This window comes from Acinetobacter sp. WC-743, from assembly GCF_000335555.1.
GTDB lineage: Bacteria > Pseudomonadota > Gammaproteobacteria > Pseudomonadales > Moraxellaceae > Acinetobacter > Acinetobacter bereziniae.
In genome coordinates this window covers 1-57,220 of sequence record NZ_AMFQ01000071.1, presented here as the reverse complement: position 1 = coordinate 57,220, position 57,220 = coordinate 1, and the positions used below count along the sequence as shown (strand labels likewise).

The 57,220-nt window shown below is 38.2% G+C and carries 58 protein-coding genes and 1 pseudogene (1 of these 59 cut by a window edge); 45 read left to right on the top strand and 14 right to left on the bottom strand.

The genetic code is table 11. From position 1 onward, the window contains the following. Positions 1 to 85, top strand: partial view of an NF038215 family lipoprotein gene (locus tag ACINWC743_RS09320; protein ID WP_005033683.1) — the 3' end only. The gene continues 95 nt to the left of window position 1, outside the view; 85 of the gene's 180 nt are visible here — the last part of the coding sequence; its start codon lies off the left edge, out of view; its stop codon occupies positions 83 to 85. Positions 86 to 149: 64 nt separating this feature from the next. Here ACINWC743_RS09320 and ACINWC743_RS09315 read toward each other — a convergent pair whose 3' ends face one another. Then, the gene (locus tag ACINWC743_RS09315) at positions 150 to 1,769 is read right to left on the bottom strand and encodes an oleate hydratase (RefSeq protein ID WP_009585201.1); all 1,620 of its coding nucleotides are present in this window, start codon (positions 1,767 to 1,769) and stop codon (positions 150 to 152) included. A gap of 399 nt (positions 1,770 to 2,168) precedes the next feature. Here ACINWC743_RS09315 and ACINWC743_RS09310 point away from each other — a divergent pair, with 399 nt between their 5' ends. The 4 genes from ACINWC743_RS09310 (at position 2,169) to ACINWC743_RS09295 (ending at position 4,668) form a co-directional block, all read left to right on the top strand. Next, a complete protein-coding gene (locus ACINWC743_RS09310; protein WP_035300835.1) occupies positions 2,169 to 2,792 on the top strand; it encodes a LysE family translocator in 624 nt (207 codons plus the stop codon). A gap of 141 nt (positions 2,793 to 2,933) precedes the next feature. Then, on the top strand, positions 2,934 to 3,605 hold the full coding sequence (locus tag ACINWC743_RS09305; protein WP_004830104.1) for a CsgG/HfaB family protein: 672 nt from the start codon (positions 2,934 to 2,936) through the stop codon (positions 3,603 to 3,605). Positions 3,606 to 3,619: 14 nt separating this feature from the next. Further along, positions 3,620 to 3,997 carry a DUF4810 domain-containing protein gene (locus tag ACINWC743_RS09300; RefSeq protein WP_009585203.1) on the top strand — a complete coding sequence of 126 codons (378 nt, stop codon included), beginning with the start codon at positions 3,620 to 3,622 and terminating at the stop codon, positions 3,995 to 3,997. Beyond that, positions 3,994 to 4,668 carry a DUF799 domain-containing protein gene (locus ACINWC743_RS09295; protein ID WP_009585247.1) on the top strand — a complete coding sequence of 225 codons (675 nt, stop codon included), beginning with the start codon at positions 3,994 to 3,996 and terminating at the stop codon, positions 4,666 to 4,668. The genes ACINWC743_RS09300 and ACINWC743_RS09295 overlap by 4 nt, the downstream gene beginning before the upstream one ends. Before the next feature lie 337 nt (positions 4,669 to 5,005). Here ACINWC743_RS09295 and ACINWC743_RS09290 read toward each other — a convergent pair whose 3' ends face one another. The 4 genes from ACINWC743_RS09290 to ACINWC743_RS09275 form a co-directional block, all read right to left on the bottom strand. Then, positions 5,006 to 5,749 carry an amino acid ABC transporter ATP-binding protein gene (locus ACINWC743_RS09290; protein ID WP_004830099.1) on the bottom strand — a complete coding sequence of 248 codons (744 nt, stop codon included), beginning with the start codon at positions 5,747 to 5,749 and terminating at the stop codon, positions 5,006 to 5,008. Between the two features lie 13 nt (positions 5,750 to 5,762). Then, positions 5,763 to 6,440 (bottom strand): amino acid ABC transporter permease, encoded by a 678-nt coding sequence (locus tag ACINWC743_RS09285; RefSeq protein ID WP_004830097.1) that lies wholly within the window; start codon positions 6,438 to 6,440, stop codon positions 5,763 to 5,765. A gap of 2 nt (positions 6,441 to 6,442) precedes the next feature. Continuing rightward, positions 6,443 to 7,285: an amino acid ABC transporter permease gene (locus tag ACINWC743_RS09280; protein ID WP_004830094.1), complete on the bottom strand. Its 843-nt coding sequence runs from the start codon at positions 7,283 to 7,285 to the stop codon at positions 6,443 to 6,445. Positions 7,286 to 7,376: 91 nt separating this feature from the next. Continuing rightward, positions 7,377 to 8,288: an amino acid ABC transporter substrate-binding protein gene (locus tag ACINWC743_RS09275; RefSeq protein ID WP_004830092.1), complete on the bottom strand. Its 912-nt coding sequence runs from the start codon at positions 8,286 to 8,288 to the stop codon at positions 7,377 to 7,379. A 525-nt stretch (positions 8,289 to 8,813) separates the two neighbouring features. On the opposite strand from ACINWC743_RS09275, the gene ACINWC743_RS09270 reads away from it, so the two are divergent. The 8 genes from ACINWC743_RS09270 (at position 8,814) to hisC (ending at position 16,681) form a co-directional block, all read left to right on the top strand. Beyond that, entirely contained in the window at positions 8,814 to 10,262 is a 1,449-nt protein-coding gene (locus ACINWC743_RS09270; RefSeq protein WP_009585239.1) for an RNA polymerase factor sigma-54, read from the top strand. 180 nt (positions 10,263 to 10,442) lie between these two features. After that, on the top strand, positions 10,443 to 10,784 hold the full coding sequence (gene hpf, locus ACINWC743_RS09265; RefSeq protein WP_004830088.1) for a ribosome hibernation-promoting factor, HPF/YfiA family: 342 nt from the start codon (positions 10,443 to 10,445) through the stop codon (positions 10,782 to 10,784). Positions 10,785 to 10,932: 148 nt separating this feature from the next. Then, positions 10,933 to 11,184 (top strand): BolA family iron metabolism protein IbaG, encoded by a 252-nt coding sequence (gene ibaG, locus ACINWC743_RS09260; RefSeq protein ID WP_004830087.1) that lies wholly within the window; start codon positions 10,933 to 10,935, stop codon positions 11,182 to 11,184. A gap of 6 nt (positions 11,185 to 11,190) precedes the next feature. After that, positions 11,191 to 12,456, top strand: coding sequence for a UDP-N-acetylglucosamine 1-carboxyvinyltransferase (gene murA, locus ACINWC743_RS09255; protein WP_004830086.1), 1,266 nt, complete (start codon positions 11,191 to 11,193; stop codon positions 12,454 to 12,456). After that, entirely contained in the window at positions 12,456 to 13,151 is a 696-nt protein-coding gene (gene hisG / locus ACINWC743_RS09250) for an ATP phosphoribosyltransferase (RefSeq protein WP_035300830.1), read from the top strand. The genes murA and hisG overlap by 1 nt, the downstream gene beginning before the upstream one ends. A 147-nt stretch (positions 13,152 to 13,298) precedes the next feature. Further along, positions 13,299 to 13,961 (top strand): DUF4272 domain-containing protein, encoded by a 663-nt coding sequence (locus tag ACINWC743_RS09245; protein ID WP_009585199.1) that lies wholly within the window; start codon positions 13,299 to 13,301, stop codon positions 13,959 to 13,961. 128 nt (positions 13,962 to 14,089) lie between these two features. Next, complete coding sequence (gene hisD / locus ACINWC743_RS09240; protein ID WP_080971984.1) at positions 14,090 to 15,391, top strand: histidinol dehydrogenase; 1,302 nt, start codon at positions 14,090 to 14,092, stop codon at positions 15,389 to 15,391. A 192-nt stretch (positions 15,392 to 15,583) separates the two neighbouring features. Continuing rightward, on the top strand, positions 15,584 to 16,681 hold the full coding sequence (gene hisC, locus ACINWC743_RS09235; protein ID WP_009585228.1) for a histidinol-phosphate transaminase: 1,098 nt from the start codon (positions 15,584 to 15,586) through the stop codon (positions 16,679 to 16,681). A gap of 112 nt (positions 16,682 to 16,793) precedes the next feature. Here the strand turns inward: hisC and ACINWC743_RS09230 are convergent, their stop codons facing one another. Further along, positions 16,794 to 18,149, bottom strand: coding sequence for an anthranilate synthase component I family protein (locus ACINWC743_RS09230; RefSeq protein ID WP_009585240.1), 1,356 nt, complete (start codon positions 18,147 to 18,149; stop codon positions 16,794 to 16,796). Positions 18,150 to 18,490: 341 nt separating this feature from the next. Between ACINWC743_RS09230 and ACINWC743_RS09225 the strand changes: the two genes are divergently transcribed. Then, entirely contained in the window at positions 18,491 to 19,399 is a 909-nt protein-coding gene (locus ACINWC743_RS09225) for a DUF6160 family protein (protein WP_009585205.1), read from the top strand. On the opposite strand, the pseudogene ACINWC743_RS25290 reads toward ACINWC743_RS09225, so the two are convergent. Then, a pseudogene (locus ACINWC743_RS25290) lies at positions 19,355 to 19,483 on the bottom strand (hypothetical protein); the annotation flags it as partial. The gene ACINWC743_RS09225 and the pseudogene ACINWC743_RS25290 sit on opposite strands and share 45 nt — an antisense overlap. Positions 19,484 to 19,606: 123 nt before the next feature. Between ACINWC743_RS25290 and ACINWC743_RS09220 the strand changes: the two are divergent. The 5 genes from ACINWC743_RS09220 to ACINWC743_RS09200 are packed head-to-tail and all read left to right on the top strand — an operon-like array spanning position 19,607 to position 26,595. Beyond that, complete coding sequence (locus ACINWC743_RS09220; RefSeq protein ID WP_005033675.1) at positions 19,607 to 20,440, top strand: C39 family peptidase; 834 nt, start codon at positions 19,607 to 19,609, stop codon at positions 20,438 to 20,440. A 53-nt stretch (positions 20,441 to 20,493) separates the two neighbouring features. After that, a complete protein-coding gene (locus tag ACINWC743_RS09215) occupies positions 20,494 to 21,684 on the top strand; it encodes a hypothetical protein (RefSeq protein ID WP_009585215.1) in 1,191 nt (396 codons plus the stop codon). A gap of 12 nt (positions 21,685 to 21,696) precedes the next feature. Next, positions 21,697 to 23,361, top strand: a complete 1,665-nt coding sequence (locus ACINWC743_RS09210; RefSeq protein WP_005033670.1) for an OmpP1/FadL family transporter — start codon at positions 21,697 to 21,699, stop codon at positions 23,359 to 23,361. Further along, positions 23,361 to 24,641 carry a putative pilus assembly protein FilE gene (filE, locus tag ACINWC743_RS09205; protein WP_009585233.1) on the top strand — a complete coding sequence of 427 codons (1,281 nt, stop codon included), beginning with the start codon at positions 23,361 to 23,363 and terminating at the stop codon, positions 24,639 to 24,641. The genes ACINWC743_RS09210 and filE overlap by 1 nt, the downstream gene beginning before the upstream one ends. A gap of 10 nt (positions 24,642 to 24,651) precedes the next feature. Then, complete coding sequence (locus tag ACINWC743_RS09200; RefSeq protein ID WP_009585223.1) at positions 24,652 to 26,595, top strand: hypothetical protein; 1,944 nt, start codon at positions 24,652 to 24,654, stop codon at positions 26,593 to 26,595. An 87-nt stretch (positions 26,596 to 26,682) separates the two neighbouring features. Here ACINWC743_RS09200 and ACINWC743_RS09195 read toward each other — a convergent pair whose 3' ends face one another. Next, the gene (locus ACINWC743_RS09195; protein ID WP_009585212.1) at positions 26,683 to 27,231 is read right to left on the bottom strand and encodes an NUDIX hydrolase; all 549 of its coding nucleotides are present in this window, start codon (positions 27,229 to 27,231) and stop codon (positions 26,683 to 26,685) included. Positions 27,232 to 27,355: 124 nt separating this feature from the next. On the opposite strand from ACINWC743_RS09195, the gene ACINWC743_RS09190 reads away from it, so the two are divergent. The 13 genes from ACINWC743_RS09190 (at position 27,356) to ACINWC743_RS09130 (ending at position 40,955) form a co-directional block, all read left to right on the top strand. Then, on the top strand, positions 27,356 to 27,970 hold the full coding sequence (locus ACINWC743_RS09190; RefSeq protein WP_004830068.1) for a CoA pyrophosphatase: 615 nt from the start codon (positions 27,356 to 27,358) through the stop codon (positions 27,968 to 27,970). A 53-nt stretch (positions 27,971 to 28,023) separates the two neighbouring features. Further along, positions 28,024 to 28,557: a gamma carbonic anhydrase family protein gene (locus ACINWC743_RS09185; RefSeq protein ID WP_009585244.1), complete on the top strand. Its 534-nt coding sequence runs from the start codon at positions 28,024 to 28,026 to the stop codon at positions 28,555 to 28,557. A 401-nt stretch (positions 28,558 to 28,958) separates the two neighbouring features. Continuing rightward, the gene (gene tsaB, locus ACINWC743_RS09180) at positions 28,959 to 29,624 is read left to right on the top strand and encodes a tRNA (adenosine(37)-N6)-threonylcarbamoyltransferase complex dimerization subunit type 1 TsaB (RefSeq protein ID WP_009585242.1); all 666 of its coding nucleotides are present in this window, start codon (positions 28,959 to 28,961) and stop codon (positions 29,622 to 29,624) included. Between the two features lie 46 nt (positions 29,625 to 29,670). Next, on the top strand, positions 29,671 to 30,495 hold the full coding sequence (locus ACINWC743_RS09175) for an undecaprenyl-diphosphate phosphatase (protein WP_009585249.1): 825 nt from the start codon (positions 29,671 to 29,673) through the stop codon (positions 30,493 to 30,495). Further along, entirely contained in the window at positions 30,489 to 31,307 is an 819-nt protein-coding gene (locus tag ACINWC743_RS09170) for a class I SAM-dependent methyltransferase (protein ID WP_009585251.1), read from the top strand. Before ACINWC743_RS09175 ends, ACINWC743_RS09170 begins: the two co-directional genes overlap by 7 nt. A gap of 121 nt (positions 31,308 to 31,428) precedes the next feature. Next, positions 31,429 to 32,844 carry a C13 family peptidase gene (locus ACINWC743_RS09165; RefSeq protein ID WP_009585245.1) on the top strand — a complete coding sequence of 472 codons (1,416 nt, stop codon included), beginning with the start codon at positions 31,429 to 31,431 and terminating at the stop codon, positions 32,842 to 32,844. A gap of 79 nt (positions 32,845 to 32,923) precedes the next feature. Further along, the gene (gene fghA / locus ACINWC743_RS09160; protein ID WP_035300848.1) at positions 32,924 to 33,760 is read left to right on the top strand and encodes an S-formylglutathione hydrolase; all 837 of its coding nucleotides are present in this window, start codon (positions 32,924 to 32,926) and stop codon (positions 33,758 to 33,760) included. 171 nt (positions 33,761 to 33,931) lie between these two features. After that, on the top strand, positions 33,932 to 35,038 hold the full coding sequence (locus ACINWC743_RS09155; RefSeq protein ID WP_009585252.1) for a YjgN family protein: 1,107 nt from the start codon (positions 33,932 to 33,934) through the stop codon (positions 35,036 to 35,038). A gap of 20 nt (positions 35,039 to 35,058) precedes the next feature. Beyond that, positions 35,059 to 36,192, top strand: a complete 1,134-nt coding sequence (locus tag ACINWC743_RS09150) for a M48 family metallopeptidase (RefSeq protein ID WP_009585209.1) — start codon at positions 35,059 to 35,061, stop codon at positions 36,190 to 36,192. A 268-nt stretch (positions 36,193 to 36,460) separates the two neighbouring features. Beyond that, positions 36,461 to 37,147 carry a ribulose-phosphate 3-epimerase gene (rpe, locus tag ACINWC743_RS09145; protein WP_005033643.1) on the top strand — a complete coding sequence of 229 codons (687 nt, stop codon included), beginning with the start codon at positions 36,461 to 36,463 and terminating at the stop codon, positions 37,145 to 37,147. 409 nt (positions 37,148 to 37,556) lie between these two features. Beyond that, entirely contained in the window at positions 37,557 to 37,982 is a 426-nt protein-coding gene (locus tag ACINWC743_RS09140; protein ID WP_227510903.1) for a hypothetical protein, read from the top strand. Between the two features lie 134 nt (positions 37,983 to 38,116). Beyond that, positions 38,117 to 40,036: a multicopper oxidase domain-containing protein gene (locus ACINWC743_RS09135; RefSeq protein ID WP_373867878.1), complete on the top strand. Its 1,920-nt coding sequence runs from the start codon at positions 38,117 to 38,119 to the stop codon at positions 40,034 to 40,036. Beyond that, entirely contained in the window at positions 40,023 to 40,955 is a 933-nt protein-coding gene (locus tag ACINWC743_RS09130; RefSeq protein ID WP_009585231.1) for a copper resistance protein B, read from the top strand. Before ACINWC743_RS09135 ends, ACINWC743_RS09130 begins: the two co-directional genes overlap by 14 nt. Positions 40,956 to 41,005: 50 nt before the next feature. Here ACINWC743_RS09130 and ACINWC743_RS09125 read toward each other — a convergent pair whose 3' ends face one another. Beyond that, the gene (locus ACINWC743_RS09125) at positions 41,006 to 41,497 is read right to left on the bottom strand and encodes a DUF6985 domain-containing protein (protein ID WP_009585235.1); all 492 of its coding nucleotides are present in this window, start codon (positions 41,495 to 41,497) and stop codon (positions 41,006 to 41,008) included. A gap of 217 nt (positions 41,498 to 41,714) precedes the next feature. Here ACINWC743_RS09125 and sugE (ACINWC743_RS09120) point away from each other — a divergent pair, with 217 nt between their 5' ends. From sugE (ACINWC743_RS09120) to ACINWC743_RS09110, 3 genes are all read left to right on the top strand, one after another. Further along, positions 41,715 to 42,032, top strand: coding sequence for a quaternary ammonium compound efflux SMR transporter SugE (gene sugE, locus ACINWC743_RS09120; protein ID WP_004830041.1), 318 nt, complete (start codon positions 41,715 to 41,717; stop codon positions 42,030 to 42,032). 90 nt (positions 42,033 to 42,122) lie between these two features. Next, complete coding sequence (gene sugE, locus ACINWC743_RS09115; RefSeq protein WP_009585232.1) at positions 42,123 to 42,440, top strand: quaternary ammonium compound efflux SMR transporter SugE; 318 nt, start codon at positions 42,123 to 42,125, stop codon at positions 42,438 to 42,440. 42 nt (positions 42,441 to 42,482) lie between these two features. Further along, positions 42,483 to 42,962 carry a methylated-DNA--[protein]-cysteine S-methyltransferase gene (locus ACINWC743_RS09110; RefSeq protein WP_009585224.1) on the top strand — a complete coding sequence of 160 codons (480 nt, stop codon included), beginning with the start codon at positions 42,483 to 42,485 and terminating at the stop codon, positions 42,960 to 42,962. Between the two features lie 139 nt (positions 42,963 to 43,101). On the opposite strand, the gene ACINWC743_RS09105 is transcribed toward ACINWC743_RS09110, so the two are convergent. From ACINWC743_RS09105 to ACINWC743_RS09090, 4 genes are all read right to left on the bottom strand, one after another. Beyond that, complete coding sequence (locus tag ACINWC743_RS09105; RefSeq protein ID WP_035300845.1) at positions 43,102 to 43,716, bottom strand: LysE family translocator; 615 nt, start codon at positions 43,714 to 43,716, stop codon at positions 43,102 to 43,104. Between the two features lie 86 nt (positions 43,717 to 43,802). Continuing rightward, positions 43,803 to 44,609: a helix-turn-helix transcriptional regulator gene (locus ACINWC743_RS09100; RefSeq protein WP_009585250.1), complete on the bottom strand. Its 807-nt coding sequence runs from the start codon at positions 44,607 to 44,609 to the stop codon at positions 43,803 to 43,805. Between the two features lie 162 nt (positions 44,610 to 44,771). Further along, positions 44,772 to 45,317, bottom strand: coding sequence for an FG-GAP repeat protein (locus tag ACINWC743_RS09095; protein WP_005033622.1), 546 nt, complete (start codon positions 45,315 to 45,317; stop codon positions 44,772 to 44,774). Positions 45,318 to 45,412: 95 nt separating this feature from the next. Next, a complete protein-coding gene (locus tag ACINWC743_RS09090) occupies positions 45,413 to 46,180 on the bottom strand; it encodes a hydroxymethylpyrimidine/phosphomethylpyrimidine kinase (protein ID WP_005033620.1) in 768 nt (255 codons plus the stop codon). A gap of 105 nt (positions 46,181 to 46,285) precedes the next feature. Here ACINWC743_RS09090 and ACINWC743_RS09085 point away from each other — a divergent pair, with 105 nt between their 5' ends. Continuing rightward, positions 46,286 to 46,930 (top strand): HAD-IA family hydrolase, encoded by a 645-nt coding sequence (locus ACINWC743_RS09085; protein ID WP_004830031.1) that lies wholly within the window; start codon positions 46,286 to 46,288, stop codon positions 46,928 to 46,930. Positions 46,931 to 46,990: 60 nt separating this feature from the next. Here ACINWC743_RS09085 and ACINWC743_RS09080 read toward each other — a convergent pair whose 3' ends face one another. After that, positions 46,991 to 47,455: an Lrp/AsnC ligand binding domain-containing protein gene (locus tag ACINWC743_RS09080; protein ID WP_004830027.1), complete on the bottom strand. Its 465-nt coding sequence runs from the start codon at positions 47,453 to 47,455 to the stop codon at positions 46,991 to 46,993. Between the two features lie 138 nt (positions 47,456 to 47,593). Here ACINWC743_RS09080 and ACINWC743_RS09075 point away from each other — a divergent pair, with 138 nt between their 5' ends. The 9 genes from ACINWC743_RS09075 to ACINWC743_RS09035 all read left to right on the top strand — a co-directional run. Beyond that, positions 47,594 to 48,853, top strand: coding sequence for a D-amino acid dehydrogenase (locus ACINWC743_RS09075; protein ID WP_009585200.1), 1,260 nt, complete (start codon positions 47,594 to 47,596; stop codon positions 48,851 to 48,853). An 89-nt stretch (positions 48,854 to 48,942) separates the two neighbouring features. Continuing rightward, positions 48,943 to 50,058 carry an alanine racemase gene (gene alr, locus ACINWC743_RS09070; RefSeq protein WP_009585198.1) on the top strand — a complete coding sequence of 372 codons (1,116 nt, stop codon included), beginning with the start codon at positions 48,943 to 48,945 and terminating at the stop codon, positions 50,056 to 50,058. A gap of 10 nt (positions 50,059 to 50,068) precedes the next feature. Then, positions 50,069 to 50,440 (top strand): RidA family protein, encoded by a 372-nt coding sequence (locus tag ACINWC743_RS09065; RefSeq protein WP_004830021.1) that lies wholly within the window; start codon positions 50,069 to 50,071, stop codon positions 50,438 to 50,440. Positions 50,441 to 50,621: 181 nt separating this feature from the next. After that, entirely contained in the window at positions 50,622 to 52,055 is a 1,434-nt protein-coding gene (locus ACINWC743_RS09060; protein ID WP_005033615.1) for an amino acid permease, read from the top strand. Between the two features lie 241 nt (positions 52,056 to 52,296). After that, positions 52,297 to 53,406: an acyltransferase family protein gene (locus ACINWC743_RS09055; RefSeq protein WP_009585202.1), complete on the top strand. Its 1,110-nt coding sequence runs from the start codon at positions 52,297 to 52,299 to the stop codon at positions 53,404 to 53,406. Between the two features lie 379 nt (positions 53,407 to 53,785). Beyond that, on the top strand, positions 53,786 to 54,319 hold the full coding sequence (locus ACINWC743_RS09050) for a PAAR domain-containing protein (protein ID WP_009585207.1): 534 nt from the start codon (positions 53,786 to 53,788) through the stop codon (positions 54,317 to 54,319). Next, the gene (locus tag ACINWC743_RS09045) at positions 54,312 to 55,046 is read left to right on the top strand and encodes a VRR-NUC domain-containing protein (RefSeq protein ID WP_009585216.1); all 735 of its coding nucleotides are present in this window, start codon (positions 54,312 to 54,314) and stop codon (positions 55,044 to 55,046) included. The genes ACINWC743_RS09050 and ACINWC743_RS09045 overlap by 8 nt, the downstream gene beginning before the upstream one ends. 10 nt (positions 55,047 to 55,056) lie before the next feature. After that, positions 55,057 to 56,154, top strand: coding sequence for a type VI immunity family protein (locus ACINWC743_RS09040; RefSeq protein WP_009585219.1), 1,098 nt, complete (start codon positions 55,057 to 55,059; stop codon positions 56,152 to 56,154). A 17-nt stretch (positions 56,155 to 56,171) separates the two neighbouring features. After that, on the top strand, positions 56,172 to 57,220 hold a 1,049-nt coding region (locus ACINWC743_RS09035), incomplete at its 3' end, for a type VI immunity family protein (RefSeq protein ID WP_009585225.1).

Genomic DNA, 57,220 nt, shown 5'->3' with positions numbered 1-57,220 from the left:
CTCCATTCATATTGCAGGAATGCCAGTATATGAAAAAGATTACCGCTTAACTGCTCGCGATACACCAACTGAAATACAACCATAGAAGCGTATTTTGAAAATATTCAACCCATAGATCAAAGTTGATCTATGGGTTGAATTAAATTGACTTAATGAAAGACTGTTTCTAATGCTTTTAATCCGACTTTAGGATCAAGTAAACCATTATAAATATCGGGAATTTCACGTTCTACGCCAAAAAATGCATAAATTGCGAGCATTGCACCACGAACTGAATATTCAACAGTAAAAACAACATCATCTTCAATTTCAACGAATTGTCCCAAGAAGGCAAAGTTTTTAGAACCTTGAGGAATTACTTGAGGGCGATCACCAGACTTGCGACAAGCAAATAATGCTGATGCATAAGGCATCATTGCTGTTGTCACTGTGGTATTCGCTAACACATGTTCGAGAATATCATCAAAACCAAGTTGTTGAATCAGCTCAGTAAGGATCTCATTGCCTGTGGCTTGGGACATCGGCTTTTTGATGTAATCCCCATTTTGATCAATTTGGAAACCATAGCCCCAAAGTGTAAATGTGCCTTGAGGTAAATCAGCAAAATGTGGTTGGGCTGGGACAACAATCGATAAATGCCAACCAGACTCAAACCAAGTCATCAATGCGCCTGTGCCAGGTTGATTACCGGTATATTCAATAATGCGATTTAACAGCACATCATCATGCATGGTGAGGGTGAAAGATTCCCATTTATGTTCATCGATGTTGCCATAAAAAGTCATTGGACGACCAAAGTCAGGCGCTTTTTTTGCCAAGGTTTCCCACAATGTCCAGCCATGATCAAGACGATCACGAATAAGTGCTGGCACATCATCATTGCCACCATAACGGGAATCAGCTGTAATCGAACCTAAAGTAAATATAGCCAGATCATTTTCTTTTAAATCGATTTGCTCAGCACCTTCAGGGAGGTTGATATATAAGCGTGTCGCTCGTCGTTCTGAGGTTTTTTCATCGGTTTGGAAATCAGCATCAGTTACATAATGTCCAAAACGAACATCGACGCCTTGCTCTACCAGCCAGCGTTGTAATGGTAAAATCATTGAGTCATATTGGTTATATTTGGTTCTTTTTACGCCTGCGAGCGTATGAATACGGGGCAGTTCTTGAATAAAGCGTAGAAAATAGCGACGCAGTTCTGCTGCACTGTGCCATTTCTGGAAAGCGAATGTTGTACGCCACATACGCCAGAAATTTGTTTCAAAGAAGGTTTCATCAAAGAACTCATCTATACGACGACTACCAATTTTTTCTTCTTTTGATGCCAATAAACGTAACATTTGTGCACGATGTAAGGTATTTAAACCCAGTTTAGATGCATCAGAAATAACATGTTGTGCATTGATCAAGCGAGCTTGGGCATGAGTTTTAATCTGCTCATTGAATTCACGACACTCTTCACGAACAGAAATATCAGGATTTTCTAAAGACGGAATACTGGAAAACAAATCCCATAGACATAAATAAGTTTCATCAGTAAGCATACGTCCACCGCGAGTGACCCATGCTTGAGATGTATTGGGTGTGTGTGCACCATCCATAGATCCACCAGATACATCCAGTTCTTCTAGGATATGAATATTTTGAGCAGGAACCTTGGCATCACGGATCGCAAATGCAGCTGCTGCCATACCTGCGATACCACCGCCAACAATCCAAAGATGTGCTTGTTTAGCATCTAAATGATTAGGTTTATAGTTGTTCATTTTTACCCCTGAATATGAAATTTTGATGATGTATAAATTAAAACCATAGTTTTATTATGGATTTTTATAGCTTAAAAAAGAGTGAAAAGGAAAGTTATTTTTTGTGATCAAAATCTTCAGTTTTATGGATTTTCAGAATATTTCAACGCGATCTATTAATTTTTTGATATGATGCAAGTTATTGAAAAATAATTTTTTATTGAGCTTTTGCTCTAAAATGAATCAAAGCTATTGTATTTGAGAATAATTCACAACTGTATAGAACAAAGTGGCTGAATTCGATATGGTTTTAAACTATAGAAAAACTTCATAGTGAAATAATCAATTTTTTTGTATCTTCAAAAAACGCTTGTGGCTTAAAATAAGCTTCTTTAAATACTCTTTGTGACGAGGTAACTCTTGGAATCGTTATTGATTTTAGGCTCTATTGCGCTAGCGTTAATGTTGGGTGCAATCAGTCCTGGTCCTACATTTGTGTATGTCGCTAAAAATTCAATTGCGATTTCTCGTAAACACGGATTATTTACAGCATTGGGTACAGGAACTGGTGCAGCATTATTTGGCTTTCTTGCAGTGATGGGTTTACAAGCCATATTACTGGCAGTGCCATCTGCCTATTTAGTTTTAAAACTCTGTGGTGGGCTGTATTTACTTTGGCTGGCTTATAAAATTATAAAACATGCCAAAGATCCAATAGAACAAGCATCTGGCTCTTCGTTTAGTATGAGTTATCAACAAGCTTATCGCTTGGGTTTGATCACACAGTTGAGTAATCCTAAAATTGCCATTATTTTGGCGAGTATTTTTACCGCACTTTTACCTAAAGAAATTCCAACCTATTATTATTTTGTTTTACCCATTTTGTGTTTCTTTATCGATGTTGGGTGGTACTCCTTGGTTGCTGTTGCATTGTCAGCAGAAAGACCACGCCGTGTATATTTAAAATTTAAGAAAGTATTTGACCGAGCTGCTGGCGGTGTGATGACTGTACTGGGGCTAAAGTTGATTTTTGGATTGAAATAATCAAGTGATTATTCTATAAAAAACAGCGCCTGTTATTGAAGTTCTTTTATTTTATCAATTAAATTAAATAGTTAATTTAGTATTTGCTTGTTATAATTGGCTTGAAAATTATAATGGCTTTGACCATAGAGAGATGTAACCTTGAAAAAAATATTATTTATTGCTGCCCTAAATGGGTTGGTTCTGAGTGCTTGTTCAACCACTGAAACTTCAAAAACGATTCAAGCACCGCAAGTGACTGCTGCGACGACAACGATGAAATATACAGGCGTTAAAACACCAATCTCGATTGGTAAGTTTGATAATCGCTCAAGCTATATGCGCGGCATTTTTTCTGACAATGTTGATCGCTTAGGTGGTCAAGCAAAAACAATTTTAGAAACGCATTTACAGCAAACAGGATACTTCTCTGTACTGAATCGAGATAATCTTTCTGAATTACAACAAGAAGCTGGATTTGGTAAGGCTGCTCAGTCGATTAAAGGTGCTCGTTTTGTTTTGACTGGAGATGTTTCTGAGTTTGGTCGTAAAGAAGTGGGTGATCATCAATTATTTGGTTTACTTGGTCGTGGCAAGACACAAATTGCGTATGCAAAAGTCAATATCAATGTGGTGGATGTAAAAACTGCAGAAGTTGTACATTCTGTGCAGGGTGCAGGTGAATATGCGCTGAGTGAACGAGAAGTTTTAGGTTTTGGTTCAACCGCATCATATGATTCAACACTCAATGGTAAGGTTTTAGATTTGGCCGTTCGTGAAGCTGTCAATAATCTTGTGAATGATATCCAAACCAACAAGTGGTCAACACAATAGGTTTGAATCAACACATGAAAATTGTTTTATTCTTGATCAGTTGCTTGGCGACCTTAAGTTTAGTCGGCTGCGCTTCTGGACCAAAGTCTCTATATCGTTGGGGAGGATTTCCTCAACAAACTTACCTGATGTTGAGCGTTCCTGAAAAAACTTCACCTCAGCAGCAAATTTTGCTGCTTGAGAAAGATATTGAAAAAGCAAAAGCCAAAAACGAAGCAGTACCGCCTGGTTTATATGCACATTTGGGTTTATTAAACTTAAATATCAATAATGCTCCACGTGCAATTGAGTATTTTGAATTGGAGCGTCAAGTTTACCCTGAGTCCAAAGTATTGATGGATCGTTTACTTGAGAAAATGACCACTCGATCTGTTGAGGTTAAGACGCCATGAAGAAAATGAAACAATTGCTGATTTTGAGCTGTTTCGCGATGCTTTTTACTGGCTGCGCAGTGGCACCCAAAAACAACCGAGATTTGGCTGCATATCATGCGCATCAACCTAAGTCGATTTTGGTACTACCACCCATTAATAACTCGCCTGATACGCGTGCAACTTATGGATATTGGTCAACGGTGGCACTTCCAGTTGCTGAGGCGGGTTATTATGTGTTCCCCATTTCTGTTGTTGATACCATGTTTAAAGAGAATGGGGTCACCAATGGATTTGATGCGCAAGCAATTGCTCCTCAAAAGTTAAAAGAGATTTTTGGGGCTGATGCTGCATTTTATATCAAAGTCAACGAATATGGTTCTAAGTATCAGGTGATTCAATCTGTTTCGACAGTTGCTGTAGAAGCAAAGTTGGTGGACCTCGCATCTGGAACTTTACTTTGGCAAGGTGAGGAGCGACTTCAACAATCCAATGATAATAGCAATGCAGGTTTACTAGGGGCTTTAGTGGGCGCTGTGGTGGATCAGATTTCTAATCACTTGTCTGATAAAGCTTATGCCTTATCTGGTGTTGTGAGTTCGCAGTTGTATTCCCCTAATTTAAGCCAACAAAAAGGCTTGTTATACGGACCAAGATCGCCCAACTTTACTCAAAATACAGTAAAACCTTAGGGGCTGTGGACATTTCATAAATGGCTTGCGTTGTAGGTTAAAATTGAGCAGGCAAGGCATGAAATGAAGAGAATAGCGAGACTATTTTTAAGTTTCATAACGTAGCCTGAGATAATTTTAGCCACAACCCTTCGGGACTAGCGTGTTTTTTGTCGCTTCGTCGTTACGAACTACTCATTTAGAATGACTAAATTTCGTATTTCGTGCCTAGAATCGCCTAAAAAACACACCTAGTCGCAAACATAGACGAATTGTCCACAGACCCTAATAATTTATTGTTCTTGTTAAAAAAACAAAACCCCAATTTTAATTGGGGTTTTGTTTTAAAGCCGAAATATCAATGTACCATTGAAATCTTGTCTAAGAAGAACTTGGTTCTTTCATGACGCTCATCTGGTTTATTAAAGAAGTCATCGGTTGCACAGTCTTCTAAAATTTTACCTTGATCCATGAAAATCACTCGGCTTGACACTTTACGCGCAAAGCCCATCTCATGAGTTACGCACATCATGGTCATCCCTTCTTTTGCCAGCTGACTCATAACTTCAAGAACTTCGCCAACCATTTCTGGATCAAGTGCAGAAGTCGGTTCGTCAAATAACATACATACTGGATCCATACACAAACCTCGGGCAATCGCAACACGTTGTTGCTGACCACCTGACAGTTGTCCAGGAAACTTGTTCTTATGTGCTGCTAAACCGACACGATCTAAATATTGTAAGGCTTTTTTCTCAGCTTCAGATTTAGAACGTTTCAATACTTTGATTTGCCCAATGACTAAATTGTCTAAAACGGTCATATGCGGAAACAATTCAAAGTGTTGGAATACCATACCAACACGAGAGCGAAACTGTGCCAGATCAGTTTTTGAATCTTTGAGCGCTGTTCCATCAACAATAATATTGCCTTCTTGGAAAGGTTCTAATGCATTGACTGTCTTAATCAGTGTGGATTTTCCAGAACCAGATGGTCCACAAACGACCACAACTTCACCTTTTTCAATGGATGTGGTGCAATCTGTGAGAACCTGAAAATCTCCATACCATTTTGAGATATGTTGTATTTCTATCATTGGCATATTGATTCTCCAATTATCGAATTATTGCTATTTTTTGATGTAAACGCTTCACAAGTCTTGAAAGCGCAAAGGAGATACAGAAGTAAACAACTGCTACAATCAGGTAGAAGGTTGCTTTGGTTTCAGCACCATACGTATTTGCTAAAGTATTTGCATTGCCTAGGAAGTCTGGCGCACTGATCACATACACCAAAGAGACGTCTTGGAAAAGTACGATAGATTGAGTCAATATAACAGGTAACATATTTCTAAATGCTTGAGGCAGTACGACATTGGACATGGTTTGTCCATAAGTGAATCCTAAGGCATAACCTGCATTGACTTGACCTTTTGAGACAGACTGAATACCTGAACGAACAATTTCTGAAAAGAATGCAGCTTCAAAAATTGCAAAGGTGACGACACTGGAAAAGAGTGGTCCATAATAGGTATCTGATTGAAACTCAAAGAATTTAGGCAATAAAAAATAGAAAATGAAAATGACCTGAATCAGTGGAACACCACGGAAAAAGTCAACATATGCTTTAGCAAAATTACTGGCGACTTTATTGTCGGATAAACGCATCATGGCTAAAGGCGTGCCAATCAGAATCCCGCCAATAATAGATAAAATCGTCACAGTAACGGTAAACTTAAACCCTGCAATCAGTGTTTGAATCACATCGTGATTTTGTAAAATACTAAAATCCATGACTATTTACCTCCTGAACCAAGACCAGGAACAGCCATTCTTTTTTCAATCCACGCCATAATAAGCTTAATGGTGTAGGTAATGACCAAATAGACTGGTGTTGAAAGAATAAGAATCACAATATCTTGTGATGTTTCTTCTCGCATCGTTTTGGTATAAGCAAAGAAGTTTAAAACACTGAGTGCATACAGCACGGCAGAGTTTTTGAAGATGTTCATTGCTTCGGAAGTGAGTGTTGGCCATACAATTCGATATGCAACAGGAAGAATGACATAGCGATAGCTTTGGCTTTGGGTGAGACCAATTGCAAAAGCTGCATTTTTTTGACCTCTGGAAACGGTATTGATCCCTGAGCGGACTTGTTCTGCGATACGTGCTGCTGTGTACAATCCTAATGCAAAAACCCCAACTGCGGCTGGATTGTCATTGAGAATATTTTGCCACCATCCACCGTGTACCATTTCACCACTGCCTGTGCTGAGGCTGAGTGGGAGTAGTTCAGGAAAAACGAATGCCCAGAAAAAGAGTTGGACAATCAGAGGAATATTTCGAAACAGTTCGACATAACATGTGCCAATAAAGGCAAGTGGCTTGTTGGGAATCGTACGCAAGATTCCGATTAACGAACCCAGCAGGAAAGCGATAAAAAATGCAAGTACCGCAGTCCAAACCATGGTCCAGACACCTGAACCTAAGAGTTGTAACCATGTTGGTGCATCAGCAACAGGAGAGTAACTTTCACCACCTATAGCTTTACAGACGGATTCAGCCCATGCAGCCTTATCCAAACTATATTCATTTGAGGGGAGACAATATGCTGTCCAGTTAAGTGAGCCTACTGACATGTGTGCTCCTTTGTATTTTTAATTTTGTAAAAAACTTATAGACCAGACCTTGATTTAAGCCTGATCTATAAACTGTGATTTGAGCACGGAATTAATTAATGCCAGCGTCTGTAGGATTGGCTTTAAGTTTTAAGTAGGATGAACTCATTGGCATATTTAAGTTCACATTCTTTGGTGCAATTGGAGATTGGAACCACTTTTTATATAAAGCGGCCATTTGACCATTTTTCCACATTGTCGTGACCGTCTTATCCGCAATGGCTTTATATGCTGCATCACCTTTAGGAAGCATAATGCCGTAAGGCTCAGAAGAAAGCACTGGACCTACGATTTTAAAGTCTTTCGGATTTGAAGATTTCGCAATGAGACCGGCAAGAATATTGTCATCCATAACAAATGCTGCTGCACGTCCTGATGCCACCATTGCGAATGAATCAGAATGATCTTTACCGTAAACGTTGTTTACGTTGACCTTTTCACCTTTTTCACCCATTTTGATGTATTTATCAGATGTAGTTCCTTGTGTTGTCACTACAGCTTTACCATTTAAATCTGCTATTGATTTAATTGGTGCATTTGCTTTGACTGCCATGCGTACTTCTGTCGCATAGTAGTTGGTAGAGAAGCTTACTTGTTGTTGGCGTTGAATAGAGTTGGTGGTTGTTCCACACTCCATATCAATATTGCCTGCCAGCATTTCTGGAATACGTGTAGATGAAGTAACAGCCTTATATTCCACTTTAAGGTTAGGCATTTTAAGGGTTTTTTTAAGTTCGTTGGCAAAGTTGTTACAGATATCAACCGCATAACCCATTGGTTTACCACCAACAACATAGGAAATTGGATCTGAAGACTCACGATAACCAATGATGACTTTTCCTGATTGCTTGATTTTTGCCAAAGTATCAGCAGCTTGAACTTGTGAAAAAGCGCCACCAGCCATAAGTACGCCAAGCGCAGTGGTGAATACTTTTTTTGATAGTGCTTTTGTAGATTGTGTCATTTTGAGTTCTCCATTACATGATTATTTTAGCATTACAATAGTGCTTGTCCTTAAATTAAGCAGTTATCGTGCCAATGCTTTTCCTTGAAAGAATGATCCATCATATTTCTTTATATCATTATTTTTATACTCACTATTCCAATAAGTAAAGGATAAAAATAATAAATTTAGCAAAACTAGAAATGTGATTGGTATCACAAAGCGAAACCTATTTTATTTAAATATTTTGAAATAAATAGCCCTAAGCTCATTTATTTTTGCTTATAGTTTTTTAAACTATATTTAGATATTTGATGGCTATTTCACCAGTACCAATATGTGACTATTCGATAAGTTATTCATAAAAATAATACATTTTTAAAATTTAACTTTAACTTATAAATAATAAATATTTTTATGTGATTTATTCATTTTTTTTGCTAGTCGTCCCATGGTTACTGTGGTATAAAAAATCAATAGGCATGAATTTTGCTTTATTTACTAAAGCAAAACAAAGTGAAATAAAGCACTGTGGGAAGTATAGGTATGAAGTTATCGGTTGGATTAAAAGTTGCAAACTCGTTGTCGCTTACGCCACAACTGCAACAAGCCATTCGATTACTACAATTATCGAGCTTAGAACTTGAACAGGAAATTCAAATTCAACTGGACAGTAATCCTTTGCTTGAAAAAGTTGAAGAAGAAACACATGAAAGTTTGGAAAGTGCACAACAAGAACAACAAGAGTATGAACTTTCAGATGCTTTAAATGCCAATCATTTGCCTGACGAGTTACCTGTTGATACTGATTGGGATGATGTATATACCCATCAATCTACTGCAATTGAGCGTCCAGAGTTTGAAGACCGTGAAGACAATCGCCATTCAAATGCATCATTAAAAGAGCATATGCTGGGACAAGTGAATTTGTTGCATTTTTCCCCAGTCGATAGGTTAATTGCGTATTGCATTGTGGATGCCTTGGATGAAAAAGGTTTTTTGGAGGCGGATATCGATGAAATTGTCAGTTCTGTTCAACATTTGCTACAACAAATGGACTATGACATTGAAGTAGAAGAAGACGAGGTTTTGGTTGTCTTAAAGCATATTCAACGGCTTGAACCGATAGGTATTGGAGCACGAAATCTTGCAGAATGTCTTTTTGTGCAAATCGAGGCTCTCCCTATAACGACTTTGTTTAGGAAAGAAGCCCTGATGTTATTAAAACATTATGAGCTTTTGGTCAGTAATGATCTCAATAAATTGATTAAGCAAACGGGATTAAATGCTGAATCATTGAAATCAGCAATTGAATTGCTCAAAACTATGAAGCCATATCCTGGGGCAGAGTTTGAGCAAAAAGAATCAGATTACCAAATTCCTGATGTGGTAGTTTCCAAAAAGAATAATCACTGGCATGTTCAGCTGAATCCAGATGTTTTGCCTAAGTTGAGAATCAACTCTTTTTATTCAGGCATGATCAAACGTGCAGATCAAAGTGATGAGAATCAGTATTTACGTAATCAAATGCTGGAAGCTAAAAACTTTATCAAAAGTGTCGATGAACGCCATAAAACATTATTAAAAGTCGCCAGTTGTATCGTACAGCATCAACGTGAATTTTTAGAAATTGGTGCAGAAGGTATGAAGCCTTTGGTGTTGAGAGATGTGGCTGAAGAAGTTGAATTACACGAATCAACAGTGTCGCGAGTCACCACGAATAAGTTTTTACTCACACCATTGGGTTTGTTTGAGTTGAAATATTTCTTTTCAAGCCATGTGGGAACGACTTCGGGCGGTGAAGCATCATCAACAGCAATTCGTGCCAAAATTAAAAAATTGGTGGCGGATGAAAATCCTCGTAAACCATTGTCTGATAATACGATTGCTAATTTGTTAAAAGAGGATGGAATCGATGTTGCACGACGTACGGTCGCAAAATATCGCGAATCGTTACATATTCCATCGTCATCAGACAGAAAAGTCTTGATCTAGTTTTTAAAGTGTGGCTATTCTAATGATTCATTATGACGAAATAATGAATCGCTTGTTTGTCTTTTGGAGTAACTTAAATGATTGCATGATATTAAGCACAGTTTTTTCCTTGGTGAATTCTGTCATGAAATCGTTTTGGTTATGACTTTCATATTCCTATAAAAGGAGAGGGATAAAGCTATGCAAATTACAATTCGTGGACATCATTTAACCATTACACCTGCAATAGAAGAAAATATTCGAGATAGATTCGCGCAGATGACAAAGCATATCGATCAAGTGAACAGTATGCAGGTGAAATTAAGTAAAGATCATCAATTAGATAAAAGATCAAAAAAAGGCAGTGCAAATCATATCGCAGAAGCGATTGTTCGTTTGCCCGGGATCGAGCTTTTTGCGCAAGCAACTGCGGATGATATGTATAATGCCATTACTAAGCTGACCGATAAATTAAAAAGACAATTAGATAAGCATCGTAAAATGCAGCTGGATTATCAGCCGATGAATATTTTAGCGACTTAAACTTCAATATTTTTAAACATTTTAGAAAGAGGTTGAAAATACCTCTTTTTTTTATCTATATTTTTTGTACCAGCTAATGAATTATTTTAGTGAGTTATAGTAAAATAGCCAGTTTTTACACTGTTAGTCCTAATAAGAGGTCGATGCAATGAATAGTGAACAGCTCACTGAAATCTTAAAAGCAGCTTTTCCTGATGCTGAAGTTGCTGTCAGTGGACAAGCAGGTAAATTTGATCTCCGTATTGTCGATGATCAGTTTGAAGGGAAACGTCCTGTTCCTCGTCAACAAGCTGTTTATGCACCACTTAACAGTTATATTGCTAGTGGTGAAGTACATGCGGTCACTATTCGTGCGATGACTAAAGAAGAATGGCGCAAAGCCAGTATGTTTGGAGCTTAAGCGTCAATGGATAAATTTGTCATTCAAGGCGGTGTAAAACTCGAAGGCGAAGTACGCATATCGGGTGCAAAAAATGCGGCATTACCTTTGTTGGCTGCAATGATTCTTGCAGACACACCAATTACTTTAAGAAATGTCCCAAATTTAAAAGATGTCCGTACCTTGGTTAAATTGATTGGTGGTCTTGGCGTCACCATGAGTTACGAGGGAGAAACCGTGATTGCGGACACCTCTACTCTGGATAATCAATTTGCACCTTATGAATTGGTAAAAACCATGCGTGCATCAATTTTGGTGCTTGGACCATTATTAGCGCGCTATGGGAGTGCAAAAGTCTCACTTCCGGGTGGTTGTGCGATTGGCTCACGCCCTGTAGACCAGCATTTAAAAGCGTTGGAAGCTTTAGGTGCGCAAATTGAGGTCGAAGCGGGTTATGTACATGCCAAAGTCGATGGGCGTTTAAAAGGTGGTGAAGTCATCTTTGATATGGTGACGGTCGGTGGAACTGAAAATATTTTAACCGCAGCTGTTTTGGCTGATGGGGTCACGACGATTCGTAATGCTGCACGCGAACCTGAAATTACAGATTTAGCGCAAATGCTGATTAAAATGGGCGCAAAAATCGAAGGTTTGGATACAGACACCTTGGTGGTTACAGGTGTTGAAAGCCTACACGGTTGTGAGTATTCAGTGGTTGCTGATCGTATTGAAACTGGTTCATATTTGGCTGCTGCGGCAATCACTGGCGGTAAAGTAAAAACCACCCATACTGATCCAAATTTGCTTGAATCTGTTTTAGATAAATTTGAAGAAATGGGTGCAGAAGTCACCCGTGGTGAAGACTGGATTGAGCTTGATATGATGGGCAAACGCCCAAAAGCAGTCAGTTTCCGTACTTTACCTCATCCAGAGTTTCCAACAGACATGCAAGCACAGATCATGGCTGTAAATGCAATTGGTCGTGGCTTTGCAACAATTTCTGAAACGATTTTTGAAAACCGTTTTATGCATGTCCCTGAATTAGCGCGGATGGGTGCAAATATTCAGGTTGAAGGTAATGATGCTATTGTGACAGGTGTAGAAAAACTATCTGCTGCACCTGTAATGGCAACTGACCTGCGTGCTTCATTTTCTTTAGTTTTGGCTGCTTTGGCAGCTGAAGGCGAAACCATTGTTGATCGTATTTATCATATTGACCGTGGTTATGAGAATATCGAAGCAAAATTACAAGGTCTAGGTGCCCAAATTAAGCGAGTGAGCGAGACAAGTTAATGAGCGATATGAGAAACGATGATCCAAATTTTGACGTTATGGGCAATTTTGATCATGGTTTGACTTTGGCATTGAGTAAAGGACGTATTCTCAAAGAGACGCTTCCTTTACTTGAAACTGCGGGAATTAACTTACTGGAAGACCCTGATAAATCGCGTAAGTTAATCTTCCCAACCACACATAAACAAGTTCGTATTTTAATTTTACGCGCTTCTGATGTGCCAACTTATGTTGAAAATGGCGCAGCAGATATTGGTGTCGCAGGTAAAGATGTGCTAATGGAACATGGCGCTCAAAATGTCTATGAACCATTAGATTTAAAAATTGCCAATTGTAAGTTAATGACTGCAGGTAAAGTGGGCATGGTACGTCCTAAAGGACGTTTAAAGATTGCTACAAAATATGTCAATTTAACTCGTCAATACTATGCAAGCCTAGGTGAGCAAGTCGATGTGATTAAACTTTATGGTTCAATGGAGTTGGCGCCTTTGGTAGGTTTAGGGGATTACATTGTAGACGTGGTTGATACAGGAAATACTTTGCGTGCCAATGGTTTAGAACCTTTGGAAGAAATTTGCAAAGTGTCTTCACGTTTGATTGTGAATAAAGCAAGCTTTAAGCGTAAGCAAACTTTATTAAATCCTATACTTGCACAGCTTGAAAAAGCAGTGGAAGAGCGTGAAAAGCAAAAGTAATATCCTCAAGTCAATGTATAATCAAAATCACCACTCAAACTAGAGTGGTGTTTTTTTATAATCAAAATCAAATTTTTAACAAATTATGGCATAACCTAAATACGGTTTATGATAAAACATCATAGTCATTCATATATAAAAGCTCAGATGAAAACGCCTCAACAACGTAAAAATCAATCTATACAGATCCTTAAGCAAAATTCAATTCCCTATATTGATCACTTACCTGTGATCGAATCTGTGGAAGAAGCGCAAATGCGTACAGCTGAAGAGATTGCTAAACGAGCGATTGCTTGTTTATGGGTCATTCAGGTGGCTTGTGATCTAAACAATGATCAATACGATGATGAAACGCAGGAATTTGTATTTGATATTTTAAAAAAAATGCAAGTTTTAGCGGAATTGACCAAAAAAGAGCAGGCGATTTTAAAGCGTGATGTATCTGAACAAGACGTTGTTAATATGGTTTGGAAATACGAAGCTTATTGGGTCTTGTTATGGGCTTTAGGTCTCGTGGATGAGCTCACTTATCCTGATCATATTATTGATTGTGATTTTGCGATTCAAGCGGTGACCTCCTGTGAAACATTTGATGCTTTTATGAGCAAAGTGAAATTACGTGAGATTGAGGAAATTTTAGATCAGGCAGATTTAATTTATCGTTATGATTGGGCTTGTGTGGATGCGCGTTTAAAACAACAGCAAGCACCTGCAAATCTAAACTCATCGGTTGTTGTTGAAAGACACGGTGCATTGAATTGGTTAATTCAGGCAGATAGTGACTGGGATTATCCAGATGTGAGTACTTAAATCAGATTTTGTATGATCAACAGTATTCCTCATCAGACTTTCCTATCAAACTAAGTTAAATTGACTATGTGATCTTTGCCCACAAGATGTTCAAAACAAGGTAAACTAAATCTTTCTTAAACAACCTTGTGGGTAAATTGATGCGACGTTTATCGACTCAAGAGCAGAACTTTAAACAAGTCTTTGCTGACTTGTTAGCTTTTGAAACAGTGAGTGATCCTGAGCTTTTAAAAACAGTAGACCAAATTATTGCAGATGTGCGTCAGCATGGCGATGCACATGTATTAAAACTCACTCAACAGTTCGATCGACATCCAGCGCATCAATTTTCAGATCTAGAACTGTCACAAACCCAATTGAAAGCTGCATTTGAGGGCTTAACGGTTGAAATTCGTGACGCCTTAGAAATGGCAGCACAACGTATTCGTTCATTTCATCAAGCACAAAAACAAGAAGGTTGGACTTATATTGATGATTTGGGCAATACCTTGGGGCAAAAAGTAACACCTTTAGATCGTGTTGGGATTTATGTTCCAGGTGGTTTGGCATCTTATCCATCTTCTGTGCTGATGAATGCCATACCTGCACATGTTGCTGGCGTACAAGAAATTATCATGGTTGTACCTGCGCCGAATGGTGAATTAAACCCTTTGGTCTTGGCTGCTGCATATCTGGCTGGAGTACATCGTGTATTTACCATTGGAGGTGCTCAAGCAGTTGCAGCATTGGCTTATGGTACAGAAACAATTCCACAGGTGGATAAAATCACTGGACCTGGCAATCGTTTTGTTGCCGCTGCAAAACGTGCGGTTTTTGGTCAAGTGGGAATTGATATGATCGCTGGACCTTCTGAAATTTTAGTGTATGCAGAAGGTGAAAATAATCCAGAGTGGTTGGCGATGGATGTATTGTCACAAGCAGAGCATGATGCTGTTGCACAGGCAATTTTTATCACACCGGATGAGCAGCTTTTAAATGATGTGGAGCTGGCAATTGAAGCACATTTGGCTGCTTTGCCAAAAGCAGAGATTGCGCGAACATCGATTGCGAATCGTGGAGCTTTAGTTTTGGTTAAAAACCGCCAAGAAGCGATTGATTTAATTAATCAAGTTGCGCCAGAACATTTAGAGTTGTGTTTGGATGAGGCGCAAATGATGTCAGAAAGTATTCGCCATGCAGGTGCGATCTTTATGGGGCGTTATACACCAGAAGCGATTGGTGATTATTGTGCAGGTCCTAACCATGTACTGCCAACATCAGGCACAGCACGCTTTTCATCACCTTTGGGTGTTTATGACTTCCAGAAACGTTCAAGTTTAATCATGTGTTCTGAGCAGGGGGTTAAACCACTGGCTAAAACAGCAGATCTTCTTGCTCAGCAAGAGGATTTGGATGCACATGCACGATCTGCACGATACCGTTACCAGTAATTAAATTGAATACCTCATTGATTATGTAATGCAAATTCCTCTCAAAGCAAAAGAGAGGAAGCTATTTAAAGTAGAATGCAGAGTCTGTGGCATTTATTTTGATAGCTTTGAATTACCTTCTCTCAATGCGCTTTTAGTGAGTTGCACTTAAAGTGGTGTAAGAGGCAGATGAGGCAAATAAGAGATAAGAAAATGTCAAAGATTCGTCCTGAACAAATGCGTTTTTGGAGTCCTGAGGTACGTGAGTTAGATCCGTATGTCCCGGGAGAACAGCCTAAAATTCAAAATTTATTAAAACTGAATACCAATGAAAACCCTTATCCGCCATCGCCGAAAGTGGTTGAAGCGGTTGAAGCTGTTTTGGAAAATTCCGCGGATGCATTACGACTTTATCCAGATCCCGATGCAACTGCATTGAAACAAGCAATTGCTCAACAACAGCATGTCAATATTGCCAATGTTTTTGTCGGCAACGGTTCAGATGAAGTTCTAGCCCATATTTTTAAGGCTTTTTTCGTACAAGATCAGCCTATTTTATATCCAGATATTACCTATAGTTTTTATCCTGTTTATAGTCAGTTTTTTGGGCTTTCTGCTCAAACAAAAATCATTCCTCTAAATGAGCAGTTTGAAATCGTGGTGGATGATTATAAACAGCCTAATGGTGGAATTATTATTACCAATCCAAATGCGCCCACCAGTATTGCATTGGGTTTAGATGCTATTGAAGAAGTTTTACAATCCAATCCAGATGTTGTGGTGGTGATTGATGAGGCTTATGTTGACTTTGGAGCGGAATCTGCGGTACAGCTGGTTGAAAAATATGAGAATTTAGTGGTCTGTCAAACGACTTCAAAATCTCGTTCTTTAGCGGGACTACGCGTTGGATTTGCGATTGCACAGCCACATCTCATTGCAGCATTAGAAGCTGTTAAAAATAGTTTTAACTCCTATCCGATTGATCGTTTTGCCATTGCTGCTGCCGTTGCGTCTTTTGAAGATCAAGAATACTTTGAAGCGCAATGTCAAAAAGTGATTCTCAGTCGCGACAAACTGGTTGCAGACTTAGAAGCGATAGGCTTTAAAGTGCTGCCATCTAAAGCGAATTTTATATTTGCATCTTTACCGTCTAAAGATGCTGGTGAACTTGCACAGGCGTTGCGTGAAAGGGGGATTATTGTCCGTTATTTTAATAAGCCTCGTATTAACCAGTTCTTAAGGATTACGATAGGTACAGATGAGCAAAATCAACGGCTTGTTGATACTTTAAAGCAGGATATCTTGTCTTAACTGTAATTATTGCATGTGGTCGACATGGATGTCGCCTTGCGATCGTGATGAAGATAAAATGGCTGATAGGGAAACAAAAGCCATTTTATTTATATTGAGTGAATCATGCTCGTTAATTTCGTTCCGTGTATTGGTCTTCTGGCTGATACCAAGTATTGAGCAGATCAAGCATTGCGGAAACTTTATCAAAACATTCCTGATATTCAGCATCGCAGTCAGACGCAATGGTGATTCCCCCACCTGCCCATAATGAAATGTCATTTTTATATTTTTGAATCGAACGAATTAAAATATTCCAAGATCCTGTACCATCAAAATTAAAATATCCCAAAGAACCACAATAAGCACCACGCGGAGCACACTCTAACTCTTCAATAATTTGCATTGCTCGAATTTTTGGTGCGCCTGTGATTGAGCCACCTGGTAAAGCCGTTAAGAGTACATCAAATGGATTGACTTCAGGTTTTAATGTTGCTGTGACTTCACTCACCATGTGGTGGACTTGGTTAAAAGACTCAATATTGAAAAGTTTAGGTGTTTTTACTGAACCTGTTTCGGCATATACACTTAAATCATTACGTAACAAATCAACGATCATGACATTTTCTGCCTGATCTTTTTGAGAATGAATTAACCGATCTTTGGATTGTTGATCTAAAACAGGGTCATCATAACGCGGCATCGTGCCTTTGATGGGCTTAGTGATAATTTTACGATCCGCTTTAAAATCAATAAATAATTCAGGTGAACAACTCAGTAACTCAAAATCATCAAGTTTTAAATAACCTGAATAAGGTGCATCAGTCAGTTTCCAAAAACGTTCAGCTGTATCTAAAAGTAAGCCTTGCGCCTTTGCGCTGAACTCTTGTGTCAAATTGATTTGATAGCAATCGCCTGCCTTAATGTATTCTTGAACTTGGGTAAAAGCTCGGGCATAGTCTTGTTTTGTCCACTTCGCTTGACAGAGCGTGTTGAGTTTAAATGTGCTTGGTGCTTGATTTGTATGTAATAGATTCTGTACGAATGTGAAAAATTCTTCTGCACAAGATTCTAAGCTGCAGAAAACTAATTGTTGATTTTCGATGTGAATAAAAGTTTGATATTCACCCATATAAAAATTAGGTTGGGTTCTTATTGCTGAATCAATATGTTGGGCACTGGCATAATTGTAGTCGATAAATCCAATATAACCTCCTTGAAAATTTTCAACGCTATCCGAAGAGGAGAGTGGATTAAAAGAAAAAAAATGATCGAACTTATTTGTATTTTGATCTTTTTGATAATTGCTAAAGTCGGTTCGTGTATAAGTCTCGTATTGTTGTGAGGTTGAAATACAATACTTTTCAGGTAAGAAGGCGATGACATCTTGCCCTGAATTTTTTAAATAGACACAACCAAAAAGCGAGTGAAGTCGATGTAATACTGTAGCAATGCTGTTTGATGGAAAATGTAATAACTTCCGAAACATAGGGAGATTGAACTCAAAAAGAAAAATTGATTGATTCGGCTATATTCTACCTGAAAACCAAGGTGAAAAAACTGTTTACCGTTTATCGGTTTTATCAACTTTGTGATAAACAGCGGTTGAACAAAAAAATAACATAATGTAGTGAAACTGCTTACCGTTTATCGGTTTCATCTCCTTTTTGATAAACAGCAGTTGAACAAAAAGTAACATACAGTTAATTTAAAAGGGCAAAACGGACTACTCAAGGATTGGTGTTCTAAGTTGTAAAACAACTAAAAACAACAGGGAACTACGGAGAGTGGTTAAAAATGAAAAAAAATGCTCTTGGGAGAGTACGGATTATGAAATTATTTACTAAACTCGCTTTAGTTTCTGCTGTTGCTGTTAGCTCAAATGCAATGGCTCTGCAAGCAATGGATGATGCTGCACTGAGTGCAACCACAGGTCAAGATGGTATCAATGTTGGTATTGATGCTTCTAAAATCGAAATTGCTAAACTACATGTTTTTGATGGTGATGGTTTGGCTGTAAACGCAACAACTGGTGGTTCAGGTAAAGCGGGTGCGATCACTTTAAATAATGTGGTTGTGACCAAGACAGGTACTGGTAATCTAGCTGATTTAGTAATTGATACTGATGGTAGTGCGACTGCTGGAGCAACAGGTAAGCCATTTTTAAACGTAGCAGCAGCAATTAATGCGCTTAAAATTGATTTAGGTAAAATTGAAGTTAATAACGTAACTGGTACTGCAGGTGCTTATAAACCAGATGCTGGTTCTGCTGAAATTTTAAGTGGTTTAACTGTGAATGTGGGCGCAAGTACAGCTAATATTCAATTGGGTAATACACCTCAGGGTGCAATGATTAAGCTTGCTGGTAAAATGATCGGTGGTTTATCAATTAGTAACTTGGCACTTAAAGATGCATCTGCTGGCGGTGGTGGTTATATCGTATTGGGCGGTATCAAACTTAATGATACGGGTAGTGCTGATTTAGCTATGGATGCTGATATTGCGGTAACTCAACAAGGTTTAGCGGTAACTGCGTTGAAAAGTACAACAGGTACTGATATTTACTTAAGTCGAGTTGTGTTAGGTGGTGGTACAGGTTATGTACCGGGAACTCCAGGCACTCCAGGTACAGGTACGGGTTCTGCTTCGATTGGTGATGTTGCAATCAGTGGAATGAAATTCTATAACGGTGGTTCAGCTACGCCAAATGGTGTAAAACTGACTATTTCTGGTCACTAAGTTAGAATTAATTGGTTGTAAAAAGACGCATGCAGAGCATGCGTTTTTTTTTACAAAAAACTGCCCTAAAAACGACAAAAGTTCAAAAAAAGACTGTTTTTTTTTTCAAAAAACGGTATCTTCTAGTTTCAGGGATGTAGAGTGTTCACTCTAAAAATAAAATCAGCACTTTAGGCAAAATACTGCCGATACTTGATAGTTAAAATTATGTTAGAAATTACTTTAGGTTCGGCATTAATGTACTATTTTGCCAACCACGCACTAGATGTAAAACCCAAGCCAAAGGATGCTGTTTATTATACTGAGCTTGCGGATTCTCGGGACCCATCATTCTCACGAAATCATCGTGAGATGGTACAGATTAAACCTGCTTTAGAAAATCAATTCCGTGGTATCGTCCGTCAGGCATATGACTATAGTTGTGGCTCTGCGGCGCTCACGACATTGCTTAATGGATATGTCGGAACAAATTTAACTGAACAACAAACCATGGAAGGTTTATTACGTTTTGGAGAATACAACCGTATTATCGAACGTCGAAGTTTTTCTCTGTTGGATATGAAACGTTTTGTGGCTGCGATTGGTTATGAGAGTGGCGGCTTTAAAGGGGAATTCACAGACTTAATTAATCAAAATCAACCTGTGATTGTGCCTATTTCTTATGCAGGCTTTAAACATTTTGTGGTATTTAAAGCGTATAAAGATGGTCGGGTCTATGTGGCTGACCCTGCATTAGGAAATATTAGTTTTGACCAAGAGCGCTTTAAGCAAGTTTGGGAAAATAATACTTTATTTATGATTAATGCGCCTAAAGACCAACAACGTAATATGTTGGCTTTACAAGAGGCAGATATGCGTCATGTTGATGATGCAACAATTAATCGTTATGCATTGGTAGAGGCTCAATATTCAACAGATTACGTCAATAGATTGGCAGATAAAGCATCAACCATGCGTAAAGTAATTGACCTAGATACCAAGTCAGCAACCTATAATCAGCCAATTACAACTTACCTACGACTCTATTATAAACGTAAGTAAAAGATGGACTAAAAATTACATAACTGAATTGGATTTTTTGGGATAGGAATAATATGAATAATCAATGGATGAAAAGAACTTTACTTGCAGTGAGTATTCAGTTTGCAATTGGAAGTTTATATGCGGCTGAAACAAATACTGAGGTTGATGCAAGTGCTGAAGCAGCAGTAGATCAAGCTGTTCCAGCTAAAGAAGATGTACAGATTAATAAAGATGAAACAAAATCTTTAGCACCAAAGTCAGGCTCTCAAGCGGCTGAAGCATTACAAAAGAAAGAAGGGGATGCTTCTCAGGAAACCAACTTACAAGAAGTTTTTACATCCAATGAGCGGCAATATTCCTTAATTAAAAAAGGTGAAATATCAACTTTCTATGATTTGGATTATTCATACTATCGTGATTCACAACTGAATTTGGGGATTAATGAAGGTACTGCTTATCAACTTCGTGTAGATGAAGATGCAAGTCATACCATTACCAATACCTTTACGGCGCAATATGGCGTTCGAGATAATTTAACGTTTACGGCATCTGTACCTTTTATCGCAAAATCAGATAGTTTAAAAGATGCAACTGCCGCAGGTTTAGGGGATATTAACTTCGGAGCACGTTGGGAACCTTTTCCACTTAAAGCTGGTCGTTTACCGCTGATTTTATTTGGTAGTGTATCAACAAAAACAGGGGATAGCCCATACGAAATTAACCCGAATACAGATCTCTCCACAGGTAAGGGGTATTATTCTGTCGGTTTCGGTGCAAGTACCCGAAAATATATTGACCCTGTTGTATTATTTGCCTCTGTTTCGGCTAACTATGGATTTAAAGAAACTGGTTTAAACCAAGTGCGTGGGGGTGGAAATGCCAATGGTCAGGGTGGTCAGCAGCTCGGTCAACGGGTTTTAGAAGAATTTGATCCAGGAGTGACAGGCGGATTCTCTTTTGGTTTTGCGTATTCATTTAACTATGATGTATCTATGACCATGTCATATCAACAATCATTTAATATGAATACCTCCTTTACCTATCAGGCAAATCTAGCAACCCCTGAAAAGGGGCGTGAAAAATATGATGCTGCGAATCAATCAAGTGGTATGTTCTCGATTGCTTTAGGTGTGCGAGTCAATCCTGAAACCATTGTGAATGGTACATTGGGAATTGGTTTAACTGAGGATTCACCGGATATTTCACTTGGATTGTCCTTCCCATTAGATATTATTGGCTTTGGTAAGAAAAAAGCTCGCTAAGGAGTGTAAGGTATGAAAAACATACGTTTGCGCCCATTAGTAACAGCAATTTTATTAACAGGGTGTTCAACTCAAGTATTTGCACATTTAGGGCTTAACCTATCTGTAGATATACGTTCATTGACGATGGGGAATGCTGTTACTGCAGACCCTCCAGGAATTAGTGCAATTCATTTTAACCCAGCTGGATTGACGAAACTTAAAGGTCTACAGACAGACGTACAAGGTATCATTGCAAACTTTGATGTTCAACGAGAGTTTTCTGCACCGCCAGGTTATAACGTATTTGGTTATTCTGATGATCCTTTAATCTGTAATGATGCACCAGATAATCCTTCCAGCTTATGTACAGACTATAAAGACTCTGTACGTGGTGACGTTGAATATGCAAGTTTATACATTCCTATTTTAAAGAAAGTTGTAGATTTGGGACCCGGATGGCCAGTATTGGCGCCTACTGGTGGAGTTTCATATAATCCGCCAGGTTCAAAATTAACCTATGCAACCGCAGCTTACGCACCGATGGTGGCAGGATTTGGTTCAGAAGATAAAAATCCCGGCAACTTTATGGGACAACAGGTTGCCATTGAACGTATTACATATTTATCACCTTCTGTTGCATATCAAGTCAATGATCAACTCTCTTTGGGAGCTTCGATTGGGATGTCATATAATGCCATGGCACTAAAGACAGACTTACGCTTCCCCAATGAAATGATTGGCGTATTACGAATGGTGGATGAGTCTGTTTGTGGACCATTCCGAAATAACTCCAATATGATCACGGATCTTTTGCTGTTTGGTATTTGTAATGCCAATGAGGGTATGAATCCTTTTGGTCAGTTCGGGAAAATGCAGGTTTCTTTAGAACAAAGTCTGAGTCCAAGCTATAACTTGGGTTTAATGTGGGAGCCAACTGAAAACTTTGGTTTTGGTATGGTCTATCAAAGCTCGGCAAAAATGCGTATGAAAGGTAAATATTTCATCGATAATGCCAACGCGCCAAGAGAACTGATTAAAGGCTTAAACTCATCTGCGACGGGGCAAATCCTTGCTGCGATTCTTGGGTTTCCAGGTTATATACCACCAACAGAATCTGGTTTGATCGCAATGGATTTGGAATATCCAGCACATTTCCAAGCAGGGATAAAATATAAGGTTTTACCTGATTTACAAGTGAATTTCGATGTTGGGTGGACAGACTTTAAAGCGTGGGAAAAATTCCAATTTGAGTTTGATCGCCAAATTTCAGCATTAAAAATTGCTAAACTTTTATCCAATCAAGTCACAGATACTTCATTGGCTTTCCCGCTTGGCTTTAAATCACCATGGAGCTGGGGAGTTGGTGTTGAGTATTCAGCCAATGACCGTTTAAAACTTCGAGCAGGTTATGAACCTCGTGCCAGTGCGATTCCGGATGATAAACGAAATACTATGGTGCCGATCAATAATGCTCAATTATTCGGTTTAGGTTTAGGTTACCGTTTTGATGAAGATACGGATATTGATTTATCTGTGGGCTTCTTACGTAGCCGAGATAATATTCCTGCAAATACCAGTAGTTTAGCGAATAAAACAGGGGTAGATAATTTACTGCTCAACCCATATGCTGGATTGAATGTAAAAACAAATACCAAAGTCACAATTCTAGGGATTAACTACAGAACGAGATGGTAATGCATTTAAAAGCTGAGAAAAAAATAGTTTTGACTTCTTTGTGGCTGGTAATTGGTATGAGCTTAGCCACATCAGCTTGCTATGCATCCAGTTTCTATACCATTATCGGACCTGATGGGCATCCGATGATTATCCAAAAACCTGAATCATCAACAAAACCTGAAACCAAACAAAAAAATAATGAGAAGAATGAAAGCAAAACTGTAAAACCTATTATTGAGGCTATTCAACCTCAATCCAGCACAACACAAAATAAAAATGTGACTCAACCTGAGCGTTTTCCTACAAGTGCGCCAGAGCCAAAAAAACCTGTGATACCTTTAACTAAGCATTCATCAGAAATCCAAACAAAGTCGCAAGAAACTGTTAAGGGTTCACCACAACCACAAAAAAGTGTTTCGTCATCAGTACAGCCAGATGAACAAGAAAAAACAGCTGTAGTTGTTCCAGAAACCAAAACTGCTGAAATAGCTAAATCACAACATGATGCTAAACAAGTCGAAAAACAACAAAAGAGTTTAACGACTCAGAACTCACAAATTTCCAAAGCTGCGCTTAAAACGCAGAGTATCCAAGAAACTGAAGACAAAAATTTCACCATCATTGATGGTGAAAAGTATGTGAATAATGAATATCTGGAAGATCGTGAATTTAATCTCGAGGGGAAAAAGCGATTTTATATGACCCCAGAAATTGGTGCAGTACATGGGCGTTATGAAACAATTGAACGACAAAAGGGACTGAGTACAAGTCTCTTAAACCGTATTCGAGGCAATCCAGATGCTGACGAAAAAAAACCAGTCGTGCTATCTTCAACTTATTTCCGATTACCTAAAGACGAAGTGGTTCATAATTTAGAACAAGCTTGTTTCACAGGTAAAAAAATACTTAAAGCAAAAGGTTTATCACTTAAAAATCAAGAGATTGGTTTATGGCCTGTTGCGCCGATTAAAGCGCATTTTGCTTATGAAGTGGTGAAATTAGATGCTCAGGTACAAAATATACTTTTGACCTCCTACGCATCCTCTTCTAAGACACAAACCTACTATTGGCCTTTAGTTGTATTTTTAGATGAACAAGGCTGTGTCATTGAAGGTGTCAGTGGCTTTAAAAATGAAGAATCACACGACAACAATTTACAATATGCCGCAATGGAAGGTGTGTTGAGAAAACCAGAAAAAGCGACTTATCTATTTTTAACACCATTATCCTCAGCTATAGATGTTGAAAATAAACAGTTAACAAATCATGGACAAATTAAGCTGAGTGTTATTCAGTAAGGACGAGATTATGAAAAAAAGAGTATTAGCCCCATTCGTTTTAACGAGTTTAGGTTTAGCACTTACTGGTTGTGGTGGTGAAAGTTCGACAGTCAATGAAGATCCCTACAAAGGTATCGTCACTTATACCAATGGCTGTGATGCATCTTATGAAAAATGTTTAGGTTTTTATGTTGATTATCCAGTGACTGGATTAAATTTTGATTGTAGTACAGATACTCGAAATCATTTCACTACCAAATTAGAAGGTGGTTTGGCTTCTGGTGGTTGTTTAATTGGTGATAAGGCAAAATTTTATATTCAGGGTTCTCAATCAGAACGTAAAATTGTTTTGGGGGATGTAGATTTAAACAAAATTCGTCCATTAAAGGTGAGGGGACAACCTGCTGCGATTGGTTTGATTGATATCGCAAGTGCCATGACAGGCAAAACACCTGCCAGTATGGATATGAGCGATGATACTTTTAAAGTCATGGTTGGCTTGGTTCGTGTTTTCCAAGCGATTGGTGTAGAGCAAAATACTCACCAGGTTGGGGATATTCAACCTATCGAATTATCAGATAATTTAAAAAATAACCTTAAAGATTTACCTGCGGATATTGGTGTTGCCGATTTTCTTGATGGCAGTTACATCGAGAAATTAAAACCATGGCTCAATCTTGAAACTGTCGATAATGCTTCAGCACAGTTAACAGCACAGCGTTTGATTCAACAGTCGCTAGTTAATATTTACTCTACAAACTTCCTGATTTTTAGTGGAGCAAATGTTGATATCCAAGGCTTTACAGGGAAGAGTGACTTAAATACGAAGAACGAATCGATAGCCAATATGTATCTCGTGACGGACCGCCAAGGCTATACGACAGGTTATGCGATGCAATGGATAGGTGTTCCGCAAAAAGTCGAAGGTAGCACCATTGCTGATTCATTGTTAAAGTTCCTGTTACTCAATCAAGTGGTTCCACAAAAATTAGATGTCAATCCACAGCAAGGTTGGATCAGTCCATTAACTCGAAAAATCAGCAATCCATTGATATTTAAAAAAGATCAAACCACCACGGATCAACTGAGTATTTATCAAGGTACATTGCTGAACAATACCAATGTGGCGGGTACCGAATATATGTATAAACGTGCCACTGGTGCGACCACTGCTCCGACAGATACGACGGTTTATGGCAAGTGGCGTCAGACATTCAATGGGGATCAGCTTTCAGGTGGTATTGATATTTATAAAACCAATCCTGCGAACTATCTAGATCGAAGAGTTTTCATGACGAAAAATACAGTAAAAACTGGAGAAAAATATTACTTCCCTCTGTATGCCAATATTACATTTACGTTTACGAATCCTGAAGTTAATCCAAATACTCAAACCCTAGGTATTGTGATTGATGAAAATGGGGATATCCGTACTAACCTTGGTCGAAATGGTACTTTAAATTCAAATACCTGTGCGGATGTCGATCCAAGCACTTACATTGATAAAGAAACAGGTGTTCAACAATATCGACTGGGTACAACAGGAACTGCTTATATTAATGGGGATATTGAAAAATCAATTACACTGCGTATGATTTTAGCCAATCCTATTTTTGGAAGTCTTGATGGTGCTTTAGTGGGATTGAATGAAAGATTAGTCGTTACCCCTACGAGTGGGACTACCAACGATGACTTAAATAAAGCTTCAGTCTCTTCTGGCGGTATTCGTTTAAACCTTCAGCGATTAATTAATGAACAAAATACCTCTAGTGGGGTGAATATAACCAGTTGGGATGGAGACAAAACAATTCAGGCAACTTGGGTCAATTTACAAGCGGTTTATCAGGCAATCTATAACAATACAGATACTAATAAAGATAAGCTTACTACAGAACAAAAAGAGTTAGCGAAGCGTCAGCAAGGGACCCTATCGGTAAGTTTGCCACAGTGTTATACAGTGAAAACCAAATAATCTCATTGCGCTAAAAAAATCCCCCAATTGAGATTGGGGATTTTTTTAGCTCTCTATATAATTGACTATCAATAAAGTAATTTTTAATCAACCTGTTTGGTCGAGACGTGTTCCTAATGTTTCTAAGTGCATTGGGAAGATATTATTTTTCCGATCTTCAAAATAATGACGTAATGTACGTTCAACGCTTGGAAATGCTAAATCATTCCAAGGGATTTCATGTTCTTCAAATAATCGGCTTTCGAGTGTTTCTTCTCCAGCACCAAAAAAACCATCTTTAATTTGTGTTTTAAACAACACATAAATCTGTCCAATGCGTGGAATATTATACATACAGTACAATTGTTCGATTTCTACTTCTGCTTCTGATTCTTCACGTGTTTCACGTGCTGCACCTTGCTCCATGGTTTCAAACAGTTCCATATACCCAGCAGGTAATGTCCAAAGCCCATAGCGAGGTTCTATTGCACGGCGACAAAGTAAAACTTTATCTTCCCAAAGGGCAAGTGCACCGCAAATAACTTTAGGGTTGACATAATGAATAGTGCCACAGTGTGTACAAACTTTACGGATTTTTTGATCACCTAAAGGAATTTTTTCGATTGTCGAATGACCACAAACACTGCAAAAACTCATAAGCTTCATTGAAAATGTGAGATAACTCAGCATAACTGAAAAATTCTACTTTCGCATCATTTATAGCCTTATCCATAAAATTTCATATATGATAGAAAGAGAACAAAAATATTGAGTGAGATACATGCAGGATCATGAGTTAACACAAATATTGCAAAACAGATTACGTTTTGGCAGAAGAACATTTCCTGCCAATGCTGCGGTTCTGATTGCAATTACTCAGGAAGCTGATCCTAAAATTTTGTTGACTAGACGTTCTGCATATCTATCAAACCATGCTGGTGAAGTTTCATTTCCGGGTGGTAAGCGTGACCCGAATGACACTAGTAATATTGTTGTGGCTTTACGTGAAGCTTGGGAAGAAACTGCGTTAAATCCTTTTGATGTCAAGCTGATTGGTGATTTACCCATGGAGCGAGCAAAAAGCGGAATTACGGTCAAACCTGTGGTGGGGTTAATTCCACCTGATATTCAATTGATTCCACAACCGACTGAAATTGATCGTATTTTTTATGCACCGATTAAAAAAATGATGGAATCACAACCTATTCCTTATGAAGTGCGATTGGCACATCAATCTGTATATTTTCCTAGTCTGCGAATCGAAAATGAAATTATTTGGGGTTTAACGGCTAGAATTCTAATTTCATTATTTAAATATGGATTGGATTATCAGAAAAACTGGCCATTTTTATTGAATTCTCCATCATTTAAATCTCAAATCTTTAATCGAAAATAAGTTTTATATTTGAAAGTATTGTTACAGGGAAAAATTGAAAGGAATATTACACGATGATGTATAAATTTAAAGGACTGGCACCTAAAGCGTTACATGAGCCTTTTAATGGTTGGGTTGCTGATAATGCAACTGTAATTGGTCAAGTTGAGTTGGGACAACAAGTCAGTGTTTGGTTTGGTGCCGTTATTCGTGCGGATAATGCGAAAATTCATGTAGGGAATTTCAGTAATGTTCAAGAGAACGCAGTGTTACACACTGATGCAGGTATTGAATTACACGTTGGCGATTATGTGACTATTGGACATCAAGCAATGCTGCATGGTTGTACCATCGGTGAGAATAGTTTGATTGGTATCAATGCAGTGGTTTTAAATCATGCTGTGATTGGTAAAAACTGTATTATTGGTGCCAATAGCTTGATTCCTGAAGGTAAAGTCATTCCAGATAATTCTTTGGTGGTGGGTTCTCCAGGAAAAGTCATTCGAACTTTAGATGAAAATGCAGCTAATTTATTAAAAATGAGTGCAATGCATTATGCCTCACACTATAAAGATTTTATCAATTTAGAAGAGTTTAAGTTTGATTAGCATGGTTGTTTCAAAGTGAATAGCGTCATTTAAAAATGAATAATGTCTTTGAATAAGGCTTTATTTTTCTCGGGCGAGGGGTACATGCTGTACTCTCGCTTCAATACTCATCCCATTAAGTAAAATTACATAACATAAATAAATTGCTTTCATCGCCTTATATTTTAAGAAAATTTAATCAGTTTGCTTAAGTCGTATCCATGCGTTAAAGATATTCAACTGAACACTGCCATCGAGAGTGTTAATATCTTTTTTGCTCAGGAAAAAAGTCTATTGCCTTGATTTTTTGTAGATGAATTTGATCTGATGGATTTTATCTGACAGGCTTTAGCGCTTAGTTCTCGCGCTAATGAAATGAGTGGAGTATCATAGGCAACATTTTTAATACAGTAAGGTTGTGCATGAAATTGCTGGCATTGGAAACTGCCAATGAGCAGTGTTCCGTTTCGATTGTTGATGAAACTCAAACACTCTATTTTCAACTTGATACGCGAGCAAAGGCACAGACTCAAACGATTTTGCCAATGATTGAGCAAGGCTTTCAGCAAAACCAAATCAGTAATCAAGCGCTGACTGCAATTGCGTTTAGCCGTGGACCTGGTTCTTTTAGCGGTGTACGTATCAATGCCGCAGTGACCCAAGCATTGGCATGGGCACATGATATTCCTGTCATTCCTGTGTCTACATTACAAGCATTGGCTCAGGCAGCATATCAACATGCTCAATTGGTAGAAGTTACAGCCGTTTTAGATGCACGTATGAATGAAGTTTATATGGCGAGTTTTAAGCTCGATCAAAATAACATTATGCAACTTGTAGATGAAGAAAAATTATTAGACTATCAGCAGGCTGCAGCGTACCAAAAATATACTTTAATTGGTTCTGGTGCAACATTGGTCGATGCTGAAGCGACTAAATTTCAGAAACTTACTGCAAATGCCAACGATATTGCGACGATTGCAAGACAATATGCATTGAAACAGCAATGGCTCAGTGCTGAACAGGCATTACCTGTATATTTGCGTGATAATGCATGGAAAAAAATACCAGAACAAGGCAAGCCATAATCGTTTTTCGCTTTAATTTTTAGGATTTAATTTTTTAGGATTTAACATGGATCTTTTACTGCTACTCAAAGCAGCCATTATGGGTATCGTTGAAGGTATTACCGAATTCTTACCTATTTCAAGTACAGGGCATTTAATTCTTGCATCTGAATTAATGAATTTCTGGACCAAAGAAAAGAGTGACTTATTTGTTGTTGCGATTCAAATGGGGGCAATTGCTGCCGTCATTTATGAATATTGGGGCAAGCTTTGGGGAGCTGCTATCGGTCTGTTTTCTGGTGAACCTAAAGGTCGACATTTAGGCGTGAGCATTATTGCTGCTTCAATTCCGATCATGATTGTGGGTTTGACTTGTGGTGATATCGTAAAAGAACTTTTGTTTAATGATATTTCAGTAGCGATTGGCTTAATTGTTGGTGGTTTAATTATTTGGTGGGTAGAGAAAAATCCACCTAAAGTTAATGCAGTTGAAGTCGACAATATTACGATTAAAGAAGCAATCTATATTGGTTTGATTCAAGTTTTAGCGCTTATTCCAGGTACTTCACGTTCAGGCGCAACAATTATTGGCGGTATGATGTTGGGTGTATCGCGTAAGGCGGCAACTGAATTTTCTTTTTTCTTAGGTATTCCTGTCATTGTCGGTGCAGGGTTATTAGATCTTTTTAAAAACTATCATATTTATGAAACTACTCAAGATTGGACCGTATTTTTTGTAGGTTTGATCGTTTCGTTTGTTTCTGCATTAATTCTGATTCGTGTTTTGGTGGCTTATGTTTCCAAACGTGATTTTATGGTCTTTGCTTGGTATCGTATTGCATCAGGTTTAATCATTTTATTATTTGCTTTAACAGGTTGGAAATTATGGTAAGCGAGATTCGCTTATTTACAGAATCCACTTTTTTAGAGAAAGCACAGTCTTATCAAACTGTGCTTTCTTTACGTGGAGTCGTGGTTAATATAGAGGTGATTGAAAAACTCAACGCGCGTTTTTTAAGGTTAAACCCTGAACTCGCACTGTGTGTTGATGAGCAAGGTTTGAGTCTATGTGCTAATGGCATGAGAATGCAGCCTGATTGGAAAGCTGAAATACCACGTCTAAAACGTGCCAGTTTAAAATCAGAAATGATTGCTCGTGCTTGTCATCTTTCAGAAAAACCAAAATTGGTCGATGCCACAGCAGGTTTAGGTCATGACAGCTTGTTGATGGCTTATCTGGGTGCCAATATTCGCTTGGTAGAGCGTCATCCAATTTTGTTTACTTTGCTTGAAGATGCAAAAGCACAGGCTGAAAATGATCCATTTCTAGGAAAAGTCGTTGCGCGAATTGATTTAATTTTTTCGGATTCCACCGTCTATTTAGAGCAATTGATTCAAGACAAACAAACAGTCGATGTGGTTTATTTAGATCCCATGTTTCCGCAACGTGATCAACATCAGCAGGCAGTCAAAAAGCAGGCGCAAGTCAAAAAGCAAATGCAGTTATTGCACATGCTGCTTCCAGAAGATGGTGAAATGGATTTAGGAGATCATCTTTTAGTCTTAGCTCAACACATTGCCAAACGGGTTGTGGTAAAACGTCCTCGATTGGCTGTATTTTTAAATGATCAACCAACCAATCATCAGTGGCAAGGGGATGCTTGTCGTTTTGATGCTTATTTTAACAGCAATCTTATTGAGTAGTTTGGTAACTGTTTCAATAATAGTCGAATTATTGATATATAGTTAAATCAAACATTGATAATTTTTTAGCCAAGCCTAAACTAGATAGGCTGATTGAAGCGACTGCCTTAACAGAATCTATATGATAGACCTTAAACCCTCAATTAACTTTTGGCATGATTTGAAAAGTAACCAACGTGCAGGGATCTGGTTATTCTTGGGTTCGCGAAAGTCTTTACAAATTGTTCGTCCGTCAATTTTACAGCTTATTTTTTGGGGGCTGTTGGGTGCATGTGCCAATACTTTATTTAGTTGGTTGGTCGCAGGTGATGGTGGGGTATTTAATCGTCAAGGCTTAGTCAGTTATGCTTTATGGCCATTTATTGCTTTGATTGTTGGGATATTCCTCTCTCAACGGACCAATAATCCACGTTTAATGTTGGTGCCTGCATTATTATGGTTGGTGCTTGATACGCATATCATGTTGTTTCAGTGTCTTTTACAGTATCTGGGCAATCATGATCTGTTACCGTATTTCACTTATGATGTAATTCCGCTGTTGTTCTTTGCTTTATTTATTTGGCAGAGCCTTGCAGTGGTTTGGGTGTTTTCGAGAGAGTTAAAATGGCCGTGGTGGGAACGTGCGCTGATCATGTTTGCTACGGTTGCGACGCTGTTTACTTGGCAAGTATCTATTAAAGAGCAGCCGATTTGGAAAGTAGAAGAGGTCCCACCGAGTATCAGTGAAAATGCGTTCTATGCCCAAAGTCGTTTACTCAATAAGGCATTAGAACAAATTCAGTTTGGTGAGTTTGCCAAAACACACTGGTACTTTTTAGGTGTGGCAGGGGCAAGTTATCAGGATGTATTTAAATTTGAGATTGATCGAATTAAAGAGCAGTTCGATACACGTTTTGGTACATTCGGGCGCTCTGTTGAATTGGTGAATAATCCTGCAAGTATTAACGAGACCCCAATCGCTTCAAAAACCAGTATAGATCTCGCCTTACGCCGTATCGGTCAGCAAATGAATCGTGAAAGTGATGTGTTGTTTTTGTATATGACCTCACACGGTTTACCGAATCGTTTTGAATTGGAAAATGAACCGATTGATTTAAGCGATGTTGATCCAAAATGGCTCAGAGAAAGTTTAGATAAATCGGGTATTCGTTGGAAAGTGATCGTTATATCAGCCTGCTATTCAGGTAGTTTTGTTTCAGCACTGCAATCACCAGATACCTTAATTATTACTGCTTCTGCAGCTGATCGTGCATCATTTGGTTGTTCAAATGAAGCAGATTATACTTATTTCGGTCGAGCGTTCTTTGATCAAGCAATGCGTGAACAAGGCTCATTAAAAGCGGCATTTAAAGAAGCATCTGAAACAGTTGCGAAATGGGAAAATGCGCAAGGATTTGATCCATCTGAGCCGCAGTGGGTGATTGGAAAAAATATGGAGTTGATGTTGCCTCAATTAGAGCAGCATTTATTTCCACAACAAGGTGTGATTGCTTCCGCACAAAGTCAGAATGAAAAGTTAGATCCAGCTAAACCTTGATGGTTATTGTCATTTAGGCATCAGGTGAGTGATATAAACCTTAAACAATTCGTAAATCCAAATTTAGAGAGAGATGGCAATGGAACTTTTAACTAACACGATTTGTTTTGATGGTGAACAACGAATTTATCAGATTCAGTCGAATTATTTAAAAGGTGCAAGCAAAGTTGCTGTTTATATGCCACCTCAAGCTTTAAAAGGGCAAAAGTGTGCAGCATTGTTTTATCTGGCTGGTCTGACCTGTACTGAGGAAACATTCATTATTAAGGCGCATGCCCAGCGCTTGGCGTCACAACTCGGTTTAATATTGATTGCGCCAGATACTTCGCCACGAGGTCAAGACGTTGCTCAAGGCGATTCATGGGATTTGGGACAAGGTGCTGGATTCTATATCAATGCAACTCAGGCACCGTGGTCTGAACATTTTCAAATGGAAAGTTATATCGTCGATGAACTTTATTCTTGGGCGCTTGAAACATTCCCAATCCAATCAAATGCGATCGGTATTTTTGGACACAGTATGGGAGGACATGGCGCATTAACATTGGCATGGAAATATCCACATTATTTTAAATCTGTGTCTGCCTTTGCGCCAATTTGCGCACCAAGTGAATGTCCTTGGGGCGAAAAAGCTTTTTCCCATTATTTAGGGGATGACCAATCAGTATGGCGCCAACATGATGCCACGCAGTTGTTGCTTAATAAGGGTTCACTGTTTGATGAGGTTTTGATAGACCAAGGCTTAAAAGATCAATTTTACAGTCAATTGAATCCTGAAAAATTCCAGCAAGCGTGTAATGCTGTTGGGCAAAAGATCAGCCTGAGATTTCACGAAGGCTATGATCATGGATATTATTTTATCCAAAGTTTTATGGATGATCATTTGCAATTCCATGCTTTACAATTGCAAAAATAGAATGCGATTTATCCCAAAATATTAAAAAAAGCAAATTGATGCTGAGTAAAAGTAAATTGTTGTTTGCTTTTACTCTATTTCTTTCAGTTTAGAAAAAATATACACTGGCACTGATATTTTTTATTATGAAAAACTTGAGTTCACCATCATAATTTGAATAAAGAGAATAATATGCAAGATCAAATTCCACCTCCATTTCCTGATCATTTGAATGTGGATCAACAGGTCACACCACCCAGTATTCCGCAATATACAGACCAACAATACCCTAAAGTTCACCGCTTTAAGTTTCATGGTGATGCAATGGAGTATTTTGGAATATGGATTGTCAATATTCTATTGACCATTGTGACTTTAAGTTTGTATGCACCTTGGGCAAAGGTTCGTCGTTTACGTTATTTTTATGGAAACACGGAGTTTTTTCAGCGACGCTTTGACTTTACGGGTATACCAACCAAAATTTTAATAGGGCGTTTGATCGCATTGGGGATCTACGCAGCATTTTCCATTTCATCCCACTATTCAATGATAGCAACTGTGGTTGGGTTGGTTGTGTTATATGCTGCAGTCCCTTGGTTGATTCGTGCAACTATGCGTTTTACTGCGCGAAACAGTAAATTCGGGAACAGCCGATTTTATTTTGCTGGAACCACTAAAGAGTCTTATAAAGTCTTTTTCTTGAGCATATTGGTGTATATTTTTACTTTGGGTATCTTTTCACCTGTAGCGATATGGCTATATAAAAAATATTATCTCAATCATTTATATGCAGGGCAGTTAAACTTTAAATTAAATGCAGATTGGTCTGCTTATATGGCGGCTGTCTATGTGCCTATTTTTATGTCGATTGGTGTAATTATTGCATTTTCTGTGGTTTATTTCGGCATCATTGGCACTGTTGCAGGCTTCTCACCAAGCTTTTTTATTACTGGGATATTTATCATGTATGCAGTGGTTGGATTATTTATTTATCCATTAATCGCTGCACGTCTTTTTATTACCACATGGAACAATACCACGGTTGGCAACAGCCAATTTAAAACAGATTGCAATCAGTGGCGTTATGCATGGATTATTGCCTCAAACTGGATTGTCAAAATTTTAAGCATAGGATTGATGTCTGCTTGGGCTGCGATTCGTATTCACAAATATCAGGTTGAGTCGATGAGCTTAATTTTGCATGATGATCCAGATCAAATGATGAATTTGGCACAGCAAGAACAAAGTGCTTTAGCCGAAGAAATCAGTGACATTTTTGACATTGATATTTCTTTATAATGATATGAGTTGAATAATCTATGTCACAACCAGTAGATATTATTTTCTATGATGGTGTGGTGTCTAAACCGCACCATGCACAGATTTCAGCTCAATCTGAGTCTGAAGTTCTGATTCGCTATGGTGATCGTTTAGAGCAGCATCGTCGCTATCAATATTCAGATATGGCATTGATTGGTGCGCTTGGGCAATTACATCCTGTGATTGAATTAAAAGACGATGCGCGTATCGAGTTTCATGGAGCATTACCTGAATGGTTTAATTATGGAACTAAAAAAGTTCAGCATTCAATCTGGAAACTTGAACGTTCACCAAGCCTGATCATTTTTAGCGTGATTTTTGTGGTTGCTTTTGTGTTTGCCTTAGTCAAATGGGGCGTTCCAGCTGCTTCACATTATGTGGCTTTTCAATTGCCTGAAAATAGTTTGAAAAAATTAGGGGATGAAGCCGAAACCTATGTTTTAAATAATTGGACAGCGCCCAGCCAATTGGCTCAAGGTCAAAAGGATTTAATTTCCAAACAATATTTAAATACAGTGGCTGAAGGCAAACCTGCCAAATTGGTTTTTCGTGAAGGAGGGCGCTTGGGTGCCAATGCGGTGGCATTGCCCAACAATACCATCATTATCACGGATGAATTGATCGAAATGGCACATAGTGATCAAGAAATTTTAGGCGTCTTGGCGCACGAGCAAGGTCATTTAATTCAGCGCCATAGCCTACAACAAGGCTTAACCAGTTTAGGGCTTAGCGTCTTGTATATTGCCATGACGGGAGATAGTTCGGACTTATTTACTTCATTACCTGCTGCAATGATTGGTGCAAATTATTCACGTAAATTTGAATCTGAAGCTGATCTATATGCTTTACAGTTGATGGATCGAAAGGGCATTGAAGTCTCACATTTTGCCAATTTCTTACAACGTTTAAGTGATGAAACAGAAGATTCAGAAAAAGCTGACAATGCGAGTCAAACTGCCAATGCTGATAAAAAGGCATCCGCTAGTTCGCCTTCATCGCAAAAAGAGTCGGATAAAAATCAGTCTTTAGCAATTCTGGATGCATTATCTTCGCATCCTGCAACTCAAGAACGCATTCAAATGGTTCGCGATTTTGAGAAAACACAACAAGAGAAGCATCAGCAGTCCAAATGATCTTCTATCTTTAGATAACGACTGATTTGATCAAGGGCTTGTTAAAGCCCTTGATTTTTTTGGTTATCCAAAACGCTTAAAAGAAAATATTTTAAGTTTGCAGTATCATTTATTGTAGCTGGAAACAATTTACACAGGATTCATTGATAGTCTGTATTAGAATTATTTTATAAATACTGTTGAAGATTAAAGCTGTCTACTTTTAAATCAACCTTGTAAGGTAAGTTTGTTATAATAGGAAAAATTTTTATATCTGCTAGGTTGTTTCATGTCCAAGCCATTTCTAATTGCCCCTTCAATTTTGTCTGCTGATTTTGCCCGTTTAGGTGAAGAAGTTGAAAATGTATTGGCTGCAGGCGCAGATGTTGTTCATTTTGATGTGATGGATAACCATTATGTTCCAAACTTAACTTTTGGTGCTGGGGTGTGTAAGGCATTAAAGAAATATGGCATCAAAGCACCGATTGACGTGCATCTCATGGTTTCTCCTGTAGATCGTATGATTGGTGATTTTCTTGAGGCAGGTGCGGATATTATTACCTTCCACCCTGAGGCAACACACCATATTGATCGCTCTTTGCAACTGATTAAAGATGGTGGCGCAAAAGCGGGTCTAGTATTTAATCCAGCAACACCATTACATTATTTAGATTATGTGTTGGATAAAGTAGATCAAGTCTTATTGATGAGTGTTAACCCTGGTTTTGGCGGTCAAAAATTTATTCCAAAGACTTTAGAAAAACTCCGTGAGGCACGTAAGATTATCGATGCTTCAGGTCGTGATATTCGTTTAGAAATTGATGGGGGCGTTGGACCTGCCAATATTCGTGAAATTGCGGAAGCGGGTGCAGATATGTTTGTGGCAGGTTCAGCGATTTTTGGAAAACCCGACTATCAAGCGGTAATCAATGAAATGCGAGCTGAATTAGCCAAAGTAGGTCAAGTTTCAGTTTAGAAGTTTTCCACAAAAATTGAAAATACCCTGTGGATAACATTGTGATTAACTATATGGATAACTATGTTGATAAGCATATGGATAAGCTGGGTATAGATTAAACAATTAGTTGTCAATTGTTTAGTCGTTCATCAAGAATCGTTTAAAAAGAGTTCATATGCGCTCTTTTTTTATGAAATGTGTTGTTTATTGACCTGCTCAATGATTCAGCATTGTATAAAAAATAACGTGCTGAAGATTTATCCAATCAGTACTTATGCATTGAAATGTGCGATATTTGCCAAAATCGAGATTATTGGCTATGCTTTAGGCTCATGATGGGCTTAACAAGGTTCAAGTTTTGTTTATACAACTCCGCAAACAGCTGTGGTTTGTTTGTCTTATGGTTTTTGCCATAGGGTGGAGTGGTGTGTCTATTGCATCTGCAAAAGTCATGCAGATGAGTATGCAGCATCAACAAATGATGTCATCATCTCATCACATCGATGGGCATCAAACAAAAAAGGAATATGGGTCTGTACAACAGCTTAAAAATCTTTGTACAGATATAAATAAGAATAAAAATGGACAAAATCAGCATACAAATAATGATCAAGCGATAACGGATCAAAATGATTGTCATCAGCAAGTGAGTCAATCTGAGCCAACACAAGCGTTTAAGTGCCAAGATTGTAGCTTGTTATCCTGTCAATCTACCGTGATTTGGTTGAATAGTGATATCCCCAAATTGACCATACCTGATCATTTTCAAAATAGTGCTTCTTATCAAGCAACTTACAGAGCACAGCATCTTGCTGGTTTTTGGCAAGAAATCTTACGTCCACCCAAAGCTTAGCCTGATTTTAGAAACTTTTTATTCGTAAAGTTTATTTTTAAAATTTAGGTTAAGTTATGTCTATTTATTTAGTTCAAAAACGTTTGGCGAAAAGCCTGCTTGTCTCATTGTGTTTGTTTTCCTCAACATGGGGAATGGCGGCAGTGAGAGAGTATCGATTGACGATTGATGAAGGAATGGTCAATGTTATTGGCAAGCCCTTAAAACGTATTACTGTGAATGGTCAGTTTCCAGCACCACTTTTAGAGTTTGAAGAAGGTGATGATGCTGTTATTCGTGTCACCAATAAATTAAAAAATCAGGATTCCTCTGTTCATTGGCATGGTCTGTTACTTCCTGGAATTATGGATGGAGTTCCAGGTTTTAATGGTTTTAATGGAATTAAACCCAACGAAGAATATGTATATAAGTTCAAGGTTCGTCAAAGTGGAACCTACTGGTATCACGCGCATTCAAAAGGACAGGAACAAGACGGTTTATATGGTTCTTTAGTTATTTATCCCAAAGATAGAAAACCTTTGGCAGCGCATGAACGAACAGAACGTGATTACGTGGTCATGCTATCGGACTTTCATAAGCAGACCAGTGATCAAATTCAAAACAATTTAAAAGTCTCAGCGGAATACTACCAAAATCGACGAGAAACGGTTTTTGATGTTTGGAAACAAATACAGCGTGATGGTTTAAAGACCACGTGGTCTGATCGGAAAATGTGGAATCAGATGCGTATGTTAAAAACAGATATGTCTGATGTGACGGGTTATACCTTTTTGGTCAATGGCAAAACCCCTGAACAGAATTGGACGGGTATGTTTAAACCAAATGAAAAAGTACGTTTACGCTTTGTGAATGCATCAGCAATGTCATTTTTTGATGTCAGAATTCCTCATTTAAAAATGACGGTTGTCAGTGCTGACGGGCAACCAGTGAAACCTGTTGCTGTTGATGAGTTCCGCATAGGAACGGCTGAAACTTATGATGTAATCGTTGAACCTAAAGGCAATCATTATCAAATTGAGGCTGAGTCGATTGACCGTTCAGGATTTGCGATTGGAACACTGCATAATGAATTGATGCCTAAAGTCTCAGGTATTCATATGCCTAATGCTCGTCCACGTTCACTGTTGACCATGGAAGATATGGGAATGGACCACTCCAGTATGGGAGGAGGGAGTATGCAGGGCATGGATCATTCAAAGATGAGTGCCAACAGTATGCAAGGCATGGACCATTCAAAAATGAGTGCTGACGGTATGCAAGGCATGGACCATTCAAAAATGAGTGCCGACAGTATGCAAGGCATGGACCATTCAAAAATGAGTGCCGACAGTATGCAGGGCATGGACCATTCAAAAATGAGTGCTGAGAGTATGCAAGGCATGGACCATTCGAAGATGAGTGCCGACAGTATGCAGGGGATGGATCATTCAAAAATGAGTGCTGACAGTATGCAAGGCATGGATCATTCTCAGCATGAACAAGCCTCAAAGTCTAAGAATGACCAAGTGGTTTATGGTTGGGCAAATGCTTCAACACCTCAAGGAGATAAAGCGCTTCAATACAGTGATTTAAAGTCACTCACACCACAACCAGATACGCGTGAGGCGACCAGCGAACTGGTGGTGCGTTTAGGTGGAACCATGGAGCGTTATGTCTGGACGATTAACGGTAAAAAATTTAGCGAGGCTGAACCGCTTAAAGTGAAATACGGTGAGCGCATTCGTATTAAATTTATTAATGACAGCATGATGGCGCATCCAATGCATTTGCATGGCATGTTTATGCAGTTGGAAAATGGTCAACCTCCAGTAGATATGCCAAATAAACACACTGTTGTTGTACCGCCAGGTAAAACAGTGACGGCATTGCTTACTGCTGATGAATTAGGTGAATGGGCAATCCATTGTCATCTGTTGTATCACATGACGTCAGGCATGATGAATAAGTTGATTGTTGCAAATGTCAGTGATGGCAAAGTGTCAACACAACCTATTCAAGCAACAAAAGCAAATCAAAAAACTGAAATGAAAGGAGGCGAACATGCGAATCATTAATCTTTTTTCAAAATCAGTTTTAAATATTTCATTGTTGTCAGTCAGTGGTTTAGCAATCGCCCATGAAGGTCATCAGCTGCAAGGTGTAACGAATGCAATCACTGAATCCACCACGACGATGAGCAATTCATCCATGGATCATTCCAAAATGAACTCAATGGAAAACCCAAACCAAACAGTTGATCATTCTCAACATCAAATGGATGCTGAGCAGAGTAATGACTCAGCAAATACGGGTTCATCCCATGATACACATGACCATCGAAAGGAGCATGGTGGACAAGTATATCAACGGGTAACGATCGACAATGCTTGGATGTTGGATGAGGATGGTAAAGGTACTCTGGATTCTTCATTTGAACTCAGAGTTGGAACAGATGAAAATAAACTGTTTATTAAAGGAAGTTCCAGTAAAGCCGAATCAAGCAAAGCTGAATATGATTTGAGTGCCTTATATAGCCGTAATATTGCAGCATTCTGGGATGTTCAAGCGGGTGTGCGTTATAGTGATAATCCTGAACGAGAAACTGATCAAGAACGTGTAGATGCTGCACTCGGTTTGCATGGTTTGGCGCAGTATTTCTTTGAAACAGATGCTTATCTTTATTTTGGTCAAGACAGCAGAGTGGCGTTTAGTTTAGAAACCTCACGTGATTTACTGTTAACTCAAAAACTGATTTTGCAGCCATATTTAGATCTCAATGTGGTCTTTAGTGATGACTCTCGATATGCAAAAAAGTCAGGTTTAAACAGTATGACGACGGGTTTAGAAACACGTTATGAAATCACCAAAAAAGTCATGCCTTATGTCAGTGTTGCCTATACTTACTCTAAGGGTAATAAAGAAACTCAATGGCAAACAGCAACTGATTCAGAAAACGGTTGGTTATATGGTGCAGGGTTGCGTTTAAGATTCTAATTTTTGATTTTCAAAAATAAATAAAAGGTCACTTCTGAGGAGGTGACCTTTTATGTTTCAGCGATACCTGCCACGATTTCAAGCTGATCATTGACAAACTTAAACTCCATTCCGTGCTCAGTATCCAAATCATAATGAATGGATAGCCTTAATGTGTCTGGAGAACTTACTCGTAAATTTAACATGGTCTGAATATAAGGATTATGTGACTCAACATTGTGAATATTTAAAGCTGCTTCTCCTGACTTTTCAGGATTTTCATAGTGGTGTGCATAAAGTTTTTGGTAACGTTCGAAAGCATGTTGCTGTATTGTTTTGAGGTGTTTTTCAAAATTTTGTAGAAATTTTTGATATGTTTTGGCGAATGCATTAAGTTGTTCTTGATCAGGTTCTTGTTCTATTTCATGACCTTCTTCATCGAACTCTTCTCCCAAAAAAATTTCTCGATCTGCATGTTGATTAAAAAATGTATGTGAAAAAAAAGTTTCTGAACTAAATCCTGCCCAACTTGGATGAATTTCACCCCAATAATCATGTTTCATGGCGTATCTACTCCGCTTTTATAATGACTGTGAATGATCATAAAGCAAGCCTGATGAAAAAGTACCATTCAAATGTAAATAAGGTCAAATTTTGTAAATTTTAATAAATTTAGTCAGATGAGTTGATATAATTAGGATTCTTTAGGAGGAACGACCTCCCTCAATCTGAGAAAAATCGTCAGGACGACCTGATTCTAATTTAAATTTGGAGCTGGTCATGGCTTGGATTGTTCTCGTCTTTGCAGGTATCTTTGAAATCGTTTGGGCATATACCATGAAAATGTCTGAAGGATTTACTAAGCTCACACCGAGCATTATCACTTTATTTTTTATGATTTTAAGTTTTGGTCTATTGGCATATGCGATGCGTACCTTGCCATTAGGAACGGCTTATACGATCTGGACAGGAATTGGTGCAATTGGTTCATTCTTAGTGGGGATTTTTATCCTTGGTGAACCTGCAACAGCGATGCGTATGCTGGCAGCTGTACTGATTATTTCCGGTCTAGTGCTGATGAAGCTTTCATCCAGTTAATTGGAATATCGAAGTGCCATCCTGATTTGGGATGGCACTTTTTTGTGTGATCATATTGAGAAATAACATATAGAAAATGGTGAATATCGAATGGCATGGGTTTTATTGGTGGTTGCAGGGTTATTTGAGGTGGTTTGGGCATATTTTATGAAGGTCTCAGATGGCTTTAGTAAACTGATTCCTAGTGTTTTAACCCTTATTTTTATGATCGCAAGTTTTGCCTTATTATCTTATGCAATGAAAAGCTTACCATTAGGTACTGCCTATACGGTTTGGACAGGAATTGGCGCTGTGGGTTCATTTGCTGTCGGTATCTTCTTTTTAGGTGAACCAGCATCTGCCATGCGGATGTTGGCTGCTGTATTGATTATTTCTGGGTTAGTGTTGATGAAATTATCTTCAAGCTAAGTTAATCTGTGAAAACAGATATCGAGAAGAGTGAGTCATTTGATGCAGCTTTCATTTATGGAAATGAATTCACCTGTAGGGAAATTGAAACTAGTGGCCCACGATCAAGCGTTGGTTGCAGTACTTTGGGAAAATGAAAATCCTAAACGTGTCCGTTTAGCACAATTGATTGAAAATAAAAATCATCCCGTTTTGTTGGAAACACAGCAACAATTGAATGAATATTTTCAAGGACATCGAACCCAATTTGACTTAGCCCTAGATTTTGCTGGAACAGAGTTTCAACAAAAGGTTTGGCAAGCTTTACTTACGATTCCATTTGGTGAAACGCGAAGTTATAAGCAAATTGCTGAACAGATTGGTAACGTAAAAGCCGTTCGGGCAGTCGGCGCTGCGAATGGTAAAAATCCAATTTCTATTATCGCACCATGTCATCGTGTGGTGGGTGCAAATGGTAAATTGGTTGGTTTTGCCGGAGGTTTGGAAAATAAGGATGTGTTATTAAAGTTGGAGAAAATTTAGCTCAAATTTGAATTAATTTTTTGACTTAATCTCCGTCAAAACGAAATTAAATTTGAGCAATGCTATAAATAGCTTTTCAATTCTTCACTTTGATCAAATCGTATATATGATTTAGACACTTAGAAAGAGAGTAAAACTTTCATGATTTTGAACTAAATAAGAGTTTCATACTTAAACCAACAAAACTCATAGAAAATATGCGCCTAAGCCATTTTAGTACACTCGGTTTTCCTAACACATATCGGCGCATCATTGCAGCGAAACACCCATAGAAAATAAAAACAACTAATGTAAGCAGCATAAATATTAGACTTAAGCCGAGCATGTCCAATATAGGTTGAGCGGTATGGCTAGAAATAAACTGAGGTAAAAAAGCTAAAAAAAACAAGGGAAGTTTTGGATTGAATAAATTAATAAATATTGCGTGTTTGATAATTTTAAGAGAGGAGTGCTTAGTCTCATTTTGTTCAAATTGAAAGGAGCCTTTCTCTTGGAGTGCTGACCAAGCCATATATAGTAAATAAGTCACACCTAGAAACTTTAAAATCATAAATACTGAGCTACTCATGGTAAACACGAACGCCAGTCCGAGGATTGCTATGAATATATGGGGAATAATCCCTAATGTACATGCAATTGCAGCAATCAAACTGGCTTTTGTACCACGTGATATCCCTGTGGCTATGGTATAAATGGCACCTGTACCCGGTGAAATAACAACAATAAGTGATGTAATTAAAAATTCGAAACTCATGTACATGAGCCTGCTCCAAATATAAATGAAGCTTGATTATCTTAAAGATATAAAATTAAAGTCTTGAATAAAATTGCAGGATACTTTTAACACAAATAATATTTTTGATAGCGACTTGGCGTCATTGCAAATTGACGTGCAAAGGCTCTTGTCATATGACTCTGATCGGCAAAGCCTGCAAATAAAGCAGCTTCAACTAAAGTTTTTCCTTGTAATAGGTAGTTTCTCGCTTGGCAAACACGTCGTTGTATTAAGTAAGCATGTGGTGTAATGCCAAATTCATGCGAAAAACTTCTGAGTAGTTGAAATCGACTGATATCGCATAAATCAGCGAGCTCACTCAGAGTAACTGTATATCCAGACATCTCGTCAAGATATTCTTTAGCACGCTTTACAGAAAAGTGTTGCGTGGGTCGATGTTTTTTCGAGAGTATGTGATGACGACTTGTATGCATTAAACTAAACAAAAGCATTTCTTCTAATGCAACACTTTCAATGTCAGGTTGAGACATATGTTTAAAAAGTTGAGATAAATGCTGACTCAATAACTGATCATGTATGAGTGGATGCAATATGGCATCTGCACAGCGTCCTTCAGCAAGCAATTCTTGTTGCAATAGTTCTGGTTGAAAATAAATCATTTGCCAACAACGTGATCCATCAATAGGAATACCATCATGAATTTCACCGGGATTTACGATAATGACATCACCAGATGCTGCTTCCACTTGACCAATTAAACTCCAAGAACGTTGTGCTCCCCGTGTAATAATACCTATACCAAAGTAATCATGTGAATGCCGAGGAAAAGAGTGCTCCGTCAACAACGATATTGCTTCTGTGCCAGCAATAGGAAGGCTTAATGGGGTGATTTGATGAATACGTTTGGACAATCGTTATCTTCTCATTTTGTTATAATGATTAATTTCATTGAAAAAGCATGATCACCATTTCAAGTTATTAATTTACGCTTTTATATGGGGTGGGTAAAGTTTTTGGTCCTTGCTATTTATTGTGCTGATTTTTTAAGACGCGCTGATCATAAAATTGTTGAATCATTCATCCTCTGCCTTAGATTTTAACCATTTCCATTGCCCATGTTTAAATTCAAAGGTATCAACCCACCATCTTGCGCCACCTCGACATGAACTGGTCATTTGTTTTTTCTGAGGAATCAATTTGAGATCTGCCAATATAGAACATTGGGCATGGCTAAAATCAATCTTACTTTGATCTAATACTTGATAATCTTTGCTTTTGGGTTGGTAAAGAAAAATATCAAACACAGCATAAACCCCCATACCCATATCTGGAGCAGACACTGCAATATCGGTATATCCATCAAAATTATAATCATTAAAATAGATCTGGTAGGAGCGTTGATAAGGCAATTCTTGCAGTGGGAATGTTTGCCGTTTTGATGCAGTTTTAATGGTGAGCTGCCCTAACTCTTCATCGCCATTTTTAAATAAAAATTGAGTTTTTTGTCCATTTACAGTGTAGTTTAAATTCCCTGTAACAGTTTGTTGTTGGGGGAAGGCAAAAGTGAGTGGACTGAGGGAAAAAACACAAGCCAAGATGATTGAGCTTTTTTTAATCATTGTTGTTCTCTGTTATGTTTGATCAATTGTCCAAAACCTTACCTATAAATGAATGGATAAAATTTTGGACATTAGTTTGTTTAGGATCATTAGGTTTAAAAACGTTTTGGAATTTTTTGCCCACCTTCGATGGGTGTTTCTGCATTTTTCAATACACCAAATAACCATGTTTCGGCGTGTTGTACCGCAATTTTAAGTTGATCACCCAGTGCCAAGCGCCCAGCAATAAAGCTCGCAAGTGAACAACCTGAGCCATGATATTCACCTGCTAAACGCGGACATTTCGATTCAGTGATCATTTCACCATTTACATATAAAGCATTGCGAATATAGTCAGGTGTATCTTCATGTCCACCTTTAACTAAAACGGCTTGAGCACCCATTTCAAAGAGTTTCTGGGTTGCCTGTTCTATATTATCTTCACCTGTTAAGGCACGTAACTCAACTGTGTTTGGGGTAATGACAGTTGCTAACGGAATCAGTTCAACAAAGGCTTTAACTAAGGTCTCTTGATTACCTAGAGAACCACCACTATTCGCCACTAAAACTGGATCAAGCACATAGAGATAGTCTGGATGTTCTCTTAAAAAATCAGCCAAAGCGGCAATGTTATCTGTAGTTCCCAGCATCCCAGACTTCACCGCTTTAATCGGTAAGTCGCCAACAACAGCATTGGCTTGAGCAAGTAAGAGTTGTTTTGAGGTCGCTTCAAAACCAAAGACTTGTTGAGAGTTTTGAATGGTTAATGCTGTACAAGCAATTGCCGCATGCGCACCACTTTGACCAATTGCTTCAATATCAGCTTGTAAGCCAGCTCCACCTGAAGGGTCTAGACCTGAAAAACAAAGTACAGTAGGGCGCACGATGATGTCCTTAATTCTCAAATTTGCGTTAGTATAGGCAACTTTGAGAGAACACTCGATAGTAATTTGATAATTGTTTGAAACGCAGATTTAAAGGATTGGACCATGATAAAGAATATTTTAATTGATTTGGATGGAACACTCACTGACCCAAAGGTAGGGATTACCACATCTGCACGATACGGTCTTGCAAAAGTAGGACATCCTATTCCTGAGTCTGAAAATATTGATTGGATCATTGGTCCACCGCTAAAAGCATCTTTAGCAAAATTGTTGAATATTGATGTAAATGATGTATTGGCTGAGCAAGCTTTATTGGGTTATCGAGAGCGTTTTGCTGTTACTGGGCTATTTGAAAATCATGTATTTGAGGATGTTGCGCAGACCTTAGCTGCACTGAAAAATAAAGGTTATCGACTGTTTTTAGCAACAGCAAAACCTGAAGTCTATGCGCGTCAAATTCTAGATCATTTCGATTTATTGAGTTATTTTGACTATCCTTATGGAAGTGAACTCAATGGTGAACGAACCAATAAAGCCGAATTGATTGCCTATATTTTAGATAAAGAACAGCTCAATCCAGAACAATGTCTTATGGTCGGAGACCGAGAGCATGATATTTTCGGTGCTCGCAAAAATGGTATTGAAACGATTGCTGTTGAATATGGATATGGAAGTCAGCAGGAATTAGATCTCGCTCAGCCAAAGGCTCGGATCAAAAGCTTTGCTGAACTTCTCAATTTTGTTTGATACGATCCATGTTGATGAGCAAAATTAAGTGAATTGTTGTAAGTTGTTAAAATAATTTATTTATTTGACATCAAGGTACAGTGATTCTTTAATTTCTTCCATCACAATATAACTATGTGAAGATGCGGAAGAGGGTAGCTTTTTAAGTAAGTCACCCAGTAAACGGCGATAAGCACTCATTTCTTTTAAACGGGCTTTGACCAGATAATCAAAGTCCCCAGAAATGAGGTGGCACTCTTGTACTTCTGGTATTTCCATTAGATCTTTCGCCACTTGTTCAAAAACGTCACCAGATTTTGCAGAGAGACTAATTTCAAGAAAAACCAATAAGTTACGATCGAGGTGTTTTGGATTGAGGCGCGCATGATAGCCCATAATGATGCCATCACGTTCCAAACGCTTAACTCGCTCAGAACAAGGTGTTGTTGATAAACTAACTCGCGAAGCCAATTCACTGATGGCAATCCGACCTTCATTCTGAAGAATTTCTAAAATCATTCGATCTATACGGTCTAATTTACGCATCAATAATTTCCTTTTTTTGGTGAATTTTCACGACAAAAAATTAAAACACCTAAATTTTAACATTAAAAATAGTGAAATAAACTATTGAACCAAAAATATACTAGTTAAATAAACTAGTAAATGCGTAAAGGATAAGAAATGCGTGTAATCGTATTAGGTAGTGGTGTGATTGGTGTAGCAAGTGCATATTACCTCGCGCAGCAAGGAGCACAAGTTACAGTTTTAGATCGTCAAGCAGGTCCTGCTGAAGAAACCAGCTTTGGTAACGCAGGTCAAATCTCCCCAGGATATTCAACGCCGTGGGCTGCACCCGGTATCCCATTCAAAGCTGTGAAGTGGATGTTTCAACACCATGCACCGCTGGCAATCAATATCGATGGAAGCATGTGGCAATTACAGTGGATGGCGCAAATGCTTAAAAACTGTAATTCAGAAAGTTATGCCATCAATAAAGAACGTATGACACGTGTTGCTGAATATAGCCGTGACTGTTTAAGAGAGCTTCGTAAAGATACAGGTATTCAATACGAAAACCGTTCAAAAGGTACCCTGCAAGTCTTCCGTAATGAAGCACAATTAGAGATGGTTCAACGTGATATTGCTGTACTGAAAGAGTGTGGCGTTCCTCATGAGCTATTGCTTAAAGATGATCTTGCTAAGGTTGAGCCAGCACTCGAACATGCGAAAGATAAATTGGTGGGTGGTTTACATCTTCCAAATGATGAAACAGGCGATTGTTATTTATTTACCAATGCCTTAGCCAACTTAGCCAAAGATTTGGGCGTAGATTTTAAATTTAACCAAAATGTTGAAAAACTTGTGGTTGAAGGTGATGAAATCAAGGGTGTCGTGGTTAATGGTCAAGTATTGACAGCTGATCGTTATGTATTGGCATTTGGTAGCTATTCACGGGATTTCTTAAAACCTCTTGAGTTAAATTTACCAGTCTATCCTGTAAAAGGTTATTCATTAACCATTCCGATTGTTGATCCAACATTTGCGCCACAGTCTACAGTTTTAGATGAGACGTATAAAATTGCAATCACGCGTTTTGATCAACGTATCCGTGTGGGTGGAATGGCTGAGCTGAGTGGTTTTAACCATGGTTTAAATGCTGACCGTCGTGGCACTTTAGAAATGGTTACTCAAGACTTATTCCCAGGTGGTGATTTGGCACAAGCATCGTTCTGGACAGGTCTTCGTCCAATGACACCAGACAGTACACCGATTATTGGTGCAACACGTTTTAAAAACTTATTCTTAAATACAGGTCATGGCACATTAGGTTGGACGATGGCATGTGGTTCAGGAAAATTGATCAGTGATCTTGTATTGAATCATCAAACAGATATTAGTACAGAAGGTCTATCTATTCAGCGTTATCCTCACGCAGCTTAAAAACTGCATTCATTTTTATTATTCACATTGTATTAAGGCGTTTAGAGATAAACGCTTTAATTGCAGATTCGTATTCAGGGACGAATAACATGCCTAGACCAATTACTGCTGTCATTCATCATGATGCATTACAGCATAATTTAAATGTTGCTCGTCAATTTATGCCTCAAAGTAAGGTTTTTGCAGTGGTCAAAGCCAATGCATATGGGCATGGAATTGAGCGTGTTTATGAAGCGTTTAAATCCGCAGATGGTTTTGCTTTATTGGATATTGATGAAGCAAAAAGATTAAGAAAATTAGGTTGGACAGGTCCAATCTTGCTTTTAGAAGGTATCTTCTCCGCAGAAGATCTAATGGATTGTGAAAAATACCAATTGAGCTTTAGTTTGCATCACACAGCACAAATTAATTGGTTAGAGCAGTTCCAAACACAACATGCTCAATCACAGACCCAATTCGACGTATTTTTAAAAATGAATACGGGCATGAATCGTCTGGGTTTTAAACCAGAGGTCTATCGTACAATGTGGCAACGATTGAAACAGTGTGCTGCGGTCAAGTCCGTCACCCATATGATGCATTTTTCAGATGCAGATGGAGAGCGTTTGGGAAAATCTGGGATTGAATATCAACAACGTGTTTTTGATGAGACGATTCAAGATTTAGCGGGTGACCGCTCGGTCTCAAATAGCGCTGCCATCCTGAGACATTCACAAGATTTACATTCAGATTATATTCGTAGCGGCATTATGCTTTACGGTAGCTCACCTGATTATCCTACCCATTCAATCCAAGACTGGAATCTTAAACCAAGCATGAGTTTGCGCAGTGAAATCATTGCAGTTCAAGATTTACAGGCAAATGAAACAGTGGGGTATGGTTCAAAGTTCACAGCACCCCATGCGATGAAAATCGGTATTGTTGCATGTGGTTATGCTGATGGTTATCAGCGTATCTCTATGGATGCGCCAGTGTTGGTCAATTCTGTACTGACTAAAACCATTGGTCGAGTCAGTATGGATATGCTCGCAGTTGATTTAACTCATATTACGGATGCTGACATTGGCAGTGAAGTGGTGCTGTGGGGACAATCTTCTGACGGTGCTGTACTGCCGATCGATGATGTTGCTGTAAGTTCTGGCACAGTTGGTTATGAACTCATGTGTGGTGTCACTGCACGCGTTAATTTCAAAATTTCGAAATAAGGAAATAAAGATGTCAAATAATCTTCAACATGCTGATATTCAGAAACTGAATAGCAATGAAGTGATGAGTGCAGTCACAATTTTTAATAAAGTGGTTTATTTATCTGGTCAAGTACCTAAAAATACGCAACTTGATGTTGTGGGTCAAACCAAAGATATCTTGGCAACCATCGATCAACTATTGCTTGAAGCCGATACTGATAAATCACGTTTATTGTCTGCAAATGTTTACATAAAAAATTTATCAGACTTTCCAGCATTCAATGCTGTTTGGGTGGATTGGTTAAAAGGTTGTGTTGCCCCTTCTCGTGCCACAATTCAAGCAGATATGGTGAATCCAGATTGGTTGATTGAAATTGCAGTCACTGCAGCACAGAAATAAGCTTTTTAATGTCTACGCATTGATCACTGCATGACTTAAATCGTACTTATTTAGAAACAAAGCCAAAGCACATGTAAACCATGTGCTTTCGCTCAAGTTGGGTAAAACAAAATAGAACGGGAATGTTCTGTTGCCACAAGCAAGTTTTACCTCCAGAAAAATTGTCAAAAAGGATATTTTTATGACAACTTCAAGCCATACAGATGACGCACCATCGTCGCCACATGAGCTGCAACGGAAACTATCAAATCGTCATTTGCAATTAATTGCCATAGGCGGTGCGATTGGTACAGGTTTATTTATGGGATCAGGGAAAACAATTTCTCTAGCAGGTCCCTCGATTTTAATCATTTATATGATTATTGGTGCCATGTTTTTCTTCTTAATGCGTGCATTAGGGGAAATTCTACTTTCCAATCTGCATTACAAATCATTTATCGACATGGCACATGACTTGATTGGTCCTGGTGCAGGTTACTACATCGGCTGGTCTTATTGGCTGGGTTGGATTTTGGTCGGCATTGCTGATTTAGCTGCAATTATTAATTATTTGAATTTTTGGTTACCCGATGGCGTTGCTTTTACGCCCATGGGGCAAGCTCTGATTAGTGCAGGCTGCGTGCTTTTGGTTCTCGGGATTAACCTGCTTACCGTAAAATTGTTCGGTGAAATTGAATTTTGGTTTGCATTGATTAAGATTCTAGCCATTCTTGGCTTGATTCTGATTGGTGGGTATATGGTATTTAGCCACTTTCAAGCGCCAAGTGGCTCCGTTGCCAGCTTTAGCAATGTGTGGTCATATGGGGGAATGTTTCCGAAAGGCGGAACTGGCTTTTTAGCAGGCTTCCAAATTGCCTTATTTGCTTTTGTCGGTGTTGAGCTGATTGGGACGATGGCAGCAGAAACCAAAGATCCAGAAAAGAACTTGCCTAAAGCGGTCAATGCAATTCCTACACGGATTATTTTATTCTATGTATTGGCATTGTTTATTGTTATGTCTGTAACACCTTGGACAGAAATTCCAGCTGACCAAAGTCCTTTTGTATCGTTATTTATGCATGCAGGTATTGGTGGTGCTGCCATTATTATGAATCTGGTGGTGTTATCTTCTGTGATGTCATCAATGAACAGTGGTGTGTTTTCAACCAGTCGTATGCTCTTTGGTTTAGCCAAAGAAGGTCAAGCGCCTGAAAAGCTAGCTGAGCTATCAAAGCGTGCTGTTCCTGCAAAAGGATTGTTGTTCTCTTGTGGTTTCATTATGGCTGGTGCAGCCTTACAGTATTTTGTACCCAATACTGTTGAAGCATTTACGCTGGCAAGTTCTCTGTGCGTGATTTTGTTCATCAGCATCTGGAGCATCATCATGGTCTGTTATATACGCTATCGTAAATTACGCCCAGAACTGCATGCAAAATCAAACTTTAAAATGCCAGGTGGCGTATGGATGTCATATATTGTATTGGTCTTCCTTGCGTTTACATTGGTGATTCTCAGCTTGGAGCCTGATACTTTAAAGGCACTCATCATCAGTCCGTTGTGGGCGATTATTTTGGCGGTCACTTATCAGTTCATGTATAAACCGCGTATGAGAAAACGTAGTCATCAACAAGACTAATGTTGAATATCGTCAACTTTTAACTGATCAGGAGATGGTTTTAGGTCATCTCCTGTATATTTTTTCTAATTAAATTGATTTCGTTATAAATTTTATAGTTCAAGATGTCTTGATTGGCATTATTTTTAGATTCGCAATCCATAGGCTACATCAATTTATTAACAAATTGTTCAAAATAAAATACTGAAATAAAAATAAAAAACACGTTTAATAGCACCACTTTAGGTAAACAAAAATATCTATGCGCAATAACAAGATTGATTTATTACGAGGCATTTCAATTTTATTGGTGCTGATTCATCATTTTAATATTCCTTATAAATTGCACGACACATTTTTAGGTGTACAAATTTTTGGAGAAAGTCTTAATAATTTGATTGCGCGTAATGGCAACTATGGGGTGACGATGTTTTTCGTCATTTCAGGCTTTCTGATTACCCAGCACACTTTACAAAGAAGTGGATCGTTAGGGCATATCAGAGTAAAAGACTTTTATGTTCGCCGTATTGCACGAATTATACCTTGTTTAGTCCTGCTTGTTGCTTTGGTCACGATATTTGGTGCAATGGGACTTAAACCATTTATGAATCAAGCACCCAATGACATCGAAGTCTCTTATGGTCTCACTGTATTTTCTGCTTTTACCTTTTGGATGAATATATTGATCATTGAGAATGGTTGGGTGAATTATGCACTTGGTGTCTTATGGTCATTGTCGGTTGAAGAGGTGTTTTATTTAGCCTTTCCAATACTCTGTTTGGCTTTAGGGCGAGGGAAAGGTTTTATTGCATTGTTGTTGGTGGTTATTTGTTATGCACCTTACTTTCGTTCTTTACATTTTGCTGAAGAAAGTGGAGCATATTTATATCACTATTTTTCGAGTTTCGATGGCATTGCAATGGGGTGTTTGACCGCATTAATTGCTCAAAAGGTCGGGACAAAGCTTGATATTCCAAAAATCATAGTGCCTGTGATTTGTATTTTGATGATTATGTTGTACTTTTATGCCCCAATTAAAGATGTCAGTACATGGGGAGTGTCTATTTTTGCGCTATTGTCTGCGATTTTAATTTTCTGTTTTGCTCAACATCCGCAAGCTGAATCATTCTCTATGCTCTCCAAAGCTATGGAGTGGGTAGGGCAGCGTAGTTATGAGATGTATTTATTTCATCTGATTATTCTTGGTATGTTTAAAGTCTTTTATCTTCCCAAAGAAACTCTACCCGCCGAAAAATTGATGCTATTGCCTATTTATTTTATGGGAGTATTTATATTGAGTTGGGCAATCGAAAAGTATTATTCAACACCGTTGAATCGACAAATACGTCAATTTTTACTTAATAATAGATAGGCGAATTAATTTCATTAAATATTTATAAAGTATATAGCATGATATCAATAATCTGTTATATGCTTTTGGGGAAACTGAATCTATAATTTTAAAAAAGTAGTGATTAAGTCTATTGTAAAGCATAATCACATATATTTTCACGAAATTAATCAATTGAATTTTAATATAATAATAATTTTTTGTTTGCCTTGTTCCTATTTTTTAATCCAATCTAGAATGAGCTTTTTACTTTTTTATTCCTAATATGAAATGAATAACTGGCTAGGTTTCTAGCTTGAAAATTTGTTACTTGCATATAATTAAGGTATATTTGAGCGGTTTATTTATTTTTATATAAACATTTTTATTAAATTTTACTAAATAAAATAAGAGAATAATTATGACTCAAGCTGTTATTGTCCAAGGTTGTAAAACCGATCATGGTGGTGTCGTGATTCAAAGCAATGCCTCTACCTTAGTCAATGGAATCGGTATGGCTGCTAAAGGCTATATGGTTGCTTGTCCTAAATGTAAAGGCGTTTTTCCAATTGCTGAAGGTGCACCTAATTTTATTCTTCCTGATAATAGTCAGGTTGCTTTAGCAGGAATGAAAACCGCATGTGGTGCGAAATTATTGCCAAGTTCATTTCAAGTGGTTGTTGAAGCCAGTTCACCTTTTGGTTCTCAACTGATGGGTAATCCAAACGATGAGGGTGAAGAGACAATACCGCCACCACAAGACCATTCAGGGCGTTTTCAGCTTGTTGACCAAAATACTGGTGAACCGATCGCCAACCGTAGAGTCCGTGTGACTCTGGGAGATGGTACCAGTACAATTTATGCAAGTGATGCGCAAGGCTATACCGATTGGATTTATACCCCGTCTGAGGAAGAAATTCATCTCAATTTAGTGGATGAGTTAGACAATGGCTGATCAAGGAAAACCACAAGGAATATTAACAACTAAACCAGCTCAACTTCAAACAATCAAAGTTGTTGGAGTTGGTAATGACAAATTAGACCCAGAAGATAAAAAAGTATTATGTAGTGCGATTTGTTACTGTCATTATCAGCCACATAAAGGTAAGAACCAACAAAATCTATATCAATCTTGTGTTTCTGCAAGATTAAAAAAGCTAGATGTAGTTCTTAGTTATCGAAGCCCTTGGAAGCCAGAATTAACTTATGATATGACTGAAACACCTCCCAAACCAGTAACTGATAAAAACATAGCAACCAAAGCGCATGATTATGTTTGGGGATGGATTAAGAAAAATTGGCTTAAAGATAAAGGGTATGAGTATGAAAAGGGGGAGGGAATGACTCGCCGTCCTGATGTGGTTATTGTTAAAGATCCAACAAAACCTGCAACCCAAGACAATATTAAAAATGTTGTTGAAATCAAATTTGGTGATGAGTTTGGAGATGACCAACGAGATAGTTATGAGACAATAGCTGGAGATCCTAAAAAAGTTAAAGTTTTAGATCCCGATGAATGTGAGTGTGGCAATGATGATGAAGATGGAAAAAAATCCACAGTTACAGAGTTTGTAACATGGGCATCAGGAATAGCTTTAGCTTTATATAATTTAAGAAAAGGGAAGTTACCCAAACTGCCTAAATTCCCATCACCAAAACCATCACCGAGTCCAGTTTGGTAAGGATATTTATATGCATTTTAAAAGTGAAGATGATTATAAAGCTTGGGCAGAGCAGCAAGAATTTGGGGCAATAGCAGGGGCTTTATTCACACAAAAAGGTCCAGAGGATTATGTGGGAGCAATACCTGCGATTCGAGCTGTTATATACTTCAAAGAAGGCTATAGCAATGAAATGCGTGAAGCCATTGCTCAATGTTTTGATGATTATCAAAATCACGCTAAAGATCACTTGAAATGGCTATGGCAAGATGAGCCTCCAAAAGAGGAAGAAAATACTCTTGAATACAAAAAGACTAAGCCTATTCGCAAGATTTTGAATAGCTATGGTCGAATGAAAGCTTTTGGGCTTTTATATACTAGTGGTAAGGAAAAATTCGCTACAGGAGCTTGGGAATTCTATGTGAGTGGTAAAAGTGAATGGCAATCGAAGAAAAGAGAAAGCCAAAGTACTTTAACATTTTCAATGCCTATTGAATGGGTAGAAGAAAATCCAAAACTTTTTATTGATTTATTTATAAAATCTGCGCAACGCTTAAAAGCCAAACATGGCTACGCTGGGTATGCTTGTATCATTAGTAAAATCCGAAATGATAAAAATGAACCTACAGAAGCCTTCTTATCTCGTAAACTTTGGGCAATGGATGTAGGTAATGCTATGTTATCAGCAAAATATCTTGTTGATGGTATTAAAACTGTGAGTTGGCTTACAGCAATTAATTACGAATGGTTTAATAGAATTAAAAATGAAGAAGCATTAAATAGTGAACTACCGATGAATTGGTTTATTGGTTATGACTATGGTTCGGGTGTGGTTATTCAAGCTGGTGCATTACCAAATGATGGTTCAGTCGAAAGTGATCCTTTACCAGCACCATATATTTTACTTAATAGAATCTTAAAGCCTCTAAGAGTTGAGAAGATTCAAGCCATTCACCGTGGCAACTACAGTACAGAAGAAAATCCATTAATTACAGGTTATCGAGCAGAAGCATGGATGAAGCGCTTTGATATTGAAGACGATCAAAAGCTCGAATATTTTGCAAAGTTACAAGACGAGCCTAAGTTAAATAGTCAGTATGCTTTTTTAGATAAGCGAATAGATTGGTAATAGGGCGTATTGATCATATGCACTTTAAAAAAGAACAAGACTACAAAGCATGGGTTGCGATGCAAGAAAAAGGCGCCATTGGTGGTGGTTTACTCACTCCTCAAGGTGGAGAGGACTATGTCGGTGCGATTCCTGCGATTCGTGCGGTTTTATACTTTAAAGAGGGTTTTAGTGATGAAATGCGTGAAGCGATTGCTCAATGCTTTGATGATTATCAAGCCCATGCCAAAGCGCATTTAACTTGGTTATGGCAGGATGAGCCACCTAACGGGGCTGGTGGTGCTAGTTTAGCTTTTGAAAAAGTTAAACCTATACGAAATATCTTAAAACTTTATAGTCCTATGAAAGCTTTTAATTTTTTATATACCAGTGGTAAAGAGAAATTTGCAACAGGGGCATGGGAGTTTTATGTAGGAGGATCTAGTCAATGGCAAGTGAAGAATGGGAAATATCAAAGCTCTTTAACTTTTTCTATGCCAATCGACTGGGTTGGTGAAAATAGTAAAGCTTTTATTGATTTATTTATTAAGTGTGCGCAACGTTTAAAAGCCAAACATGGTTATGCAGGTTATGCTTGTCTCATTTCGAGAATAAGAAGTGATAAGAATGAACCGACCGAAGCGTTTATGGCTCGTAGAGCTTGGGCAATGGATGTAGGAAATCCAGGACTTTTATCTAATAGATTAATAACAGGCATTAAAACTGTGAACTGGTTAACTGCAATCAGCTACGAATGGTTTAATTCGATCAAGGAAGAAGAAGCATTAAACAGTGAACTACCGATGAATTGGTTTATTGGCTATGACTACGGTACAGGTGTTGTGATACAAGCAGGGACTTTACCTTTAATGGGTTCTGTTGAAAGTGATCCCTTACCCGCGCCTTATGTTTTGTTAAATAGGGTGTTAAAGCCTTTACGTGTTGAAAAAATAGGTGATTTACATCGTGGTAATTATTCAACAGATGAAATTCCACTGATTAAAGGCTATTTAGCCAATCACTGGTTAGCTCGTTTTGATATAGAAGATGATCAAAAGCTCGAATATTTTACAAAGTTACAAGATGA

What these genes read in the sequence shown, in the direction of transcription:
- ACINWC743_RS09085 (WP_004830031.1), top strand. Translation starts at nt 46,286, where the DNA reads ATGATAAAGAATATTTTAATTGATTTGGATGGAACACTCACTGACCCA.
- ACINWC743_RS09190 (WP_004830068.1), top strand. Translation starts at nt 27,356, where the DNA reads ATGCAGGATCATGAGTTAACACAAATATTGCAAAACAGATTACGTTTT.
- ACINWC743_RS09210 (WP_005033670.1), top strand. Translation starts at nt 21,697, where the DNA reads ATGAAAAACATACGTTTGCGCCCATTAGTAACAGCAATTTTATTAACA.
- rpe (WP_005033643.1), top strand. Translation starts at nt 36,461, where the DNA reads ATGTCCAAGCCATTTCTAATTGCCCCTTCAATTTTGTCTGCTGATTTT.
- ACINWC743_RS09065 (WP_004830021.1), top strand. Translation starts at nt 50,069, where the DNA reads ATGTCAAATAATCTTCAACATGCTGATATTCAGAAACTGAATAGCAAT.
- ACINWC743_RS09060 (WP_005033615.1), top strand. Translation starts at nt 50,622, where the DNA reads ATGACAACTTCAAGCCATACAGATGACGCACCATCGTCGCCACATGAG.
- ACINWC743_RS09040 (WP_009585219.1), top strand. Translation starts at nt 55,057, where the DNA reads ATGCATTTTAAAAGTGAAGATGATTATAAAGCTTGGGCAGAGCAGCAA.
- tsaB (WP_009585242.1), top strand. Translation starts at nt 28,959, where the DNA reads ATGAAATTGCTGGCATTGGAAACTGCCAATGAGCAGTGTTCCGTTTCG.
- ACINWC743_RS09230 (WP_009585240.1), bottom strand. Translation starts at nt 18,149, where the DNA reads ATGTTTCGGAAGTTATTACATTTTCCATCAAACAGCATTGCTACAGTA.
- ACINWC743_RS09195 (WP_009585212.1), bottom strand. Translation starts at nt 27,231, where the DNA reads ATGAGTTTTTGCAGTGTTTGTGGTCATTCGACAATCGAAAAAATTCCT.
- ACINWC743_RS09150 (WP_009585209.1), top strand. Translation starts at nt 35,059, where the DNA reads ATGTCACAACCAGTAGATATTATTTTCTATGATGGTGTGGTGTCTAAA.
- ACINWC743_RS09170 (WP_009585251.1), top strand. Translation starts at nt 30,489, where the DNA reads ATGGTAAGCGAGATTCGCTTATTTACAGAATCCACTTTTTTAGAGAAA.
- ACINWC743_RS09155 (WP_009585252.1), top strand. Translation starts at nt 33,932, where the DNA reads ATGCAAGATCAAATTCCACCTCCATTTCCTGATCATTTGAATGTGGAT.
- ACINWC743_RS09270 (WP_009585239.1), top strand. Translation starts at nt 8,814, where the DNA reads ATGAAGTTATCGGTTGGATTAAAAGTTGCAAACTCGTTGTCGCTTACG.
- ACINWC743_RS09055 (WP_009585202.1), top strand. Translation starts at nt 52,297, where the DNA reads ATGCGCAATAACAAGATTGATTTATTACGAGGCATTTCAATTTTATTG.
- ACINWC743_RS09225 (WP_009585205.1), top strand. Translation starts at nt 18,491, where the DNA reads ATGAAATTATTTACTAAACTCGCTTTAGTTTCTGCTGTTGCTGTTAGC.
- ACINWC743_RS09185 (WP_009585244.1), top strand. Translation starts at nt 28,024, where the DNA reads ATGATGTATAAATTTAAAGGACTGGCACCTAAAGCGTTACATGAGCCT.
- hisC (WP_009585228.1), top strand. Translation starts at nt 15,584, where the DNA reads ATGTCAAAGATTCGTCCTGAACAAATGCGTTTTTGGAGTCCTGAGGTA.
- ACINWC743_RS09200 (WP_009585223.1), top strand. Translation starts at nt 24,652, where the DNA reads ATGAAAAAAAGAGTATTAGCCCCATTCGTTTTAACGAGTTTAGGTTTA.
- sugE (WP_009585232.1), top strand. Translation starts at nt 42,123, where the DNA reads ATGGCATGGGTTTTATTGGTGGTTGCAGGGTTATTTGAGGTGGTTTGG.
- filE (WP_009585233.1), top strand. Translation starts at nt 23,361, where the DNA reads ATGCATTTAAAAGCTGAGAAAAAAATAGTTTTGACTTCTTTGTGGCTG.
- alr (WP_009585198.1), top strand. Translation starts at nt 48,943, where the DNA reads ATGCCTAGACCAATTACTGCTGTCATTCATCATGATGCATTACAGCAT.
- sugE (WP_004830041.1), top strand. Translation starts at nt 41,715, where the DNA reads ATGGCTTGGATTGTTCTCGTCTTTGCAGGTATCTTTGAAATCGTTTGG.
- ACINWC743_RS09050 (WP_009585207.1), top strand. Translation starts at nt 53,786, where the DNA reads ATGACTCAAGCTGTTATTGTCCAAGGTTGTAAAACCGATCATGGTGGT.
- hisG (WP_035300830.1), top strand. Translation starts at nt 12,456, where the DNA reads ATGAGCGATATGAGAAACGATGATCCAAATTTTGACGTTATGGGCAAT.
- ACINWC743_RS09220 (WP_005033675.1), top strand. Translation starts at nt 19,607, where the DNA reads ATGTTAGAAATTACTTTAGGTTCGGCATTAATGTACTATTTTGCCAAC.
- ACINWC743_RS09110 (WP_009585224.1), top strand. Translation starts at nt 42,483, where the DNA reads ATGCAGCTTTCATTTATGGAAATGAATTCACCTGTAGGGAAATTGAAA.
- ACINWC743_RS09215 (WP_009585215.1), top strand. Translation starts at nt 20,494, where the DNA reads ATGAATAATCAATGGATGAAAAGAACTTTACTTGCAGTGAGTATTCAG.
- ACINWC743_RS09290 (WP_004830099.1), bottom strand. Translation starts at nt 5,749, where the DNA reads ATGCCAATGATAGAAATACAACATATCTCAAAATGGTATGGAGATTTT.
- ACINWC743_RS09300 (WP_009585203.1), top strand. Translation starts at nt 3,620, where the DNA reads ATGAAAATTGTTTTATTCTTGATCAGTTGCTTGGCGACCTTAAGTTTA.
- ACINWC743_RS09080 (WP_004830027.1), bottom strand. Translation starts at nt 47,455, where the DNA reads ATGCGTAAATTAGACCGTATAGATCGAATGATTTTAGAAATTCTTCAG.
- ACINWC743_RS09095 (WP_005033622.1), bottom strand. Translation starts at nt 45,317, where the DNA reads ATGATTAAAAAAAGCTCAATCATCTTGGCTTGTGTTTTTTCCCTCAGT.
- ACINWC743_RS09045 (WP_009585216.1), top strand. Translation starts at nt 54,312, where the DNA reads ATGGCTGATCAAGGAAAACCACAAGGAATATTAACAACTAAACCAGCT.
- ACINWC743_RS09135 (WP_373867878.1), top strand. Translation starts at nt 38,117, where the DNA reads ATGGCGGCAGTGAGAGAGTATCGATTGACGATTGATGAAGGAATGGTC.
- ACINWC743_RS09175 (WP_009585249.1), top strand. Translation starts at nt 29,671, where the DNA reads ATGGATCTTTTACTGCTACTCAAAGCAGCCATTATGGGTATCGTTGAA.
- ACINWC743_RS09275 (WP_004830092.1), bottom strand. Translation starts at nt 8,288, where the DNA reads ATGACACAATCTACAAAAGCACTATCAAAAAAAGTATTCACCACTGCG.
- ACINWC743_RS09280 (WP_004830094.1), bottom strand. Translation starts at nt 7,285, where the DNA reads ATGTCAGTAGGCTCACTTAACTGGACAGCATATTGTCTCCCCTCAAAT.
- ACINWC743_RS09165 (WP_009585245.1), top strand. Translation starts at nt 31,429, where the DNA reads ATGATAGACCTTAAACCCTCAATTAACTTTTGGCATGATTTGAAAAGT.
- fghA (WP_035300848.1), top strand. Translation starts at nt 32,924, where the DNA reads ATGGAACTTTTAACTAACACGATTTGTTTTGATGGTGAACAACGAATT.
- ibaG (WP_004830087.1), top strand. Translation starts at nt 10,933, where the DNA reads ATGAATAGTGAACAGCTCACTGAAATCTTAAAAGCAGCTTTTCCTGAT.
- ACINWC743_RS09125 (WP_009585235.1), bottom strand. Translation starts at nt 41,497, where the DNA reads ATGAAACATGATTATTGGGGTGAAATTCATCCAAGTTGGGCAGGATTT.
- ACINWC743_RS09245 (WP_009585199.1), top strand. Translation starts at nt 13,299, where the DNA reads ATGAAAACGCCTCAACAACGTAAAAATCAATCTATACAGATCCTTAAG.
- ACINWC743_RS09130 (WP_009585231.1), top strand. Translation starts at nt 40,023, where the DNA reads ATGCGAATCATTAATCTTTTTTCAAAATCAGTTTTAAATATTTCATTG.
- hpf (WP_004830088.1), top strand. Translation starts at nt 10,443, where the DNA reads ATGCAAATTACAATTCGTGGACATCATTTAACCATTACACCTGCAATA.
- ACINWC743_RS09075 (WP_009585200.1), top strand. Translation starts at nt 47,594, where the DNA reads ATGCGTGTAATCGTATTAGGTAGTGGTGTGATTGGTGTAGCAAGTGCA.
- ACINWC743_RS09105 (WP_035300845.1), bottom strand. Translation starts at nt 43,716, where the DNA reads ATGAGTTTCGAATTTTTAATTACATCACTTATTGTTGTTATTTCACCG.
- ACINWC743_RS09285 (WP_004830097.1), bottom strand. Translation starts at nt 6,440, where the DNA reads ATGGATTTTAGTATTTTACAAAATCACGATGTGATTCAAACACTGATT.
- murA (WP_004830086.1), top strand. Translation starts at nt 11,191, where the DNA reads ATGGATAAATTTGTCATTCAAGGCGGTGTAAAACTCGAAGGCGAAGTA.
- ACINWC743_RS09295 (WP_009585247.1), top strand. Translation starts at nt 3,994, where the DNA reads ATGAAGAAAATGAAACAATTGCTGATTTTGAGCTGTTTCGCGATGCTT.
- ACINWC743_RS09315 (WP_009585201.1), bottom strand. Translation starts at nt 1,769, where the DNA reads ATGAACAACTATAAACCTAATCATTTAGATGCTAAACAAGCACATCTT.